This is a genomic window from Kocuria sp. KKT182 (assembly GCF_055635395.1).
Map to the genome: position 1 here is coordinate 2,028,176 of NZ_CM145757.1, position 55,165 is coordinate 2,083,340.

The following is a 55,165-nucleotide window of genomic DNA, read 5'->3' on the forward strand; positions in this document are numbered from 1 at the left end:
GCTCGGCGAGCAGCGGCCGGTGCACCTCATGGGCAACTCCCTGGGCGGCGCCGTGGCCATGACCGTGGCCGCCGAGCATCCCGGGCGGGTCGCGGGGCTGCTGCTCGCCAACAGCGCCGGGTTCGGCCGGGAGGCCAACGTCTCCCCCCTGCCCATGGTGTGGGCGGGGCTGTCCCGGCTGCCCGTGGTGGGCCGCCGGTTCCGGCCGCTGGCGCGGGCCGCCGCGGTGCGGTCGAACCAGAACTGCTTCTTCGACCCGGCCCTGGCCACCCCGGAGCTGCTGCGGCACGCGGCGCGGGTGGGCGCCCAGCCGGACTTCCGGGCCACGTTCCTGGGCACCTACCGGAGCATCGGGCTGCCGGTGATCGGCGTCCTGCCCGGCTGGCGGAGGGCCCTGCTGGAGAAGGTGCGGGCAACGGGCCTGCCCGTGCTCGTGGTGTGGGGCGAGGCCGACGCCGTGCTGCCGGCCCACCACGCCGAGGCCGCGGCCGCCGCCCTGCCCGGCGCCCGGCTGCACGTCTTCCCGGACACCGGGCACATGCCGCAGATCGAGCGCACCCAGGAGCTGGTGGAGCTGGCCCGGGAGTTCGTGGCGTCGGTCGAGGCCTCGCGCGCCTCCCGCTGATCCCCGAGCCCACCGGAACGCCGCCGCGGGGTCGCCTCCGCGCCCAGCACACGCGGCGGGTCGCGTTCCGACGTTCAGCGCGGCATGTTCTCGCCGATGGCGACCCCTCGACCGACAGGGGCGCGACGACGGGTGGGCGCCGCAGCCGCGGATCAGCGCTCGGGGACGGCGGCGTGCCGGTCGGCCGCCCAGGATCCGAGCAGCCGGAGCCGCTCGGCCGAGGGCGAGCCCGGTTCGGCGGTGTAGATCATGAGGACCTGCCCGGGCTCGGCGGTGACGGCCAGCTCCTCGTAGGCCAGCGTCAGCTCCCCCACCACCGGGTGGCGGAAGCGCTTGGTGCCGGTGCCGTGGGTGCGCACGTCGTGGGCGGCCCACAGGGTGCGGAAGGTCTCGCTGCGGGTGGACAGCTCCCCGACCAGGTCCTGCATCGCCCGGTCGTGCGGGTCGCGGCCGGCCTCGGCGCGCATGATCGCCACGCACATGCTCGCGAACACCTCCCAGTCCGGGTAGAACTCCCGGGAGGCCGGATCCAGGAACTGGAACCGGGCCAGGTTGGGGGTGCGTCCGCCGTCCCCGAGCAGCGGGGCGTAGAAGGCGCGCCCCAGGGCGTTGGTGGCCAGCAGGTCCTGGTGCTGGTTCCGCACGAACGCCACCCCGCCGGTGATCGCCTCCAGCGCCCACTGCAGCCCCGGCCGGGAGCTCGCCTGCCGCGACGCCCGGCGGCGCGGGCGCCGTGCGGCGGACACGCCGTCGGCCGCCCGCGCCAGGTCGAGCAGGTGCGCCCGCTCGGTCTCGTCCAGGCGCAGGGCGGCGGCGACCGCCTCCAGCACCGAGGCCGAGGCCCCGGCGACCGCCCCGCGCTCGAGCTTGGCGTAGTACTCCACGCTCACCCCGGCCAGGGCCGCCACCTCGGAGCGGCGCAGCCCCGGCACCCGGCGGTTGCCCCCGGCCGGCAGACCGGCCTGGGCCGGGGTGAGCTTGGCCCGGCGCGAGACGAGGAAGTCGCGGACCTCGGTGCGGTTGTCCATCCCGCCAGGATAGGGCGCGGCCGGACGGTGGAGCGTGGGGACCTCAGGGACGCAGCTGCGCGGCGGCGGCCTCGCGGTGGCCCGGTTCCCCGGACGCCAGGGCGAAGAGGGCGTAGTTGAGGGGTCCTGCGGCCACGAGGGCCTCGCAGCGGTCGGCGAGGCGGGGTTCGTGGCGGCCGGTGAGCTCCTCGTAGGCGCGGACGGTCGCCGCGAAGGACTCGGGCGGGGCGATGAGGTGCTGGTACATGAGGTCCAGGGCCGGGTCGCCGACGCCGGCCGTCGTCCAGTCCAGGACGGACAGGATGCGGCTGCTGTCGTCGAGCAGCAGGTGGGCGGGATAGAGCTCGCCGTGCGTGAGGACGGTGCGGCGCGGCCACAGCCCGTCGTCGTCGAGCCAGGCCCGCCACCGGGCCGCGAGCTCCGCGGCGACGTCGAACTCCCCGAGCACCCGCTCGAGGTCGGCCGCCCACCGCCGGCGCACCTGCTCGGGGGTCTCGGCGGAGACCCCCGCCGCCGCGGCGGCGGCGGGGTCGAGGCGGTGGAGGGACGCGACGACCTCCGCCAGGGACCGGGCGTGCTCCGGGGAGGCGGTGTCGTAGTGCCAGACCGGCTGCCCCGCGGCGTCGAGGGTGAGACCGGGCCGGCCGGGCAGCAGCGGATAGGCGACGAGCTCCGGCCCCGCGATCCGCCAGTCCGGCACGGCGACCGGGAGCCGCGGGCGCACGAAGTCCAGGATCCGCAGCTCGTCGGCCACCTTCGCCGCGACGTCGGGGCGGCGCGGGATCCGCAGCACCCACTGCTCGCCGCTCCCGGAGGCGGCGGCGAACGCCACCCGGTAGTCCAGACCCGCCTCCTCGAACCGGACGGTCCCCGGTTCCAGGTCCAGGCCGTGCCGCCGGGCGAGGCCGCGCACGTCCTGCTCGGTCGCGGGCTCAGGCGCCATCGCGCGCCCCCTCGGCGACGGGGTCGTGGCGCGGCGGGGTGCCGCCCACGAAGGAGCGCACCCACGCCTCGTCCTTGTACTGGGCGGGCACCGCGCCGCCGAGCAGCTCCCGGCCGAGCGCGGCCGCCCCGGGCGAGCCCTCCAGCGGCAGCGGGGCGGAGGAGGCGGCCAGCACGATGTTGCCGTAGCGGCGGCCCTTGAGCATCGCCGGGTCCGCCACGGCGGCGACGTGCTCGAACACCTCGGACAGCGCGGCGAGCTCGGCGCGCGCCCCGGCGAGGTCCCGGGTGTCGCCGCAGTTGAGCACGTACAGCCCGCCGGGGGCCAGGACGCGCCGCACGTGCCGGGCGAACTCCACCGTGGTGAGCGGCTCGGGGGTCACGGCCCCGGCGAAGACGTCGCGGACCACGACGTCCCGGGTGGCCGGGCTCAGCGACTCCGTGACGGCGCGGGCCTCCCCCACCCGGATCCGCAGCAGGGGGGCGCGCGGGAGGTCGAACCACTCCCGGACCAGCTCGGCGAGCCGCCCGTCGAGCTCGACGACGACCTGCCGCGCGGCCGGGTGCGCGTGGGCGAGGTAGCGGGCGAGCGAGCAGGCGCCGCCGCCGAGGTGCAGCACCCGCAGCCGCTCCGGATCCGGGTGGGCGGCGAGGTGGGCGTCCACGACCGCGGCGATCCAGCGCATGTACTCGAAGTCCAGCCGCTCGGGGTGCTCCGGGTCCACGTGGGAGGAGGGGACGCCGTTGACGTGCAGCACCCAGGAGCCGGGGGCGTAGGCGTCCGGGACGAGCTCGGCGGTGCCGGTCGAGATCTCGTAGCTCCCGGCCGCGGGGCCGGTGGGCCCGGCGGGCGCCGGCGCCGTGCGCGAGCGGCGGGACGCCCGGCTCACGCGGTCCCCGTCCGCAGCATGCGGTGCATGCGCTGCCCGGTCCAGGGCCCGCCGGCGGGGAAGGACTCGGCCAGGGCCCGGAAGCCGTGCCTGGCGTAGAAGCGCTCCGCGCGGGCGTTGCCGTCCATGATCCACAGGTACGCGTCCGCGGAGCCGATCGCGGCCTCCTGCAGGGCGGCGCCGAGGCCCGTGCCGTGGGCGGCCCGCAGCACGTAGAGCTGGAACAGCTGCAGCGGGACGAGCGGGGCGGGCACCCCGGCCCGCCCCTCCCACGCGGCGGGGGCCGGGCCGGCGGAGACCAGCCCGAGGGCGGCCCCGTCGTCGTCGACCGCGAGGAGGGTGCGCGCGTGCGGGTCCGCGAGGAGGGCGAGGTCGTAGCCGGCGGTGCGCTCGGCCGCGGCCTGCTGCCGGTCGGCGAAGGCGTCCCCGAAGAGCGGACGGTAGGTCTCGTCGAGGCAGCGCAGGTGCAGGGCGGACCAGGCCCCGGCGTCGGACGGTCCTGCGGTCCGCAGGCGGACCGCCGCGGGGGCAGCGCTCAGGACTCTATGGCCTGCCGCTGGATCGCGGCCTCGAGGCGTTCGACCTTGCCCTGCAGCTCACCGGTGTGGCCGGGGCGGATGTCGGCCTTGAGCACGAGCGAGACCCGGGGCCCGTAGCGGCCCACGGCCTCGGTGGCGCGCTTGACGACGTCCATGACCTCGTCCCACTCGCCCTCGATCGTGGTGAACATGGCGTCGGTCTCGTGCGGCAGTCCGGACTCGCGGACCACGCGGACGGCGGCGGCGACGGCGTCGTGGACGGAACCGCTCGGGTTCTCGCCGCCGGACGGGGAGACGGAGAAGGCAACCAGCATGCCCCCATCCTCCCACCCGGCGGCGTCCGGGTGAACCCCGGGGCCGGCGGATCAGTCCGCGGGGTCGACCCGGCGGATCACTGGGCGGATCACTGGGCGGTGAGCTGCTCCAGCACGGCGTCCTTGGAGGGATCCTTGGCACCCTGGTTCCAGGGCATCTTCGAGAGCACGTTGGCCATGGCGCAGGTGTTGGACAGCGCGGAGTACGCGAGTCCGCCGCCGACGCCCGCGGCGACGGCGCGCAGCTTCGGGGAGACCAGCTGCCCGCCCACCACGCTCGCCAGCACGAGCGAGCCGGCGACCATGCGGACCTGACGGTCCATGGCCCAGGTCGAGGCGCCGCGGACGACCGCGCCGCCGGCCTTCTCGAAGTCGTCGACGGTGCCGTCGACGACGTAGGTGTTCTCGGTGCCGGCCGAGGAGAGGATGTCCTGGGCGCGGGTGGCCCGGGCGCCGGAGCGGCAGATCAGGGCGACCTTGCCGCCGAGGGCCGCGGCGATGTCCTGCGCGTGGTCGGCCACGAGGTCGACGGGGACGTTGTAGGCGCCGTCGATGTGCTCGGCGGCGAACTCGGCGGCGGAGCGCACGTCGAGGACGGCGACCTCCTCTCCGGACTCGATCCAGGACTTCAGCTCGGCGGGGGCGACTTTCGAGGTCATGCGGCAGTTCCTTCCGGGTGACGGTGGGTGTGACTCCATGATGCACTATACCCCCCTGGGTATGCAAGATCCCCCAGGGGGTATAGAATCGTCGGAGCAACCACCACACCCAGGAGCGCCCCGTGCAACTCGACCCCCAGGACCTCACCCCCACCATCAACCGGCTCAAGCGGGCCCAGGGCCAACTCGGCGCCGTCATCCGCATGCTCGAGGAGAGCCGCGAGTGCAAGGACGTGGTGACGCAGCTCTCCGCGGTCTCCCGCGCCCTCGACAAGGCCGGCTTCTCCATCATCGCCACGGGCCTGGACCAGTGCCTGCGCTCGGAGGACCCGAGCCTCGACAAGGCCGAGCTGGAGAAGATGTTCCTCTCCCTGGCCTGAGCGGCCCCGCACCCGGCCCTCCGGCGGGTGGGCCCTAGACTGGGCACGGACCCAGCCCGACCGTCGGAGGACCCCGCCACCATGACCCAAGGCATCTACGTCAGCGCCATGACGCCGCAGTCCGGCAAGTCGCTCGTGGCCCTCGGCCTGGCCGACTCGCTGTTCCGCAAGACGGACCGCCTGGGCTACTTCCGGCCCGTCCACCTCGGGGAGACCCCGGCGGAGGACCCGATGGTGCAGCTGATGAAGCGCAACTTCGACCTCCCGGACGAGCGCTGCCGCGGCGGCATCTCCCTGGCGCGCACCCGGGAGCTGCTCGCCGCGGGGGACCACGACGAGCTCGACGCGATGGCCGTGACCGTCTACGGCGAGATGGCCCGGCACTGCGACGTGATCGTGGTGGACGGCACCGACCTCCTGGCGCACAACGCGGCCACCGCCGAGTTCGACATGAACGCCCGGATGGCCAACAACCTGGGCGCCTCCGTGCTGGCCGTGATCGGCGCCGACGAGTCCGAGAGCCCCGAGGACGTGCTCAACGCGGTCGAGGTCACCCGGGCCGAGCTGAACCAGGTGCGGTGCGACATCTTCGCGGTCATCGTCAACCGCGCCCGCCCCGACTGGGTGGAGCAGATCGAGCACAACGCCGCCCGCGGCGTGCGGGGTCTGCCCGTGTACGTCATCGCCGAGAACGAGGCGGTGGCCGCGCCGACCGTCGCCGAGCTGCGGGACCGGCACGGGTTCGGGGACGGCCCGTCCGCGGTCTCCCTGGACCGGGACGTCAAGGGCGTGAAGATCGCCGCGATGACCGTGGGCCACTACCTCGAGCAGCTCGCCGACGGCGACTTCGTCATCACGCCGGGGGACCGCTCCGACATCGTCGTCGCGTCCCTGGCCTCCGCCCTCTCCCCCGCCCTGCCCGTCCCCTCCGGGATGCTGCTCACGGGCGGCTTCGAGACCGAGGGGCGGATCCGGGAGCTCACCGCCGCGGCGCCGTTCCCCGTGCTGACCACCGGGCTGGACACCTACCGGGCCGCCCGGGAGGTGTCCCGGACCCGGGGCACCCTCTCCGGGGCGCACCCGCGCAAGGTCGCGGCCGCGCTCGGCGAGTGGGCCCGGCGGGTGGACGGCGAGGAGCTCGTGAGCCGGCTCGACCTGCCGCGCCCGGCCAAGCGCACGCCCCTGCGCTTCCTGCACGAGCTCGTCGAGACGGCCCGGGCGGACCGGAAGAACATCGTGCTGCCCGAGGGCGAGGACCCCCGCATCCTGCGGGCCGCCGAGATGATCCACCGCCGCAACTTCTGCGACCTCACGGTCCTGGGCGACCCCGGGCGGATCGCCCAGCTGTGCCAGACGGAGGGCATCAACCTCGACTTCGCCGAGGACGGGCTGACCCTCGTGGACTTCGAGCACGACGACGCGCTGCGCGAGAAGTACGCCGGGGAGTACGTGCGGCTGCGCGCCCACAAGGGCGTGCAGCCGGAGACGGCACTGGAGCGGATGCTCGACGGCTCCTACTTCGGCACCATGATGGTGCAGATGGGGGACGTGGACGGCATGGTCTCCGGCGCCGCGCACACCACCGCCAACACGATCCGCCCCGCCCTGGAGTTCGTGAAGACCTCCGAGGGCGTGAAGATCGTCTCCTCCGTGTTCTTCATGCTCCTCGAGGACCGCGTCCTGGTCTACGGCGACTGCGCCGTGAACCCCAACCCGGACGCCCAGCAGCTCGCGGACATCGCGCTCGTCTCCGCCCGCACCGCCCGCCAGTTCGGGGTGGAGCCCAGGGTGGCGATGCTGTCCTACTCGACCGGCGGGTCCGGCTCCGGCGAGGACGTGGACAAGGTCCGGACGGCCACCGAGATCGTGCGCGGCGCGGACCCGGGGCTCGAGGTGGAGGGCCCCATCCAGTACGACGCCGCGGTGGACGCCTCGATCGCGGCCTCCAAGCTGCCCGGTTCCGCCGTGGCCGGCCGGGCGACCGTGTTCGTCTTCCCGGACCTCAACACCGGCAACAACACCTACAAGGCCGTCCAGCAGTCGGCCGGCGCCGTGGCCGTGGGCCCGGTGCTGCAGGGGCTGCGCAAGCCCGTCAACGACCTCTCGCGCGGGTGCACCGTGGACGACATCGTCAACACGGTCGCGATCACCGCGATCCAGGCGCAGGGCATGTGACCCACCGGCCCACCGCTCGCACCGTCCCCGTCCCCATCCCCACGCCCGTCGCCACAGCCCCAGGGAGTCCTCCATGCTCGTGCTCGTCGTCAACTGCGGCTCGTCCTCGCTCAAGTACCAGGTCCGGGAGCTCGAGGCCGGTGCGGACGGCGGGACGGTGCTGGCCTCCGGGCTGATCGAGAACATCGGCAGCTCGCGGATCGCGGACCACACGCAGGCGCTCGAGCTGCTCGCGGAGCGGCTCGAGGCCGAGCTGGAGGGGCGCACGATCGACGCCGCGGGCCACCGCGTGGTCCACGGCGGCGAGCGCTTCTCCGCGCCGGTGCTCGCGACCAACGAGATCATCCGCGACATCGAGCGGCTGGTCCCGCTGGCTCCCCTGCACAACCCCGCCGCCGTCCTGGGCCTGCGGGCCGTCCAGAAGACGTGGCCGCACCTGCCGCAGATCTGCGTGTTCGACACCGCGTTCCACCGCACCATGCCCGAGCACGTGTGGCGCTACGCCGTACCCGAGGAGTTCTACGAGCGGTGGGGGATCCGCCGCTACGGGTTCCACGGCACGTCCCACGACTGGGTGACGGGTCAGGCGGCGCAGTTCCTGGGCGTCCCGCGCGAACGGTTCAGCTGCGTGGTGGCGCACCTCGGCAACGGCGCGTCGGTGACGGCGGTCAAGGACGGCGCCTCCTACGACACGTCGATGGGCTACACCCCCCTGGCGGGCCTGGTGATGGGCACCCGCACCGGGGACCTGGACCCGTCCGTGGTCACGGCCGTCCTGCGCCGGGACCCCGGGATGACCCCCGAGCGGCTCGACGCCGTGCTCAACAAGGAGTCCGGTCTGCGGGCGATCGCCGGCGACCACGACATGCGCGCCGTCCAGGAGGCCGCCGACCGCGGCGACGAGCGCGCCGAGCTGGCCCTGGAGATGGCCGCCCACCGCCTGGCGAAGTACGTGGGCGGCTACCACGTGGCCGTGGACGGCGCGCAGGCGCTGGTCTTCACGGCCGGGATCGGGGAGAACGCCTCGGCCTTCCGCGCCCGCGTCTGCGGGCGGCTGGGCGCCCTCGGGGTCGTGCTCGACGACGACGCCAACGCCGCCCGCTCGCGGGAGGTCCGCCGGATCTCCGCGCCGGGATCCGCACTGGAGGTCCTCGTGGTGCCCACCGACGAGGAGCAGGCGATCGCGGCGGCGACCGCGGCGCTCGTTGCGGCCGGGACCTCCCCCGCCTGAGCGGATCCGGGCGTCACGCTCCGCCGCACCCGGGCCATGGGGCAGCCGGGTGTTCGCGAATGCGATTCCAGCGGATAGGTTCGGTGCTGGGCCCTGCGCAGGGCCCTCCCCGTGTCAGGCCCGTGCGTCAGGAGGCACCGACGATGTCCCAGCAGCCCCACCAGCCCCGGGGCCACGGCGGCCCGCCGCCGCCCGGCGCTCCTCCCTACGCGAAGGCCCGCCCGCCCCGGCCGCCGGTGACGGCCGATCTGCGGCTGCTGCTCCGGCTCACCGTGGCGTCCTTCGTGGTCGCGGTCCTCGGCAGCGCGGTGGGGTACCTGGCGGCGCCCGAGCAGTACACCGGCCTGCCCGCAGGGGCGTTCGGGACGGTCGTCCTCACCATCTCGCTCCTGTTCGGCCTCGGGTTCACCGCCGGGCTCTACGCCCTGGTGTACTTCCCGCTGCGCGAGCAGCGGCAGTGGGCGTGGATCCTCGGCATCGTCCTCGCGTCCATGGCGCTCCTGACCACCGTGGCCAACGCCGTGCTGCTGCTCGTGGTCCCGGCGGGCACGTCGATCGGACTCGTGACGGGCGCGCTCAAGGCCGCCGTGGACGTGGCCTGGCTCGTGGTGGCCGCCCGGCCGGGCGTGCGGGCGGCGCTGCGCTGAGCTCGCGGACCGGGACGCCGCAGCCCCGTCCTCAGGCCAGCCGGCGGGCCAGCCGGTCCATGACGGCGGCCAGCCGGTCGGCGTCGTCGCCCTCGAGCGCACGGAGGAACAGATCCTCGACGTCGCGGGCGTGGGCGGGCCGCAGGCGCCGGAAGGCGCGCAGCCCCTCCTCCGTGAGCTCGGCCTCGAGGCCGCGCGCGTCCTCGGCGCAGCGCCGGCGCCGCACCCAGCCGCGCTTCTCCAGCACGCCGATCTGGTAGCTGAGCCGGCTCGGGGAGAAGACCAGCCGCTGGGCCAGCTCCCCCATCCGCAGCCGGTGGTCCTCGGCGTTGCGCAGCAGCAGGAGCACCTGGTAGTCCATGAGCGAGCAGCCGTGCTCCTTGAGCCGCGCCTCGATCTCCGTGGTCAGCCGGGCGGTGGTCTCGAAGAACAGCTGCCACACGTCCCACGGGCGGGCCGCGGGCTCCGGCGCGGCCGCCGGGCGGCCGGTCACCGGCCGGCCCGGGCGAGCAGGTCCGCGAAGTCGGGGACCCCTTCGAACCCGCCGCCCCGCTCGGACCCGGCCGCGCCCGCCGGGACCTCGCCGGCCGCCCGTCCGGCCGGCTGCGCTCCCGCCGCGATCGAGCGCGCCAGCTGCGCGCCGGCCCGCCGGATGCGCGACTCGAGCGATCCGCCGGCCCAGTCCTCGGTGGCGGCGTAGACCCCCAGGGGCAGCACCAGCGCCTTGAGGTGGGTGAACAGGGGGCGCATGGCGGTGTCGAGCATCAGGGAGTGGCGTGCCGTGCCCCCGGTCGCGGCCACCAGCACGGGCACGTCCTCCAGCGCGGCGTCGTCGACGAGGTCGAAGAAGGACTTGAACAGCCCCGAGTAGGAGGCCTTGTACGTCGGGGTGGCCGCGATCAGGGCGTCCGCCCCGGCGACCGTGTCCAGGGCGGTCCGCAGCTCCGGACCGGGGAACCCGGTGAGCAGGTGGTCGGCGACGGCGTGGGCCAGCGGGCGCAGGTCCACGCGCTCGATCCGCACCGGCGTCCCGGCCAGTCCGTCCCGGGCGGCCTCGGCGAGCCGGTCGGCCAGCAGCGAGGTGGAGGACGCGTCGGACATCCCCGCCGACACCACGGCCACGGTGAGCGGGCGCGCCGCGGCGGGGTCCGGCGTCGTCGTCGTGGTGATGTTCCGGGCGCTCATCGGTGGGCCTTCTCCGTGGTCCGCCCCGCGGTCGGCTCCGCGGCCTGCGTGGCCCGGGCCCGCCCGGCGGGCGAGTCCTCGGCGCCGCCGGGCACCGGGTCCTGGCCGGCGCGGTGGCGTTCCAGCAGGGAGGCGTGGGTCGGGGCCTCCGGCACGTGGGCGGGCTTGAGCGCGGCGAACTCCTTGCGCAGCACCGGCACGACCTCCTCGCCCAGCAGGTCGAGCTGCTCCAGGACGGTCTTGAGCGGCAGACCGGCGTGGTCCATCAGGAACAGCTGGCGCTGGTAGTCGCCCGCGTAGTCGCGGAACCCGAGGGTCTTCTCGATGACCTGCTGCGGGGAGCCCACGGTCAGCGGCGTCTGCGTGGTGAAGTCCTCCAGGGACGGCCCGTGCCCGTAGACGGGGGCGTTGTCGAAGTAGGGGCGGAACTCCCGCACGGCGTCCTGGGAGTTCCGGCGCATGAACACCTGGCCGCCGAGGCCCACGATCGCCTGGTCGGCCGAGCCGTGGCCGTAGTGCTCGAAGCGGGTCCGGTAGAACTCCACCATCCGCCGGGTGTGCTCGGCGGGCCAGAAGATGTTGTTGTGGAAGAACCCGTCGCCGTAGTAGGCGGCCTGCTCCGGGATCTCGGGGGAGCGGATCGAGCCGTGCCACACGAAGGGGGCCACGCCGTCGAGCGGGCGCGGGGTCGAGGTGAAGCCCTGCAGGGCGCCGCGGAACCGGCCCTGCCAGTTGACCACGTCCTCCCGCCACAGCCGGTGGAGCAGGCTGTAGTGCTCGATCGCCAGCGGGATGCCCTGGCGGATGTCCTGGCCGAACCACGGATAGACCGGGCCGGTGTTGCCCCGCCCCATGGTGAGGTCCACGCGGCCGTCGGTCAGGTGCTGCAGGTAGGCGTAGTCCTCCGCGATGCGCACCGGGTCGGTGGTGGTGATCAGGGTGGTGGCCGTGGACAGCTGCAGCCGCTCGGTCTGCGCCGCGATGCTCGCCAGCAGGACGGGCGGGTTCGCCGGCGCCACGAACGGCGGGTTGTGGTGCTGGCCTGTGGCGAAGACGTCCAGGCCCACCTCCTCCGCCTTCTTCGCGATCTCGACGGTGGCCTTGATCCGCTCGTGCTCGGTGGGGGTGCGTCCCGTGGTGGGGTCCTCGGTGACGTCCCCGATGGTGAAGATGCCGAACTGCATGTGGTCCTCCTGCTCCGCGGCGGTGTCCGGCCGGACGGCCCGCCCCATTTCTTTCAAATTTGAACTACTACCGTCAAGCGGCGCCCGTCCCGGATTATTCCCGCCCCGGTCCGCCTAGGGTGGACGCATGCCCCTCCCCCACTTCCGTCCCACCGGCGCCGGCACCGCGGACCCGGGCGCCGTCGTCGCCGGCGAGCACTACCGCATCAGCGTGCTGAGCCCCGGGCTGCTGCGCCTGGAGTACAGTCCCGCCGGCCGCTTCGAGGACCGCCCGTCCGCGTTCGCCGTCGACCGCCGGTTCCCGGTGCCGGAGTTCCGGGTGCGGCGCACGGCGGCCGGGCTCGAGCTGAGCACGGAGCGGATCCACCTCAGCTACGACGAGCGGGCCTTCAGCCCGACGGGCCTGTCCGCGCAGATCCGCGGCGGCGTGACCAACTACCACAGCGTGTGGCGCTACGGCGTCCCCGCCCCCGGCCTGGGCGGGACCGCGCGCACCCTGGACGAGGCGGACGGCCCGATCCCGCTCGAGCCGGGCATCACGTCCCGCGAGGGCTTCGGGGTGGTCGACGACTCCGCTTCGGTGCTGCTCACGGACGACGGCTGGTACGCCCCGCGCGCCGGCGAGGAGGGCGCCGTGGACCTCTACCTCTTCGGCTGGGGCCACGACCACCAGCAGGCGCTGCGCGACTTCTACGCCCTGTCCGGGCCGCAGCCCGTCCTGCCGCGCTGGGCGCTCGGCAACTGGTGGAGCCGGTACCACGCCTACGACGAGGCCGAGTACCGGGAGCTGGTCGCCGAGTTCGATCGGCGCCGCCTCCCGTTCTCCGTGCTGGTGGTGGACATGGACTGGCACCTCACGGACGAGCACGTGGAGCGCCGGCACGGCTCGGGCTGGACGGGCTACACCTGGAACCGGGAGCTGTTCCCGGACCCGCGGGGCTTCCTCGCGTGGGCGCACGAGCGCGGCTACCGGGTCACGCTCAACCTGCACCCGGCCGACGGGGTGCGCTCCTTCGAGGACGCGCACCCCGCGATGCTCGAGGCCCTGGGGCGCGAGCCGGGCTCGGAGGAGCCCGTGGCCTTCGACGTCACCGACCGGGACTTCGTGGCCGCGTACTTCGAGGTCCTGCACCGCGGCCTGGAGGCCGACGGCGTGGACTTCTGGTGGATCGACTGGCAGTCCGGGCCGCACTCGCGGCTGCCCGGGGTGGACCCCCTGTGGGTGCTCAACCACTACCACTTCCTGGACTCCGGCGCGGACGGGTCCCGCCCGCTGACGCTCTCCCGCTACGCCGGGCCCGGCAGCCACCGCTACCCGGTCGGCTTCTCCGGCGACACCGTCATCTCCTGGGCCTCGCTGGCGTTCCAGCCGTACTTCACGGCGACGGCGGCGAACATCGGCTTCGGCTGGTGGAGCCACGACATCGGCGGGCACGTCTTCGGCGCCCGCGACGACGAGCTGGCCACCCGCTGGCTGCAGTTCGGGGTGTTCTCCCCGATCCTGCGCCTGCACTCGGGCGACAACGACTTCATCGCCAAGGAGCCGTGGCGCTACCGCTCCCCCTACGCGGAGGCCATGGAGCGCGGCCTCCGGCTGCGGCACCGGCTGGTCCCCTACCTGCACACCGCCAACCGGGCCGCCGCGGTGGAGGGCGTCCCCCTGGTCCGGCCCCTGTACCACGAGCACCCGGAGGCGGAGCAGGCCTACCGGTACGGCCACCAGTACCTGTTCGGGCCCGAGCTGATGGTCGCCCCGGTCACCTCCCCCGCGGACCCCGTGGTCACCCGCGCGGCGGTGCCGGTGTGGTTGCCGGAGGGGTCCTGGACGGACCTGTTCACGGGCACCGTCTACGACGGCGGGCGGGAGCTCGTGCTGCACCGGGGCCTCGACGACGTGCCCGTCCTGGCCCGCGCCGGCGCGATCGTGCCCCTCGCGGGGTCCGACGACGACGCCGCGCCGGGCCCCGGCAATCCCGGGGAGCTGGAGGTCCTGGTGGTCGCCGGCGCCTCGCACCGCACCGTCCTGGACGAGGACGACGACAGCGGCGACGGCCTCGACCCGGCCCGCTGGGCGCGCACCCCGCTCGCCCTCGACGCAGCCGCCGGGGAGTTCACGATCGGCCCGGCACACGGCCACCTCGGCTGCCTGCCGGCGGCGCGCACCTGGACCCTCACCTTCATCGGCCTCGAGGAGCCGGCGGAGCCGACCGTGACCGTGGACGGGAGGACCGTCCCGGCCCGCACCGACCGGCGGGGGAACGGCGTGCGCGGGCACCGCACCTCGGTCACCGTCGAGGGGGTCGCCCCCGGGGCGCAGATCGTGGTGCGGTCGGCGGGACTGGGCGCCGTGGCCGCCCAGGATCCCGCGGACCGCGTCTTCGACCTGCTCAACGACGCCCAGATCGGCTACGAGGTCAAGCGGCGGGTGCACGAGGCCGTGCGGCGCGATCCCGTGGGGGCGCTCGGGCAGGCACCCGCCCTGGGCGTGGAGGGGCCGCTGCTCAGCGCGCTCACGGAGCTGGTGCTGGCGACGCGGACCTGACCCCTGGTCGCCGGAGGTCGACCCGTCGTGGCGTGCCCCGCGCCCCCGGCCGCCGCCCGCGGCGGAGAGCTCACCCGGGGCAGGGGCCCTCCTCGTCCAGGCCGAGCTCGACGACCAGGATGGGCAGCCTCAGCCGTTCCGCGGTGAAGGACACCACGCGGGCGTGCGGGATGCCCTTCTCCCGGACGAAGCGGCAGGCGACCAGTCCGTGGTCACGGTTCTGGCCGATCATGAGCACCCAGTTCCGGCCCGCGGCGTCCAGCGCGTGCGCCTGGCGCTCCAGGTCCCTCCCGGCCGGGTCCTTCTCGGTGCTGCGCCGGGCGAAACGGGCCGCGTAGGCCCTCATGTCCTCCTCGGTGCGCAGCACCCCGGCGGCGACCCGCCGCGCGTCCTGGACCCTCAGCACGGGCGCGATCTGCTCCTCGCGGATCGCGCCGGCACGGTCCCCGCCCTCCTCCTCGGCGGACCGGCGGACGGCGTGGATGATGCGCTCGATCCGGCGCAGGCGGGCGTCGTCCTGGTGCAGCCGGCGGTAGTCGGCGATCAGCGCCTCGAGCTCGGCGTCCAGGTGGTTCTGCTCGGGCTCCTCGGGCTCGCGGCCGTCGTGCGCCGGTCGTGATGGGGACAAGCCTGCCTCCTGGGCGCTGGACGGTGACGTTCCCACGTCAACGGTGACGGCCGCAGCGCCTATTCCGCCGGACCCGGGGGCGGTGCCGGGACCGCCGACGCGAGCGGGGTTGGCATCATGGGTGCATGAGTGAGATCAACGACCCCGCCCCGCGTTCCGTCGAGCTGACCCGCACCGCCACCGGCCACTACACCGCCCGCAACGCCGAGGGGGCCGAGATCGCCTTCGGCCGCGGTGAGGGTCTGCTGTCCCCCGTGGAGCTCCTGCTGGCCGCCATCGCCGGGTGCTCGGCCATCGACGTGGACGTCGCGACCTCCCGCAGCTCGGAGCCCTCGGAGTTCCGCGTCGAGGCGACCGGACGGAAGATCCTCGAGGAGAACGGCGCAAACCGTCTGGAGGACCTGCACCTCTCCTTCCACCTCGCGTTCCCCGACGACGCCGCCGGCCGCAAGGCCGCCGGCATGGTCCAACGCCTCGTCACCCTGTCCCACGACAAGTACTGCACGGTCTCGCGGACGGTGGAGCACGGCACCGCCGTCGGCCACGACGTGAGCGTCGGCGTCGACGGTGCCGCGGGCGAGACCCCCTAGCTGTGATGTCCAGGGAGGTTGGTCAGGCGGGTGACCGGTGGCTGGCCTCCAAGTGCGGAGTGGGCTCGATGATGATTGTAGAAGTGCAGCCAGCCCGGTAGGGCATCGTCGCGCTCTGCCGTGGAGGGGTAGAACCGGGCGTAGGCCCAGCCATCGGCCAGGGTGCGGTGGAAGCGTTCGATCTTGCCGTTGGTCTGGGGCCGGTAGGGGCGGGTGCGTTTGGTCTTGATGCTCAGCTCGGCGCAGGCCTGGGCCCAGGCATGGGAGCGGTAGCAGGACCCGTTGTCCGAGAGCACCCGCTCCACGGTGACGCCCTGGTCGGCGAACCACGCCCTGGCTCGGCGCAGCACCCCGATCGCGGTGGCAGCCTTCTCATCGGTGCAGATCTCCGCGTACGCCATCCGGGAGTGGTCATCGATCACGGTATGCACGAAGGCGGTCCCGATCAGGGGGCCACGTACTGGGCCTTTGCGGCGTTGAGTATCGGTGGTGGCGCGGTTGCGGTCGCCTTGCTGCTTACCGAGGTAGCGCCAGCCACCTCCGTCGGGGATGTTGCCGAACTTGGTGACGTCGACGTGGATCAGTGATCCGGGATGGTCGTGTTCGTAGCGGCGCAGGGGTTCGCCGGTGACCCGGTCGATGCGGGAGAGCCGGTTGATCCGGCAGCGCACCAGCACCGCATGCACGGTCGAGGCCGGCATTCCGAGTCGGCCGGCGATCTGCACTGGGCCCAGCCGGTGTCGCCACCGCAGGGCCACGATCCTCCGGACCACCCCGGGGGCGGTCTTGGTCGGGCTGGTGCGCGGGCGAGAGCTGCGATCAGCCATCCCGGCTTGGCCTTCGGCCCGGTAGCGGTCGGCCCATTTCTTGGCCGTGCGGGCAGAGACCATGAACATCTTGGCCGCCGCGGCGTAGGTCCACTGATCCTCGACGATCAGCCGGGCCAGGCGTAGGCGTGTACGAGGGGTCAGGACGGCGTTAACGTGGGACATGAAGGCCTCCGGTGGGTGAAGCGGTGAACTAGACAGCTCCACTTCACTACCGGAGGCCTTCCCGTGTCAGCCCGACTCACCGCCTTGCGGCGGGACAACCTCCCTGGACATCACACCTAGCCGACCGCACGGGGTTCCGCACGGTCGGCCCGGCGCGGCCGGACCCCGGTGTTCACCGGGCGGTCATGTGCTCGCCGCCCGGGCGGGTCAGGATGAGCACGCCTACACTGCGCTCAAGAGACCCTGACCGGAGAGGAACGGCCGATGCCCGACGGAAAACGGCAGTGGATGCCCGCCGACCAGTGGGCCGTGCGGGAGAACCTGCGGGAGTTCATCGACCACCTCACGCAGATGGGCTACACCGTGCCCCACGGGCACGAGGAGGACCCGGACCTGATCGACCCGGGGGGCTCGGCCGTGGAGACCTGGCGGGAGGACCACCCCTACGACGAGCTGATGAGCCGGGAGGAGTACGAGCTGGAGAAGTACAAGCTCCAGATCGAGCTGCTGAAGTTCCAGTACTGGGGCCAGGACCACGACCTCCAGCACGTCATCGTGTTCGAGGGCCGGGACGCCGCCGGCAAGGGCGGGACGATCAAGCGGTTCACCGAGTACCTCAACCCGCGCGCCGCCCGGGTCGTGGCCCTGACCAAGCCCTCGGACCGCGAGGCCGGGCAGTGGTACTTCCAGCGCTACATCCGCCACCTGCCCACCGCCGGGGAGATGGTGCTCTTCGACCGCTCCTGGTACAACCGCGCGGTGGTGAAGCCCGTGATGGGCTTCTGCACCCCGCAGGACTACGCGTGGTTCATGGACCAGGCCCCGGTGTTCGAGAAGATGCTCGTGGACTCCGGCATCCACCTCACCAAGCTCTGGTTCTCCGTGACCCAGCAGGAGCAGCGGACCCGGTTCGCGATCCGCCAGATCGACCCCGTGCGCCGGTGGAAGCTCTCCCCGCAGGACCTCGCCTCCCTGGACCGGTGGGAGGACTACACCGAGGCGAAGGAGGAGATGTTCCTGCGCACGGACACCGACCACGCTCCCTGGACCACGGTGAAGTCCAACGACAAGAAGCGGGCGAGGATCAACGCGCTGCGCTTCTTCCTGGACCAGTTCGACTACGAGGACAAGGACCCGTCCGTGGTCCACCCGGCCGATCCGCTGATCGTGCGCCGCGGCCGCGACGCCGTCGGCGACTGAGCCCCGCGGCGTGGAGACGTGGCCGGCGCTGGTCGCCGGGATCGGCTCGGGCCTCGTCGGCGGGTTCTACCTGGCGTTCTCCCTGGTGGTGATGCCGGCGCTGCGGCGCCTCCCCGGCGGCGCGGCGGCCTCGGCGATGATCGCCGTCAACCGGGCCGCGGTGCGGGCGCCGTTCCTGGTCCTGTTCTTCGGCACCGCCCTGGCCTGTCTGGTCGTGGTCGGCACGAGCCTCTCCGCACCCGGCGGGCCGCTGCGCGTGCTGGGTGCGCTGGCCTCCCTGGCGGGCTGGGTCCTGACCGTGGCGGTCAACGTCCCGCTCAACGTCCGGCTGGCCCGCACCGATCGCCGGACCGTGGTGTGGTCCGCCTACGCGCGGCCGTGGACGCGGGCCAACCACCTCCGGGCGGGACTGTCCGTGCTCGGCGCCGTCGCCCTGCTGCTGCCCGTCCCCTGATCCGGGCCCCGGTCCGGCCGGGCCGCGGACCTCTTCCCGCCCGCGGACCGGATCCGAGCGGCCGCGCCCTCCGCGCCGCCGCCCGGCCCGGCCGGTCAGCCGGTGTTGCGCAGGCCGGCGGCCACCCCGTTGATGGTGATGAGCAGGGCCCGCTGCAGGCCCTCGTCGACCTCCCCGCCCTCGGCGTCCTGCTCCCGGATCCGGCGGAGCAGCTCCACCTGCAGGTAGGAGATGGGGTCGAGGTACTGGTCCCGCACCTCGAGCGTCTGCTTCAGGGTGGGGTTGCCGTCCAGCAGCTCCGCCTGCCCGGTGAGCCGGGCGAGCTCGTCGAGGGTGAGCTCGTACTCGCGGCGGATCACCTCGAACACGTGCTGGAGCCGCTCGGGCACCAGCGCCCGGACGTAGTGGGCGGCGATCTCCAGGTCGGTCTTCGCCACGGTCATCTCCACGTTGGAGATCACGGAGCGGAAGAAGTGCCAGCGCTCCAGCATGGTGCGCAGGTCCCCTTCCATCCCCGCCTCGCGGGCGGCGCGCAGGCCCGAGCCCACCCCGAACCAGCCGGGCACGATCTGCCGGGACTGCGTCCAGCCGAAGACCCACGGGATGGCCCGCAGCCCGGACAGGCCCTTGTCCGACGACGGGCGCTTGGCCGGGCGGGAGCCGATGTTCAGCGCGCCGAGCTGCTCCACCGGGGTGGCGGACAGGAAGTACTCCGGCAGGTCGGGGTCCTCGACCAGGCCCGTGTAGGAGGAGAAGGCGGCGTCGCTGACCACGTCCATGACCTCGCCCCACCGGTCCAGCTCCTCCTCGGTGGAGCGCGGGTCCTGGTGCAGCGCCGTGGCACGCAGCACGGCGGCCAGGGACAGCTCGAGGTTCTCCCGGGCCAGGGCGGGGAGGGAGAACTTGTCGCTGATCACCTCGCCCTGCTCGGTGAACTTGATCTCGCCGGCGAGGACGCCGCTGGGCTGGGCGAGGATCGCGTCGTGGGTGGGGCCGCCGCCGCGGCCCACGGAGCCGCCGCGGCCGTGGAAGAGCCGCAGCCGCACGCCGTGCCGGGCGGCGACGTCGCGCAGCCGGCGCTCGGTCCGGTGGATCTCCCACCGGCTGGTCATCACCCCGGACTCCTTGTTGGAGTCGGAGTAGCCGAGCATGACCTCCTGGATGTTCCCGCGCGCCGCGACCACCCGCCGGTAGGCCGGGTCGGAGAGCAGCTCGTCGATGACCTCCGCGGAGCGGCGCAGCTCCCCGACGGTCTCCAGCAGCGGTGCGAAGCCGAGGGTGGCGCGGTCCTGCTCGCCGGTGAGGTCCACCAGCCCGGCCTCGCGGGCCAGGATCACGGGGGCCAGGATGTCGTCCGCGTCGCGGGTCATGGACACGATGTAGGTCTCGACGATCTCCTCGCCGTAGGTCTCCTGGGCCCGGGCGATCTCCCGGAAGACCGCGAACGTCCGGTCCGCGTCGCCGTCGAGGTGCACGGCGCCCGTGGACAGCCCCGGCGGGGCGAGCGGGCGGCGGCCGGCGAGCTCCCCGGCGAGCGCCGCGGCGCGCGCCCCCCGGTCCATGTCCGCGTACGGCTGGTCCAGCTCGCCCAGCCGGTCGAGCAGCTGCCCCACGGCCTCGTGGTGGGCGTCGGCGTGCTCGCGGACGTCCAGGGTGGCCAGGCCCAGGCCGAAGCCGGCGATGGTGCGGGTCGCCGCGGCGAGCGAGCCGTCGGCGGCGAGCGCGCCCGCGTGGTGCCGCAGCGAGCGTGCCACCACGTCGAGGTCGGCCACGAGCTCGGCGGTGGTCCGGTAGTCCCGGCCCGGCTCGTGGACGGTCTCCTCCGCGAACCGGCGGCGGGTGTTGATCAGCTTGGCCTTGATGCAGGTGAGCTTGAGCCGGTACGGCTCCTGCGCGTTGAGCTCCAGGACCCGCGGGTCCAGGCCGGGCAGGTGGGCCACGTCCCGCTCCACGGACTCGCGCAGCTCGGGGTCGACCTCGACGATGGCGGTGGAGGGGGACAGCCGGGAGACCAGCACGTCCAGGAAGCTCAGGGCGATATCGACGGCCGCCTGCCCCTGCAGCTGGAGGACCCGGCGGGTCATCTCGGGGGTGACGTTGGGGTTGCCGTCCCGGTCCCCGCCGATCCAGGACCCGAAGCGCAGCGGCGGGGGGCCGGCCGGCAGGTGCACGTCGTGCTGCGAGAGCTGGTCCTCGAGGTCCGCGAGCAGCACGGGCATGGTCTCGGTGAGGACCTCCCGCAGGTAGTACAGGGCGTTGCGGGCCTCGTCGAGCGGGGTGGGGCGGTTCTGGCGCAGTTCGTCGGTCTGCCACAGGAGCTCGATCAGCTCGGCGAGGCGCCGGTCCTGGCTGCGGCGCGCGGCGGAGCCCTCGGCGGTCTCGCGGGCCAGGATGTCGGAGAGGTGCCGGATCTTGGTCAGCACGGAGCGCCGGGAGGCCTCGGTGGGGTGCGCGGTGAACACCGGCCGGACGTCCAGGCTGCCCACCGCCTCGCGCAGGGCGTCGGGACCGGCCTCGGCGGCGACGTCGGCGACCGCCGCGGCGAGCCACCCCTCGTCCTCGGGGCGGCGGCCGAGCACGCGCACGCGGTGCACCTGCTCGGCGGCGTTGGCCAGGTGGAAGTAGTGGGCGAAGGCCCGCACCAGGTCCGTCGCCCGGTCCAGGGGCAGGGAGCCGAGCAGGTCGCGGACCTGGCCCGCGGCGTCGTCGGCCCCGGAGGCCTTGGCGTCCTTCGCGTCCTTGGTGAGCCGGCGGACCTGCTCGACCAGCTCCAGCAGCTCCTCGCCGCGCTGGCGGGCCAGGGTCTCCCCCAGCAGGGTCGTGATGCGGCGGACGTCCGCACGCAGCGGGGCGTCGATCACCTCGGCGCGGTGGCGGTCGGGGGCGGCGGTCCGGTCGTGCTGAGTCGTCATGTCGCGGCTGCTCCTGGCTGGTCGGTCGTCACGGGTGCGCGCACGACCGACGAGCGGTCGCGCCGTCGGTGCCTACCGTGCCAGCCTACCCCGGGTGATCCACGTCGCACGGGCCGCCCCGGGGAGGTCCCGCGGGGGACGATCCCCGGAAACCCGTGCCGGACGGGGCAGGGAGCGGTAGGTTCGGCGGTGAGCACACCTCGCGCGCGCCAGGAGGCACAGGCCATGAGCCAGCACCCGCACGGTCCCGGCGGCCCGCACCGTCCGGGCGGCGGGCCGCCCCCGCGGCTCCCCGGCGGACCGGGTCCCGGCACGGTCCCGCCCGGGCCGCCGATGACGGCCCGGCTGCGCCTGCTGCTGCGGCTCACCCTGCTCTCGTTCGCCGTCAACGTGGCGGACACGTTCGTGCAGACGGTCGCGGGCCCCAGCGCCCAGCTCCCCGGCATGGAGGACCTGGCGCGGGTGCCGGGGCTCCCCGGCGCCGGGCTGTCCGCCGCGCTGGCGCTCCTCGGCGTGGTGCTGACGACGGCCCTCTACGCGCTGGTCTGGTTCCCGCTGCGCGAGCAGCTGCAGTGGGGCTGGATCCTCGGCATCGTCTTCTGCTCCCTGGCCGTGCTCGGCGACCTCTTCGACCTGGCGGTGTTCCTGCTGGGCGGGCACCTGCTGCCCGGGCTCAGCACCGCCGTCCTGGTCGCGGTCAACGTCGTGTGGCTCGTCATGGCCGGCCACCCCGGGGTGCGGGCGGCGCTGCGCTGACCGGACGAGGAGCGGCCCGGGCGGGACGCGGCCCCGGGGGCGGTCAGGCGCCGGCGGTGACCGGCGGGGCGGCCGACCAGGGGAAGACGATCCAGTCGTCGGTGGCCTTCCACAGGTAGTCGGGCCGGATCACGGAGCGGGGCTTGCCGTAGATGACGGCGGAGCGCGCCTCCGCGCCCAGGCCGCGCAGCAGCTCCAGCACCAGGGCGAGGGTCCGCCCGGAGTCGGCCACGTCGTCGACGACGAGCAGCTTCCGGCCCGCGATGGACTCGGTGTCCAGCATCGGGGCGAGCAGCACGGGGTCCGGCAGGGTCTGGTGGACGTCGGTGTAGAACTCCACGTTGATCGCGTCCGAGAGCTTGACCCCCATCGCGTAGGACAGCGCACCGGCCGGGAGCAGACCGCCGCGGGCCACCGCGATGATGATGTCCGGCAGGAAGCCGCTGTCCACGACGCTCTGGGCGAGCTCCTGGGTCGCTTCGCCGAAGCGTTCCCACGTGAGGATCTCCTTGCCCTCGAGCTCGAGGGCGTCCGCGTGATAGGCCATGCGCCTCAGGCTACCGGAGCCCCGGAGCGGGTGGAGCCGCGCGCCCGAAGGTAGTAAGTTCACTGATCGGATCGTTGTCCACCGGAGCCCCTCGCGGGGCTCCCCCCGTACCGGAGAGGACGCCATGCCCCAGCACCCGGCGCAGGGCCGCACCGCCCTGCTCGTCATCGACATGCAGAACTCGTACTTCGACTTCCCCGAGCTCGAGGAGCAGCGGGAGCCCGTGACGGAGAAGGTCAACGAGCTGATCCGGGCGGCCCGCGAGGGCGGTTGCCCGATCGTGCTGATCCGCACACAGCACGAGCGGGACGGCTCCACGTGGACCGTCAACATGCACGACGACGGGCAGGGCTTCGCGTTCCCCGGCACGGAGCAGTCCGAGTACGTGGCCGGTCTCGACACCGAGGGCGGGACGGGGCTGGTCAAGACCCGGGACAGCGCGTTCTTCGACACGGACCTCGCGGCCCGGCTGCGCAACCTGGACGCCACCCACCTGATGCTCTGCGGGATCTCCACGCACAGCTGCGTCGCCCAGACCGCGATCGACGCGTTCGCCCACAACTTCCGGGCCGCGGTGGCCCGGGACGCCGTGGCCTCCGAGAACTCGGAGCTCTCCCGCGCGCTGCTGGCCTTCCTCGAGGACGAGATGCGCCAGGACATCCTGCACCAGGACGAGGCCGTGGCCCGGCTGCGGAGCTGAGCGCCGGGCCCGCGCTGGGAGCGGCGCCTCGGGAGCCGGCTCACGGGCAGCAGGAGCAGCCGGGGCCGCACCCTTCCGCGTCGTCGTCGGCGTCCGCGCCGACGAGGACGGCCGCCGGCGTGCAGCAGGCGTCCCCCCGCCAGGCCTCCAGGCCCTCTCGCAGCGCTACGACGGCGATCACCAGCGCGGCGACCGGGTCGGCCCAGGCCCAGCCCAAGGCGCTGTTGAGGACCAGGCCCACCAGCAGCACGGCCGAGAGGTAGGTGCACAGCAGGGTCTGCCGGGAGTCGGCCACCGCTGAGGCGGAGCCCAGCTCCCGGCCGGTGCGGCGCTCGAACCAGGACAGCAGCGGCATGACCACCAGGCTCAACGCTGCCAGTCCGATCCCGACCGGGGAGTGCTCCGGCTCGGCGGCCCCGAGCAGGGCGCGCAGTGCGTCGACGGTGACGAAGACCGCGAGCCCGAAGAAGGAGAAGGCGATCACCCGCATGGCCGCCCGCTCCCTGCGATGCGGGTCCGGAGCGGCGAACTGCCAGGCCACCGCGGCCGCCGACAGCACCTCGACGACGGAGTCGAGGCCGAAGCCGATCAGTGCCGAGGACGAGGCGACGGCACCGGCGGTGATCGCGACGATCACTTCGAGGACGTTGTAGGTGATCGTGCCGGCCACGATCCACCGCACCCTCCGGTGCAGGAGAGCCCGCCGGTCCGCCGTGATGGGCCTGGGGCCGAGAGAGGTCGAGCTCATGCGCAGGTGCAGCCTTCCGGGGAGCAGCAGACCGGGTCCACGGCGACCACCAGGTCCAGCAGCTCTCCCAGCGCACCGCCCAAACGGGGGTCGGCCAGCCGGTACCAGGTGTTGCGTCCCTCGCGGGTGGCCTCGACGAGCCCGCACCCGCGCAGGCAGGCGAGCTGATTGGAGACCACCTGCTTCGACACGCCGAGGCTCTCGGTCAGGTCCGTGGGGCGCGCCGGGGCCTCGCGCAGGGACAGCAGGATCCGGGTGCGGACGCCCTCCGAGAGGGCGCTGCCGAACCGGGTCAGGGCAGCGGCGTGGGTGGAGCCGACCGAGGTCATACTCCAACAGTACACGTTGGCGTGTACTGAGTACTCGGGAAGGCCGATCGCCCGGAGCTCAGCCGGTGACGGGCGCCGACAGGTCGGCGGTCATGTCCTCGACGTAGCGGCGCACCTCGGTGCCGAAGAGCTCGATGCTGCGCCGCATCCGGGCGTGGTCCAGGGTGCCCACCGCGTACTTGAGGTCGAAGCGCGAGGCGCCGAGCGCCGCCGAGGACCGGACGATCTTGCGGGCGACCGTCTCCGGGGAGCCCACGAAGTAGGCGCCCTCCGGCCCGCACATCGCGTCGAACTCCGCGCGGGTCAGCGGGCCCCAGCCGCGCTCCCTGCCGATCCGGGCGTGCGTGTACGCCTGGTGCGGGAAGAACTCCTCGCGGGCCTGCTCGTCGGTCTCCGCGACGTAGCCCGGGGAGTGGAAGGCCACCGGCTGCGGCTCCTTCTCGAAGTGCTCGAGGGCCTGGCGGTAGTAGTCGGCGAAGGGCGCGAAGGCCGAGGGGCTGCCGCCGATGATCGCGAAGATGACGGGCAGCCCGTAGTGGGCGGCGCGGACCACCGAGTTGGGCGAGCCGCCCACGGCGATCCACGTGCGCAGCGCGCCGGCCTCGGTCTTGGGGTAGACCTCCAGGCCCTGGATGGGCGCGCGCAGCCGGCCCTGCCAGTCGATCCGGCCCTCGGTGCGGAGCCGGTCGAACAGCTGCAGCTTCTCCTCGAACAGCGCCTCGTACTCGTCCAGCGGGTAGCCGAACAGCGGGAAGGACTCGGTGAAGGAGCCGCGGCCCAGGATGACGTCGGCGCGGCCGGACGAGAGTGCGTCCACGGTGGCGAAGCGCTGGTAGACCCGCACCGGGTCGTCGGAGCTGAGCACGGTCACCGCGGAGCCCAGGCGGATCCGCTCCGTGACCGTGGCGATGCCGGCGAGCACCGTCTCGGGCGAGGAGACCGCGAAGTCCTCCCGGTGGTGCTCGCCGATGCCGAAGAAGTCCAGTCCCACCTGGTCGGCCAGCACCGCCTCGGCCACGACGTTGCGGATCACCTGTGCCCCGCCGAGCATCCGCCCGTCCGGCCCGGGGTAGAGGTCGCCGAAGGTGTTCAGGCCGAGCTGGATGGTCATGCGGGGCTCCTCGTCGCAAATTTTGTGGATACATCCATAAAAGTCGTGGGTGAGCCGGCTTATTCCGGTGCCGCTGCGGCCGGGGTCCGGCTCAGCGGGTGAGCCATTCCCAGGCGGTGTGCTTCTCGGGGCCGGGGACGCCGCTGACGATCCACGCGATGTCGTCGGTGGGAAGCGGGAACGGGGGCTCCCCCTCCTGGTCGGCGGGCTCGAGCTCGTCCACGTGCTCGAGGCTCCACAGCTCGGCGAACACCTGGGTGGGGCCGCGCCGGTCCACCAGCCGCTCGCGGACCTCCTCGGCGAGCTCGTCCAGGTGGTCCTGCAGGAACCCGGCGAGCTCCGCCGCGAACCCCTCCGCCCCCTCCTCCGCGGGGTCGATCTCCCACGTCTGCCGCACGACCGCCAGGACCTCGTCGTCGCCCAGGGGGGCGCCGTCCCGCCGGGGGTCGGGCGCCCCGGCGGGGGCCGGCTCGCCGGCGGCGACGGCCAGGAAGCGCTCCTGGAGGACGAACAGCGCGGCGACGGTCATCAGGTCGCGCACCCGCCGGCCGACGGCGTCGTCGTCCTCCGGCCCGGCGACCGCGCCGTCGACACCCCCGCCGGCGAGGCCCTCCCAGGCGTGGCGCACCCAGGCGCGGACGCGGTCGGGCTCGCCCGAGCGGATCGAGGACGGGCGGATCGAGGACGGGCGCCACCCGGCCGTGGCCGCCCGCCACCGGTCGTCCAGGGCGGGGTCCCCCGGCACGACGGGCTCGGAGGGGCCGGGGCGGTCGGCGGGCGGGTGGCTGAACACGGTGCGGCTCCTGGGTCGGACGGACGTGGCGCGGGACGCGCGGTCCGGACCCAGCCTAGGACGTGTCCCGGCGGTCCCCGGGCCCCGTCCGGAGCGGACGGGGCCCGGGGCCTCGGCAACAGGTCAGCGGCCGGTCAGCAACAGGGCGGCATCACGGCTCGGGGTGCACCACCATGGCGGAGCCGCCGTAGCCGCGCTCGGTCTCGGCCGCCGCCTCGAAGCGGCCGTCGCCGAGGATCCGGATGGCGGAGGCGTTGCCGATCCAGCGCACGTCCTCGAGCTCGTGCCCGAGGGCGATCAGTTCGTCGCCCGTGGGCGAGTCGAGGAGACCCAGGTCGGTGCCCTCGGCCCCGTTGCGGGAGCTCAGCCGGGGCGCGGCCACGGCGTCGACGAGGTCGAGGTCCCGGTCGATGTGCCCGGTGAGGATCTGCGCCACCGTGGTGATGATCGTGGCGCCGCCGGGGGTGCCCACCGACATCCACGGCTCCCCGTCCCGGAGCACGATCGTGGGGCTCATCGACGAGCGGGGCCGCTTGCCCGGGCCGGGCAGGTTCGGGTCCGGCACGCCCTCGGTGACGGGCGCGAAGTTGAAGTCGGTCAGCTCGTTGTTGAGCAGGAACCCGTGGTCCGGGACCGTGATCCCGGAGCCGCCGGTCTGCTCGATGGTGAGGGTGTAGGAGACCACGTCGCCCCACCGGTCGGCCACGTTGAGGTGGGTGGTCGAGACGCCGCCGACCGGCTCGGGCTGACGGGCCCCGGGAGTCCCGCACGCGGCGTAGTCCCCGTCCGGCTCACCGAAGGGGATCGGGCGCTCCTGGGCCGCGGCGGGGTCGAAGAGGCAGGCCCGCTCGTCGGCGAACTCCTGGCTCGTGAGCTCCTCGACGGGCACGCCCTGCACGTCCCCGATCCACCGGTTGCGGTCGGCGAAGGCGGTCGCCGTGGCCTCCGAGAAGCGGTGCAGGTACTGGGTCCCGGAGGTTTCGCCGAGGGCCGTCCCGGTGCGCTCGTCGTAGGCCTCCAGGAGGTTCAGGGTCTCGGCCACCGTGATGCCGCCGGAGCTGGGCAGCCCCATGCCGTAGACCTCCAGGCCGCGGTACTCGGTGGAGACCGGGTCCTTGAGCAGGGCCTCGTAGGATCCCAGGTCCTCGAGGGTCAGCTCCCCGGGGAGCACCTCCACGCCCTCGGCGGTGGCGGGCTCCCGGCTCGCGTCGACGACCGCCGCCCCGATCGACCCGTCGTAGAAGGCGCCGGTGCCCTCGTGCCGGATGGTGCGGTAGGTGCGGGCGAGGTCGGGGTTGCGGAACACGGTGCCGACCGCGGGCGCCTCGCCGTCGCGCAGGAACAGCTCCGCGGTCTCGGGGAACTTCCCGAAGCGCTCGGCGTTCTGGGCGGTCTGCTCCTGGAAGTTCTCGTCCACCACGAAGCCGCGGGCGGCGATCCGCTCCGCGGGCCGCAGCAACCGGTGCAGGTCCATCGTGCCGAACTCCTCGGCCGCGGTCTCCCACGTGGCCAGGGTGCCGGGCACGCCCACGGACTTCCCGGAGCTGACCACGGTGGCGAAGTCGAGGGGCTCGCCGCCCTCGTCCAGGAACTCGTCCTCCGTGAACGTAACCGGGGCCGTCTCGCGCCCGTCGACCGTGCGGACCTCGCCGGTCTCCGCGCTGTAGTGCACGAAGAACCCGCCGCCGCCGATGCCCGCGGAGTACGGCTCGGTGACGCCCAGGGCCGCGGCCGCGGCCACGGCGGCGTCGGCGGCGTTGCCGCCCCGCTCGAGCACGTCGATGCCGACCTGGCTCGCGAGCGGGTCCACGGAGGAGACCGCGCCGCCGCCGCCGGTCATGACGGGGACCTTGGGCAGCTCGGCGGTGACCGGCGAGCCCCGGCCCCCGTGCTGCCGGTCGTCGTGCGCGACGGCCGCGGAGCCGCCGAGAACGGTGCCGGAGACGCCGAGCGCTCCGGCCAGACCCAGTGCGAGGTACCTCAGGGATGCGCGCATGGGCTCAGCCTCGCACCGGCGCCTCGTTCCCACCAGGGGCGACGCCTACATTTCGACCGGTGGCGCCGGGGTGCCCAGGCCCGGCGAGGACGCGATCACCCGGCGCACCACCGTCTCGGCGTCCGTCGAGGGGTTCCCGAAGCGGTGCATCGTCACGGACACGGCCTGCTCCGCGAGCAGCGGGAGCATCTCCACACGGGAGGCGCCGACCACCGGCCCGGTGAGCAGCGCGACCTCGGGCCGCTCGGCGAGCGCCTCGGCCAGGCCCGGCGCGGTGCCCACCACCCGGATCCGTCCCGCCCCGCTCGGATCGGACCAGTCGGCGGCGACGCGGGCGAAGGCCTCGTCACCGCAGGGGTCCAGCACCGAGCGGAAGAGCTCCTGCACCTGCGCGGGGACCTCCCCCGCGGGGACGAGGACCACGCGGGCGCCGGAGCGCACGGCGGCCAGCCCCACCCGGATCACGTCCGTGAGCGGGGCGTCCTCGGCCGCGCGCACGACGACGTCGCGCGGGCGGTAGCGGAACAGGTTGGCCTCGGACTGCAGGCCGGTGGGGTCGTGGGCGCGGCCGAACTCCCGGTCCCACCAGGCCTGGTCCTGCTCGGCGCAGGCGGTCAGCCAGGCGGCGTCCGGCTCGGGCACGAGGGGGCGGAGCTCCGCGAGGTGGCGGGCGACGGACACGGAGAGCTCGGTGCCGGCCTGCTCGGCCGGGACCTCCCCGAAGGGAGCCTTCTGCCACGAGCCGAGCTGGACCAGGTAGTTCGGTCCTCCGGCCTTGGCGCCCAGGCCCACCGAGGACCGCTTCCAGCCGCCGAAGGGCTGGCGCTGGACGATCGCCCCGGTGATGCCGCGGTTGACGTAGAGGTTGCCGGCCGCGACGAGCTCCACCCACGTGCTGACCTCGTCGGGGTCCAGGGAGTGCAGCCCGGCGGTCAGCCCGTACTCGACCGCGTTCTGCAGCTCGATCGCCTCCTGCAGGTCCGCGGCCTCCATCAGCCCCAGGACGGGGCCGAAGCACTCGGTGCGGTGGAAGAAGGAGCCGGGGGCCACCCCCGTCCTGATCCCGGGCCGCCACAGCCGTCCGGTGTCGTCGAGCTGCCGCGGCTCGAGCAGCCACTGCTCCCCCGGGTCGAGGCGGGTCAGGGCGCGGTGCAGCTTCTCGCCGGGCTCGGCGATCACCGGGCCCACCGAGGCCTGCAGGTTCTGCGGCCAGTCCACGACCATCGAGGACGCGGCGTCCAGCAGCTGCCGGCGGAACCGCTCGGACCGCGCCACGCTGCCCACGAGGATCCCGAGGGAGGCCGCCGAGCACTTCTGCCCGGCGTGGCCGAACGCGCTGGTCACGAGGTCCCACACGGCCCGGTCCCGGTCCGCGCTGGGCGTGATGACCAGGGCGTTCTTGCCCGAGGTCTCCGCTGTCATCGGCCGCCCCGCCCGCCAGGACTGGAAGAGCCGTGCCGTCTCGTAGGCGCCGGTGAGGACGATGCGGTCCACCCCGGGGTGGGAGACGAGGGCCTGCCCCACCTCCCCCTCCACGGAGTCGACGAGCTGGAGCACGTCCCGCGGCACGCCGGCCTCCCACAGCGCCTCGACCACGGCGGCCGAGCAGCGCCGTGCCTCCGGGGCGGGCTTGTGCAGCACGGCGGCGCCGGCGGCCAGGGCCGCGACCGTGGAGCCGGTGGGGATCGCCAGCGGGAAGTTCCACGGCGGGGTGACCAGCACGAGCCGGTCCGGGACGAACCGGGCGCCGTCCACGGTCTCGAGCTCGAGGGCGCGGCGGGCGTACCAGCGGCAGAAGTCGATCGCCTCCGAGACCTCCGGGTCCGACTGGCCCAGGGTCTTGCCCGCCTCCGCGCCGGCCACCGCCAGCAGGTGCCCGCGGCGGGCGGCCAGGACGTCGGCCGCCCGGTTGAGGATCTCCGCCCGCTCGCGGGCGCCGCGGCCGTGCCATCCCTCGGCGGCGTCCCGTCCCGTGCGCACGAGCCGCTCGACGTCCTGCGCGCCGACGGGGTCGGGCACGGCCAGGGCCTCGTACCAGGACCGGTCCGGAATCCGGGCCGCGATCCCGTCCGCCCACGCCTGGTTCGCGGGGACCGAGACGTCGGTGTCCGGCTCGTTGCGGAAGGGCTCCTCCAGCGGCAGGTGCGCGGACCCGGCGTCGGGCGCGGTGCGGTCCTGGGCGCGGGCGGGGGCCGGGGCGGTGTCCTGCCGCGGGTCCAGCGCCTCGAGGGCGGCCCGGAAGCGCTGCTCCTCCCGTGCGAAGACCTCGTTGTCCGGGGCCAGCTCGAAGATCCCGGACATGAAGTTCTCGTGCGAGGCGTTCTCCTCGAGCCGGCGCACGAGGTAGGACACGGCCACGTCGAACTCGGCCGGGCGCACGGCGGGCACGTAGAGCAGCAGCTGTCCGACGTCGGCGCTCACGGCCCTCGCCTGCTCGACCGCCATGCCCTGGAGCATCTCGAACTCGATCCGCTCCGTCACGCCGCGGCGCTCGGCGAGCAGGTGGGCGAAGGCGATGTCGAAGAGGTTGTGCCCGGCCACCCCCAGCCGCAGCCCCGTCATCCGGCCGGGCACGAACAGCCAGTCGAGGACCCGCTTGTAGTTGGTGTCGGTCTCCTGCTTGCTGCTCCACGTGGCCAGGGGCCAGCCGTGGAGCTCGGCGTCCACGCGCTCCATGGGGAGGTTCGCGCCCTTCACGAGCCGCACCTTGATCCCCGCGCCCCCGGCCTCGACCCGCGCGGCGGACCACACCGAGAGCCGCCGCACCACCGCGAGCGCGTCCGGCAGGTAGGCCTGGACCACGATCCCCGCCTCGAGACCCCGCAGCTCCGGGTGCTCCAGGAGACGGGTGAACACCTCGGTGGTCAGGTGCAGGTCGGAGTAGACCTCCATGTCGAGGTTGATGAACTTGCTCCCGGCCGGGGCCTGGGCGGCGGCCCGGTAGACGGGCAGCAGCCGCTCGACGACCTTCGCCACGGTCCCCTCGAAGCCCCAGTGGGACAGCTGCGGGACCACGGAGGAGACCTTGACGGACACGTAGTCGACGTCGTCCCGGTCCAGCAGCGCCGCGGCGTCGGCGAGGTGCTTGTCCGCCTCCTCCACGCCGAGGACCTCCTCGCCCAGCAGGTTGATGTTGAGCCGGTGGCCCTGGGCCGTCAGCTTCTTCACGGCCTGCCCGAACGGCCGGGGGCGGGCATCGACGATCATGTGGCCCACGAGCTGGCGGAGCCGGGTGCGGGCGGCGGGGACGACCACCTGCGGCGCCGAGGCCGAGAGCGCGGCCCCGAGCCGGATCTGGGCGCGGTCCGCCGCGGACATGGTGCGGGGCACGATCTCGGCGAGCGCGTGCAGGGCCCGCCCGGCGGCCCGCACGTCCTCGGTGCGCACCACCCGGTCCACGAAGCCGACGGTGAACTCGAGCCCGTGCGGGTCCTGGAGGACGGTGGCGAGCCGGTCGGCGGCGCCGTCGCGGTGCCGGCGGCCCTCGGCGGCGCGCACGAGCCACTCGCGGACCAGGGCGACGGCCTCGTCGGCCAGGGCGCGGGAGTCGGGGACGGACGGGGCGTCGGCGGTCATGGCGGCACTCTCCTGGAGGCTCCGCCCGGCAGCGGTGCCGAGGCACTCCCCCGGCCGCCGGCCGCGTCCACCGGGCGTCACGGTGGCCGGTGAGTCCACGCTACGGCCGGAGCGGCCGGGGCGGAAGAGCCCTAACCGCCCGCCTGCCGCAGGATGTCCGTGGCGAGCCGGCCCAGGACGGCCTTGTGCGGGGCGAGCATGGCGTACCAGTAGGCCCGGCCGGCCGGGCCCGCGGGGCGGAACACCGTGGTCTGGCGGTAGACGAGAGTGCCGTCGGGTCCCGGTTCCAGGCAGATGTCCAGCCAGGCGTCCCCCGGCATCCGCACGACGGACCGCAGCCGCAGCCGCCGCGGCGGCTCGAGGGCCTCGACCGTCCACCAGTCCAGGCGCTCCCCGGCCGCCAGGCGGTCCGGGTGCTCGCGGTGGCGCAGCCGCCCGGGCGGGAGGTTCAGCCGGTTGGCCGTGGCGCGGGCGGCCCAGAGGCGGTCGGTGCTGTACCAGCCGCGCTCGCCGCCGATGCCCTCGACGACCGCCCAGACCGCGTCCCGGTCCGCCGTGGTGGTGCGCTCCACGGTGTCGACGTAGAAACCCCGCGTCTGTGCCATGCCCCTATCCAAGCACGCGCTCCGGGCCCGGACGAGAGGCCGGGCCCGCGGGTCTCAGGCCGGGCGGATCCCGAACCGTGCGAGGTGCTCCAGCAGGCCGTCGGTGGTCTCGAGCCCCGGCAGCTCCTCCGGGGCCACCCAGCGCACGGCGTCGGCGTCGTCGCCGGGGCGCAGCACACCGCCGAGGTAGGTCGCGGCGACGTCGTGCACCTCGTACACGAGGCCCGGTCCCCCGGGGACGTGCACCACCCCCAGCTCGCGCTCCGCGCGGACCCGGGCGCCGGTCTCCTCGAAGACCTCCCGGACGGCGGCCTCGGCCACGGTCTCGCCCGGCTCCAGCTTCCCGCCCGGCACGCTCCAGCGCCCGCGCTGGGGCTCCCGGCCCCGGCGGACCAGCAGCAGCCGGCCGTCCTCCCCGACGACCACCGCCGCGGCGGCCCGGACGATGCGCATGCCCCGAGCCTACCGACGGCCCGGGCCGGGCGGCCCCGGGCGGGGCGCGGACCGGACTGCCCCGGGCCCGGTGCGGGTCCGGACTGCCCCGGCGGGGGCGCGAGTAGAGTGCGAGTGCCGCCCGGCACACCGCCGATCCACCGGAAGGGCCACCCGTGACCGACTCCGTCCTGTCGCGCCTGCACGACCCCGTCCGGAAGGGCTTCGCCAGCGACAACCACGCGGGCGTCCACCCCGAGGTGCTCCAGGCCCTGGCGACCGCCAACGGCGGGCACGTGGGGGCCTACGGCGCGGACCCCTACACCGAGGCGCTGCAGGACGTGGTCCGCCGGCACTTCGGCGAGCAGGCGGAGTGCTATCCCCTGTTCAACGGCACGGGGGCGAACGTCGTGGCGCTCGCGGCGATGACCGACCGCTGGGACGCCGCGATCTGCACCGCCACGGCCCACGCGCACGTGGACGAGTGCGGCGCCCCCGAGAAGGTCGCGGGCGTGAAGATGCTGGCGGTGCCCACCCCGGACGGGAAGCTCACCCCGGAGCTGATCGACCGGGAGGCGCACGGCTTCGGCTTCGAGCACCACGCCCAGCCCCGCGTCGTCACCGTCACCCAGTCCACCGAGCTCGGCACGGTCTACACGCCCGAGGAGCTGCAGGCGGTCTGCGAGCACGCGCACGGCCTGGGCCTGACGGTCCACCTGGACGGCGCCCGCCTCGCCAACGCCGCCGCGGCCCTGGACGTCCCGCTGCGGGCGCTGACCACCGACGCGGGCGTGGACGTGGTCTCGTGGGGCGGGACCAAGAACGGTCTGATGGGCGCGGAGGCCGTCGTGGTGCTCACCCCGGACGCCGTGCGCCAGCCCCGGTTCGTGCGCAAGCTCTCGACCCAGCTGGCCTCGAAGATGCGCTTCGTGTCCGCGCAGCTGCTGGCGCTGCACACGGGGGACCTGTGGCTCGAGGCGGCCCGCCGCGCCAATGCGATGGCCGGGCGGCTGGCGGCCGGGATCGCGGAGGTCCCCGGCGCCCGGGTGACGCAGACCCCCCAGGCCAACGCGGTCTTCGCGGTGCTCCCGGCCGGGACCACCGCCCGGCTGCAGGAGCGCTGGCCGTTCTACGTGTGGGACCCGGCCGTCGGCGAGGTCCGCCTGATGTGCTCGTGGGACACCACCGAGGAGGACGTGGACGAGTTCGTGGCGGCGCTGCGGGAGGACCTGGTCGTCGCCGCCCGCTGACCGGCGCCGCTCACGCGACCGCGGGGTGCCGCCGCCCGGGCTCCCGGGGTGCGGTGCAGGCCCCGCGGCACGGGCCCGGCGCGTCAGGCGATCCCGGTGATGATGTCGTCCACGACCCGCTCCGCCCACCGGTCGATCCGATCGGGGCTCTGCCCGCGCAGGGGGCCGTGGACCACGAGCTCCGCGAAGCCGTGCACGGCGCTCCAGCAGGCCCACTCCGCCCCGTCCCGCCGCTCGCGCGAGAGCGCGCCTGCCTCGACCATGCCGTCGAGCGCCTCCACCAGCAGCGCGAACGGCGGCGGCAGGCGGTCGTGGGGGTCGTGGAGCACGTCGCCCGGCCCGCCGCTCGGTCCGAAGAAGGCCGTCGCGAACCACCCCGGCTCGGCCACGGCGAAGGCGATGTAGCCGAGCCCCACCCCGCGGAGCCGGAGCCGCGCCCGGTCCTGCGGATCGAGGTCCCCCGCCACGGGCATCCGCGCCCGCATCCGCTCGGCCATCCGGTCCTGGATCTCGTGCGCGACCGCCGCCAGGAGGGCCTGCCGGTCGGCGAAGTGCCGGTACGCGGCGTTCGGCGAGACGCCCGCCTGACGGGTGACGTCACGCAGCCCCAGGGCCGCCGCACCGCGGGCCCGCGTCGCGGCGAGGCCGGCGTCGACCAGGGCTCTGCGTAGATCACCGTGGTGGTAGGAATCCCGTGTGCGCGGCACCCTTGACCTCTCTTTCCATCGATGTGTACGGTGTACACACTCTACTGGTCCACGGTGCCGCGGGACGACGGCGCACCCTCTGGGCACGGACGGAGGAGTCCCGGCATGCGGACCCTGGTCATCACCGAGAACGTCACTCTCGACGGCGCGATCGAGATGCTCGACGCGCGGTCGTTCGGGTCCGGGGTCGACTGCGCCGCCCACCAGCCGGCCTGAGGCCGGACCGAGGAGGATCTGCCATGACCAGCACAGGACGGCCCCGTGTCGTCGACCAGGAGACCTGGCAGCGGGAGCTCGACGCGCTGCGCGTCCGGGAGAAGGCCGCCACCCGGGAGCTGGACGCGATCGCGGCGCAGCGCCGCCGACTGCCCATGGTGGAGCTGCCGGACTACACGCTGGAGGGCGAGGACGGGCCGGTCCGTCTCGTCGATGTCTTCGCCGGGAGGCGGCAGCTCATCACCTACCACCACATGTGGTTCCCCGGCGAGACCTGGCAGTGCGGAGGGTGCACGAGCTTCACCTCGCAGTTCACCCGCCTGGACTTCCTCGACCGCTACGACGCCCGGTTCGTGGTCGTCACCCGGGGCCCGATCGACGAGGCGCTCGCCTACCGCCGTCGCGTCGGCAACCGCATGACCTGGTACTCCACCGCCGGCAGCCCGTTCGGCGCCGACGTCGGGGCTCCTCCGGGCAGAGAGTTCGCCCTGAACGTGTTCTTCCGGGACGGGGACACCGTCCACCGCACCTGGCACAGCAGCGGCCGCGGTGTCGAACAGGTCAGCCACACCTTCCGCTCATCGACCTGCTGCCCTGGGGGCGCCAGGAGGAGTGGCAGGACTCCCCGAGGGCTGGCCGCAGTCGCCCACCTTCAGCGGGTGGCTCGGCTCCGAGGAGGTCGCCGCCCTCTACGGCGAGGAACGCGTGAACCGCCCTGCCGCCCCCGCCGACTGACCACTGGGTCACACCGGGGTGACGTAGGCCCCGGCGATCCCCCCGTCCACCAGGAACGTGGCGGCGTTGACGAACGAGGCGTCGTCGCTGGCCAGGAACGCGACCGCCGCGGCGATCTCCTCCGGCTCCGCGAACCGCCCGGCCGGCACGTGCACGAGCCGGCGCTGGGCCTGCTCGGGGTCCGCGGCGAACAGCTCCTGCAGCAGCGGCGTGTTGACCGGGCCCGGGCACAGCGCGTTGACCCGGATCCCCTCCCGGGCGAACTGCACGCCCAGCTCCCGGCTCATCGAGAGCACGCCGCCCTTCGAGGCGCTGTAGGAGATCTGCGAGGTGGCCGCGCCCATGACGGCCACGAAGGACGCGGTGTTGATGATCGAGCCCCTCCCCTGCTCGCGCATGTACGGGATGGCGTGCTTGCAGCAGTGGAAGACGCTGGTGAGGTTGACCTCCTGCACCCTGCGCCACGCGTCGATCCCGGTGTCCAGGATGGAGCCGTCGTCGGTCGGGTTGATCCCGGCGTTGTTGAAGGCGACGTCCACCGACCCGTAGGCCTCGTAGGTCGCCGCGTAGAGCGCGATCACGTCGGCCTCGTCCGCCACGTCGGTGCGCACGAACAGCCCCCCGACCTCCTCGGCGGCCGCCTCCCCGGCCGCGGGGTTCAGGTCCGCGACGACGACGTGCGCGCCCTCGGCGGCGAGGCGGCGGGCCGCGGCGAGACCGATGCCGCTGGCCCCTCCCGTGATGACGGCGCTGCGGCCGACCAGACGGCGGGCGTTGACCTCCATGGGTCCTCCTTCGGTGGTGGGGGTTCGGTGGTGGGGGTTCCCCCGGGACGGGTGGTGGAACGGCGGCGTCAGTCGGTGGCCAGGAACACGTTCTTGGTCTCGGTGAACGCCTGCGGGGCGTCCGGGCCGAGCTCCCGGCCGAAGCCGGACTGCTTGAAGCCGCCGAAGGGCGTCCAGTAGCGCACCGAGGCGTGCGAGTTGACGGAGAGGTTCCCGGCCTCGACGGCGCGGGACACCCGCAGCGCGCGGCCGACGTCCCGGGTCCAGATCGACCCGGAGAGCCCGTACTCGGTGTCGTTGGCGATCCGCACGGCGTCCGCCTCGTCCTCGAACGGCACCACGGCGAGCACGGGGCCGAAGATCTCCTCCCGGAACACCCGGGAGTCCGGGGACGGGGTGAGCACCGTCGGCGGGAACCACCAGCCGGGGCCCTCGGGGGCGGTCCCGCGGAAGGCGACCCGGGCGTCGTCGTCGGCGAGGAAGCCGGCCACGGAGTCCCGGTGCGCGGCGGAGACCAGCGGGCCCATCCGCGTGCCCTCGTCCCACGGGTCCCCGCAGGCGAAGTCCCGCACGGCGGGCTCCAGCAGCTCCAGGAACCTCTCCAGCACGGAGCGCTGGACCAGCACGCGGGAGCGGGCGCAGCAGTCCTGGCCCGCGTTGTCGAGGGCGCCGGCGGGGGCGGACGCGGCGGCCTGCTCCAGGTCGGCGTCCGCGAAGACGATGTTGGAGTTCTTCCCGCCCAGCTCGAGGGTCAGGCGCTTGACCTGCTCCGCGCAGCCGGCCATGATCCGCCGGCCCACCTCGGTGGAGCCGGTGAACACGACCTTGCGGACGGCGGGGTGGGTCACGAAGCGCTCCCCCACCACCGAGCCCCTGCCCGGCAGTACGGTGAGCACGCCCTCGGGCAGACCCGCCTCCAGCGCCAGCTCCCCGAGCCGGATCGCGGTCAGCGGGGTGAGCTCGGCCGGCTTGAGCACCACCGTGTTGCCGGCGGCGAGCGCCGGGGCGAAGCCCCACGCGGCGATCGGCATGGGGAAGTTCCAGGGCACGATCACGCCCACCACGCCCAGGGGCTCGTGGAAGGTGAGGTTGACCCCGCCCTGGACGGGGATCTGCCGCCCCGAGAGCCGCTCGGGCGCCCCGGAGTAGTAGGTCAGCACGTCCCGGACGTTGCCCGCCTCCCAGCGGGCGTTGCCGATGGTGTGGCCCGCGTTGCGGACCTCCAGGGCCGCGAGGTGCTCGAGGTCGGCGTCCACCGCGTCGGCGAAGCGGCGCAGCAGCCGGGCGCGGTCGGCGGGGGCGACGGTCCGCCAGGTCTCGAAGGCCCGCCGGGCCCGTTCGATCGCCGCGTCCGTCTGCTCCAGGGAGGTCAGCTCGACGGTGCCGACGACCTCCTCCGTGGCGGGGTCGATGATCTGCGTGGTGGTCATGGGATGCGGGTGTCCTCTCGCTGTGGAGCGTGCTCTGCCCGGCCGGTCCCCCCGGGGCTGTCGTGCCGGGCGCTGTACTGCCGGGCGCGGTCCTGCGCGTAGCCGTGGGCCACGCGGACGAACCCCTCGAAGAGCCGGGAGTCCTTCCGGTTCTCCTCGGGGTGGAACTGGACGCCGAGCGTCCAGCCGCCCTCGGTGGTCTCCACGGCCTCGACCGTCCCGTCCTCGGCGCGGGCGGTCACCACCAGGCCCTCGGCCACCGTCTCCAGGGCCTGGTGGTGGTAGCACGGGGACCACGCCGTCTCGCCCAGCAGCTCGCGGCAGCGACTGCCCGGCTCGGTGGCGAACTCGACCTCGCCGTACCGGCCCGGTCCGGGCTGGTAGCGCGCGGCGTTCGCGTTGACGTCCGGCAGGTGCTGGATCAGCGTGCCGCCGAGCGCCACGTTGAGGATCTGGGCGCCGCGGCAGATCGCGAACAGGGGCACCCCGCGCTCCAGGGCCGCCCGGGTCAGGGCGAGGTCGTGCTCGTCGCGGGAGGGCTGGGACGAGGTCAGCTCGTGCCGGTCGGCGCCGTAGAACCGCGGGTCCACGTCCACGCCGCCGATGACGACCAGCCCGTCCACGAGCTCGAGCACCCCCGGGTCCGTGCCCACCGGGGGCAGCAGCAGGGGCGTGCCCCCGGCCGCCGCGACGGCCTCCACATAGGCGCCCGGGACAATCGCCGCCACGGAGCTCCAGACCCCCCAGGAGCCCTCCTGGTAGTAGGTGGTCAGCCCGATCCGCGGCCGGTACCCGGGCCTGCCCGGCTCAGAGGCGCTCGAAGCCACGGCGCAGCTCCCAGTCGGTGACGGCGGCCTCGAAGGCCGCCAGCTCCACGTCGGCGTAGTGCACGTAGTGCTCGACGACGTCCTCGCCGAACAGCTCCCGTGCGAGCTCCGAGCCGTCCAGCAGGTCCCGGGCCTCGCGCATGGTGGAGGGCACCACGGGGGCGTCGGACTCGTAGGCGTTGCCCTCGGTCATCGGCTCCAGCTCGAGCTCCTGCTCCACGCCGTGCAGCCCGGAGGCGAGCATCGCGGCCAGCGCCAGGTACGGGTTCACGTCCCCGCCGGGGAGGCGGTTCTCCATCCGGGCGGACTGCCCGCTGCCCACGAGGCGCACGGCGCAGGACCGGTTGTCCACGCCCCAGGCCACCGAGGTGGGGGCGAAGCTGCCCTCGACGAAGCGCTTGTACGAGTTGATGGTGGGGGCGTAGAACAGGGTGAACTCGCGCATGGTCCGCAGCACCCCGGCGATGAAGTGCTCGTAGGTGCGGGACCGGGCGTTCCGCTCGCGGTCCCAGAAGACCAGTTCGCGGTCCGGTCCGCGCAGGGACATGTGGATGTGGCAGGAGCTGCCCTCGCGCTCGTTGGGCTTGGCCATGAAGGTGATGGACTTCCCCTGCTGGTGGGCGATCTGCTTCGAGGCCAGCTTGTAGACCACGTGGTTGTCCGCGGTGACCATGCCCTCGTCGTAGCGGAACGCGATCTCGTGCTGGCCCAGGTTGCACTCGCCCTTCGCGGACTCCACGGTCAGCCCGGCCGCGTACATGGCGTTGCGGATCTCCCGCAGCAGCGGCTCGACCCGCTGGGAGCCCAGCACGGAGTAGTCCACGTTGTACTGGTTGGCCGGGACCAGGTTCCGGTAGCCGGCGTCCCAGGCGTCCTCGTAGCTCGTGTTGTAGACGCAGAACTCCAGCTCGGTGCCGGTGACCATGGTGAAGCCCATGTCCCGGGCGCGGTCGAGCTGGCGGCGGAGCATGGACCGCGGGGACATCGGGATGGGCTGCCCGCCGTGGCCGGTGAGGTCGCACTGGATGAGGACCTGGCCGGGGTTGTGCGGCATCAGCCGGATCGTGTCGAGATCACAAGCGAACTCCATGTCCCCGTACCCGGAGGACCAGCTGCTGATCGAGTACCCGCCCACGGTGTTCATCTCCGTGTCCACGGCCAGCAGGTAGTTGCAGCCCTCGGCGCCCTCGTCGAGCACCGAGTCGAGGAAGAACTGCGCGTGGTTGAGCTTGCCCTGGAGCCGGCCCTGCATGTCGGTGAAGGCCAGGACCACGGTGTCCACGAGCCCGTCGGCCACGTGCTGCCGCAGCTGCTCGACGGTGAGCATCCGGTCGTTGCGCGGGTGCTGAGGAGTCTGGGTCATGGGTCCGGTCCTTCGTCGCTGGAATCGCTGGGAACGCTGGGGTGCTGGGGTCGCTGGGCGGGGAGTCGGGCGGGACGGGGTCAGTGCAGGTCCGCCTCGGCGGTGCGGATCTGCGCGAACTCCTCCTCGGGGGCGTGGCCCACGAGGCGGTGGCGGCTGTAGAACCAGTAGTAGGCGAGGAAGACGACGAACACGAGCGCGGTGATGGACGCGGCGAGCACGTCGACCAGGAACGTGGCGACCACGGCCACGAGCGCCAGCACCAGGGCGATGCCGGTGGTGACCACGCCGCCCGGGGTGCGGTAGCCGCGCGGGAGGTCCGGCTCGCGCAGCCGCAGCACGATGTGGGAGAGGTTCAGCAGCACGTAGGAGACGGTGGCGCCGAAGACCGCGATGTTGATGAGCAGTCCGCCGTCGCCCGTCACGGCCGCGAGCACGAAGCCCACGGTGCCGGGCACAATGAGGGCGACCCACGGGGTCCGGCGCCTGCCGGTCAGCGAGAGGAACCGGGGCAGGTACCCCGCCCGGGAGAGCGCGAACAGCTGCCGGGAGTAGGCGAACATGATGGAGAAGAAGCTCGCGACCAGCCCGGCCAGGCCCGCGTAGTTGACGATGTTCGCCATCGCGCTGTCCGCCCCGGCGACCGTGCGGATGGCCTCCGGCAGCGGGTTGTCCGAGGTGCTCATCGCCTCCGACCCGGCCGCGCCGGGCACCAGGACCAGCATGAGCGCGCCCGAGACCAGCAGGAAGGCCATGGCCACGATGATCCCGCGCGGCATGTCCCGGCGGGGGTCGGCGGTCTCCTCGGCGGCCAGCGGCACGCCCTCGATCGCCAGGAAGAACCAGATCCCGTAGACCAGGGCCGCCATCGCCCCCGCGTAGCCCATGGGCAGGAACGCGCTCGCCCCCGCGGCGTCGTTCGGGACGATGTCGAAGAGGTTGGCGGCGTCGAAGTGCGGCACGAGCGCGACGACGGTCACCCCCAGCGCGAGGACCGCGACCACGGTGATCCCGAACATCAGCTTGAGCGCCTCGCCCACCCCGTACATGTGGATGCCCATGAACACCAGGTAGGTCACGAGGTACACGGGCCAGGAGTTGGTGATCCCGAACAGGCCCAGCGCCTCGATGTAGCCGCCGATGAACGTGGCGATCGCCGCCGGGGCCACGGCGTACTCGATGAGCACGGCCATCCCGGTGGCGAAGCCGCCGAGGGGGCCGAGCGCCCGGCGGGCGAAGCCGTACCCGGCGCCCGCCGTGGGGAGGGTGGAGGAGAGCTCGGCGAGGCCGAAGACCATGCAGGTGTACATGAGGCCCATGAGCACGAAGGCGATGAGCAGCCCACCCCACCCGCCCTCGGAGAGCCCGATGTTCCAGCCGGAGAAGTCCCCGGAGATGACGTAGGCGATGCCCAGGCCCGCGAGCAGGACCCACCCGGCGGCGCCGGAGCGGAGCTGGCGGTGCTGGAAGTACTCGTCGGTGCGGGTGGGCTGTGCTGGGGATTCGGGCATGGGACGATCCCTCCGGGATTCCACAAAGGTCTGAAAACAGACGTTTGGCGCGAGTGGTCACAGTCTGTGGGCTGCCCCGTGCCCCGTCAAGACCCCGCGGGGCGCGGCCGGGCGGCCGCCGGGCCGGGCACGGACCGCGTCGCGGTGGAGCCGGCCCCCCGGATGCCGCAGAATGGTGGGCATGAACCAGACCACGTCCTCAGCCACTGACCGCCCCGGCCGCGCCCGCTCCTGGGCCCTCATCGCCATCACGGCGGGCTTCCTCGTCTCCGCCGCCCTGATCATCGCGGTGGGCGTGGTCGCCATCGACCTCACCCACTAGGACCTCGGCCGGCCGTCCCGGCCGGAGGCAGCGGCGCGCCGTCCGGACCGGGCGGCGCGCCGCTGCTGCTCGTGGCCCCGTCCGGCGCGGAGGGCGGGGTCCCGCCGGAGGCGGTCCCCGGGGACCGTGACACCATGGGCGCACGTCGCACCGCAGGGAGGAGCGCCACCGTGAGCGATCCCGTCCAGCACCCCCGCATCCGGCCCGTGCGCCAGGGCAACGCCTTCGAGGAGGCCGTGGAACGGATCCTCGACTCGATCCGGCTCGGCCTGTTCCGCCGGGGCGAGCGGCTCCCGCCCGAGCGGGAGACCGCGGCGATGCTCGGCATCTCCCGCGCCACGCTCCGCGAGGCCCTGCACGAGCTCCAGGTCGCCGGGGTCCTGGAGGTGGTGCGGGGCCGGTACGGCGGGACCTTCGTGACCGGTCGCACCGCCCTGCCGGACGAGACCCTCCCCCCGGTGGACCCCGCGGACGTCGAGGACGTGCTCGTGTTCCGCGCCGTGGTCGAGCCCGCCGCGGCGGAGCTGGCCGCGGCGGCGTCCCTCAGCGCGGCCGCCCGGGAGCACCTGCTCGCGTGCCTGCGGCAGGTCGAGGAGAGCGCCCCGGAGGACTACCGCCCCGCCGACGCACGCTTCCACATCGCGGTGGCCGAGCTGGGCGGCTGTCCCAGCCTGGTCCGCGCCGTCGCGGAGGTGCGCTCGCGGGCCAGCGACCTGCTGGACCGGATCCCCGTCCTGCCGGTCAACCTCGAGCACTCCGACCGCCAGCACCGCGAGCTCACCGACGCCGTCCTGGCCGGCGACGCCCCCGCCGCCCGGGCCGCCTCCCTCGCCCATCTGGAGGGCACGGCCGCGCTGCTGCGCGGTTTCCTCGGCCACGCCGGGCAGTCCGACGACGACGCCCCCGGGGACGACCGCGGCCCGGTGTGACCCGCCGCCCGAGCAGCGGCCCGGTCAGGACGCGCCCGGCCCGTCAGCCGGTCGTTCAGCCGGTCGTTCAGCCGGTCGTTCAGCCGGTCAGACGAACAGCGCGGTCACCCGCGTGAGGGTCATCGTCACTCCGTAGGCGAGCGGGACCCCGACGAGGACCCAGCCCAGTGCCAGTCGTGCACGGCTCATGTCATGCCTCCTTCGGGGAGAGCTCGGTGTCGGACGTGCGCGAGGACTCGGTGCCGGCCTTCCCGGAGGCCTCGGTGCCGGACGCCGCGCTCCGGCGCTCGGGCTCGTGGTACTTGGCGTCCACGGGCTTGACCAGGAGGTTGGCGACGAAGCCGACGACCAGCAGGCCGACCATGGTCAGCAGCGCCGGCTGGTACGCCTGCGCCGTGAGCTCCCCGGGGGTGCCCTGGGCGTCGAGGAACGCGTTGACGATGAGGGGCCCGGCGATGCCCGCGGCGGCCCACGCCGTGAGCAGGCGGCCGTGGATGGCCCCCACCTGGAAGGTCCCGAAGAGGTCCCGCAGATAGGCCGGCACCGTGGCGAAGCCGCCGCCGTAGAACGAGATGATGACGAAGGCCAGCAGCACGAACAGCAGCGTGGAGGTCGAGCCGAACAGCGCCAGCACGGTGTAGAGGACCGCCCCGACACCGAGGTAGACCATGTAGATGCGCTTGCGGCCCAGGACGTCCGAGGTGGTGGACCACACGAAGCGCCCGCCCATGTTGCCGATGGACAGCAGGCCCACGAAGCCGCCGGCCACGGCCGCCGTCACGAGGGAGGCGCCGTCCGCCTGGCGGAAGAAGTCCTGGATCATGGGGGCGGCCTGCTCGAGGATGCCGATGCCGGCGGTCACGTTGCAGAACAGCACGATCCACACCAGCCAGAACTGCCGGGTGCGGATCGCGTTGCGGGCCGAGACGTGGTTCTTGGTGACGAGGGCCTTCGACTCGACCTTCGAGGGCTCGAACCCCTCGGGCTTCCAGTCCTCCGCGGGAACCTTGATGGTGAACGCGCCGAAGAGCATGTAGGCGAGGTAGACGACCGCGAGGGTCAGGAACAGCTTGCCGACGGCCTCCCCGCTCGCCACCCAGCCCTCGGTGCCGGAGTTCGGGTCGTAGAAGTTGAGCAGGGCCGCGGAGAGGGGGCTGGCGATCAGCGCGCCGCCGCCGAAGCCCATGATCGCCATGCCCGTGGCGAGGCCGGGGCGGTCGGGGAACCACTTGATCAGCGTGGAGACGGGCGAGATGTAGCCGATGCCCAGGCCGATGCCGCCGATGACGCCGTAGCCCAGGTAGACGAGCCAGAGCTGCTCGGTGAAGATGCCGAGCGCGCCGACCAGGAACCCGCCGGACCACAGCAGCGCCGCGGTGAACATGGCCCTGCGCGGCCCGCCGGTGTCCACCCACGTGCCGAAGACGGCGGCGGACAGGCCCAGCATCACGATGGCGATGGAGAAGATGATGCCGATCTGGGTCAGGCTCGCGTCGAAGTGCGCCACCAGCGCGTTCTTGTACACGCTGGTGGCGTAGGCCTGACCGATGCACAGTTGCACCGCGAGGGCGGCCGGCGGTATGAGCCAGCGGTTGAATCCCGGTGGTGCCACCGAGTGCTGCCGATCAAGCCATCCCATGCCCCGACTCCTCATCTGGTGCGGACACTGCGCGAAGGGCGCGTCCGGGACGGAATTCGCACGTCCCGGCCCGGCGCCCAAGGGTGAAGCATGTCACACGGACGGGAGAACTGGAAAGCAACCTGCCGACCGGCCGCGCCGGAGCGGGCCGGAGCGGGCCGGAGCGGGCCGCTCATCCTCCGCGCAGGGCCCGCCACGCACGCCGCCAGAAGGCAAGGAAGCCCTTCTCCGCCACGACCTGCTCGAGCCGTTCGATCTGCCGGGTCTGGGCGCGGACCACTTCCAGGAGCTCGTGCGCGAGCTCCTCGGCGGCGTCCAGCCTCCGGTGCAGGGCGCCGGCCTCCTCCGCCGCGGCCCGCCGCAGGTAGAGCGGCAGGCCGATCCCGTGCTCCGCGCTCCACTGCCTGAGATGGCGCTCGCGCACCGCCGCCTCGCCCCGCGCCAAGGCGCGCCCGTCGGTCCGGTCCCGCCGGGCGGTCGGGCGCGCGGGGAGCAGGCCCACGGTGAACGTCTCCAGGAAGCGGATCACGAACTCCCAGCGCTCCGCGGCGCCGATGGTCTCGTCGTAGTCGCCCAGCACCCCGTGCACCGCGCGCCGGTACAGGAACGGCGCGTCGACCGCGGTGCGGTCGCCGTCCAGCACGTCGGTGAGGGTGAGGGCCTCCCGGTCCGTCGGCACGAGATTCCGTCCCGGCCGACCGGCCGGTACGTCTCGGCCGGTCCCGGGCGGATTCTCGGTCGGCACCACGACCCCGTCGTCGGTCACGAGGGGATCCTCGAGGTGCGCCACGGCGCGCTGCAGGAGCTCGGGCGGCCAGGGCTCCGAGCCGTCGTGCAGGACGACGAGTTCAGACTCCCCTCCCCGCAGCCCACGGTTGGCGGCCGCCGCGGCACCGAGGGCCCTGCGGTGGTGGAGGACCGTCGCGCGCCCCGCGAGCTCGTCCCGGCGCGGCGCCAGGACCGCGTCCACCTCGGCGGGGTTCCCGCCGTCGTCCACGAGGACCAGTCGCCAGTCGGTGAACGTCTGCGCCAGGAGGTCGTCGACGGCCCGGCCCAGGCGCGCCGGGGCGCCGTGGTGCCGCAGCAGGACCGCGACGGTGGGCCGTTCGGGCGGCACCGTGGGAACGGTGTACCGGCGGCGGAGGGCACGCACCACCGGGGCACCGACCCCGCGCGGCGCCGCCACCGTTCCTACCGCGGGCCGGGGCTCCTGACCGCGGAGCGCCCCGGCCACGTCGTCCCACCACCGGGCCGCCGCTTCCCGGACCGCCGGCTCGGCGTCCGCCAGCGCGGCGCGCACCGCCCCCCGGTGCTCCACGGCCTCCGCCGCCCACTGCTGGAGGGCCGCACGGGTGTCCCACGCCACGTCGCCGGGGGTGAGCAGCGCCGCCAGGGGAACGACGGCACCTTCCAGCCCCCAGCGGCTCAGCACGCCGTTCATGTCGTCCATGGAATATTTGTCCGGACCCACCGGGAGGACGACGGCCCGTGCCGCGAGGCCGAGGGCCGCACCGCGGGAGCAGGTGGTCAGGACCCAGTCCGCCCGGAGCGCCTCCGTGCCGGCCTCTCCCGGAGCCGCGCGCACCCGGTGGACGTCGCCCGGAAGCAGCGCGGCCACGTCCGCCGCGAACTCCTCGTCGGCCGGGGCGCCGCCGCATGCCAGGAGCGTGACCGCTGCGCCCGTCCGGTGCACCAGCGCGTCCAGCAGGGCGGCGAGCACGGGGGCGAGCCGCTCCGGCGGGAAGGGACCGGCCGGCCGCCGCACTGCGGCGAGGATCCGCGGCGGCCCCGCCGGCGCCCCCGGCTCCTCCGCCGACCCGCCCAGCTCGTCCTGCCGCTCGGCCCGTCCGTCCGGATCCGCCGACTCCGCGGCCGGCCCCTCCCACTCCTCCTGCGCCCGCCCGGCCGGGGAGCTCCACTCTCCTGGGCGACGTGTCGGCCCGTCCTGCTCGAGCGGCCGGGCCGGGGCGGCGGGACGCGGGAGGAGGAGCGCGTCCTCCCAGCCGACGCGCAGGCCGGGGTGCTCGGGGCACAGCCGGCGGGCCACCGCCAGGGACGTCTCGTCCCGCAGCCCCACGAGGGAGGCGACCGGGAGGAGCCGGCGCACGATCTCTTCCGGGACGGCATCGGGGTCGAGGGCCAGACCGGTGACGACGACCGGCCGGCCCGCCGCCGCAGCGGCTCTCGCCCGGTCGAGCCAGAGGAGCAGCCCGGTGTCGCCCACGGGAGCATCCGCCCCGGGACCGGCCAGCAGGAGCGCCTCCGCCTCGGACCGCGGTGCGGGATCGCCGCCTGCGGGCCCGTGCTCCCGGAGGCCCTCCTCCCCTGCGGTCGTGAGCACCGGGTCCGCCCCCGGATCGAGGAGCCGGGGGGCGAGGCCGCGCAGGGAGAGCTCCTCGAGGATTCCGCGGAGCTCGCGAGCCGCTCCCGGCCGGAGTCCCTGCCCGCCCGATCCCGGGAGAACGTCGGTGTGCATGACGGTACGGACCTTTCCTCGACCGGTGCGGGCTCCCCCATTCTTCCAGCCGCACCGCTTCCGCCGGCCCCGACCCCGGCACGGCCCGTCGGGCGGCGTGCGGTGTGCGAAGTTGCAGGTCCGCACGGAATCGCCTTGCCCGCGCGCGGGCGGGTCCGCCACTGTGGAGGAACACACTGCACCATCTCCGCCGGCGGCGACCGCACGGAGGACCCCCTGCCCCGATGGCCCCCGCCACACCGCCCTGTATTCCACAAAGGACATATGGGCGTTCGGCGCCGGTCCCGCCGCAGGACACGGCCCTCCCGCTGCCGGAGCGGACCGGCGATCCCCGGCCGCGGAGATCCCGCCCACCTCACAGCGGGAGACGTCGAGGAGCCCCACCATGTTGAACGCCGCCGTGATCAGCCCCCAGCCCATGACGCGCATCGCGATGCAGCGCGAGGCCCTCGAGCACCCCGAGCACGGCGTGCGCGTGAGCGCGGTGGCGGGCAGCGTCCCGGAGTTCCTGGCCGAGAACCCGGCCGAGGAGATGGTGGTCCTGCTGAGCCTGAACACCCTGGACGGCCGCAACCTCGTGCAGAACGTCACGGACCTCACCGCGCAGGAGCACACCGTGGTGGTGCTGGTGCCGCCGGACGACCTCGCCCGGGTCCGGTCCGCCTTCACCTGCGGGGCGGCCGGTGCCGTGGGCAAGTGGGAGCCCATCCGGACCGTCTTCCGCACCATGCGGCTCTCCCGGCAGCTGGGCCACTTCGTGAGCGACGTGCTCCAGTCGGCTCTGGCCGAGCTGCCCAGCAGAGCTCCCGCGAAGCTCTCCGCCCGGGAGCGCCAGGTGCTCGCGCTCTACGTGGACGGACTCCAGGAGCAGGAGGTGGCCGCGCTGCTGGAGATCGCCGAGTCCACGGTGGAGGAGCACCTCAAGCGGATCCGCCGCAAGTACGCCGCGGTGGAGCGGCCGGCCCGCACCAAGCTCGAGCTCTACAAGCGGGCCATCGAGGACGGGATCATTCCCCCGGTGCTGCCGCTCGCCTGAGCACCGGATCGGACGTTCCCCGCGTCCACGGGCCGTCCCGTCCGGCCCACGCCCGTCCGAACGGTGTCCGGCCAGGTGCGCCCGGACCGTCGTGCCCGGACCGTTGTGCGCGGACCGTTGTGCCGGGCCGGGGACGCTCCTACCCTGGAGGCAGCACCACTGTGCGCCGTTCCGCATCCCCCCGCACCGGAACTCCAGCCCCGGCGGGGTCGAGCGCCCGGACCGCTCCGAGTCCGCCCGTGACCCTTCCGGCATCGCCGACGACGGTCCGCGCACCGCCGTCGAGCACGAGCACCAGCCCGGGGGCGCGCGCCCCCGCCCACAGGAAGCCAGCCCCATGAATGCCGTGGACCGCGGGGAGCACGACCAGGAGATCGCCCGAGAGCTCGAGAGGCTGCGCACCCATCTCACCGGGACGCTGGTCGAGCCCGACGACCCGCTCTACGACGAGGCGAGACGGGTCTGGAACGGCATGGTCGACGTGCGGCCCCGCGCTGTCGTGCAGGCCGGCGCGGTGTCCGACATCGACCCGGTGCTGGCCGCCGCGCAGCACACGGACCTGCCGCTGGCGGTCCGCGGCGGCGGGCACAACGTGGCCGGCCACGGCACCGTGGAGGGCGGGCTCGTCCTGGACCTCGGCGCGCTGCGGCGGGTCGAGGTGGACCCGGGGACCCGGCGCGTGACCGTGGAGCCGGGCGCCACCCTGGCCGACGTCGACCGCGCGACCGTCCCGCACGGTCTCGCAGTGCCCCTCGGCGTGGTGAGCGCCACCGGGGTCGCGGGCCTGACCGTGGGCGGGGGCGTCGGCTGGCTGACGCGCAGCAACGGCCTGAGCCTCGACAACCTCGTGGACGCCGAGGTGATCACCGGGACCCGGGAGCACCTGCACGCCAACGCGGAGCACAACCCGGACCTGTTCTGGGGGATCCGCGGCGGCGGGGGGAACTTCGGCGTCGTGACCTCCTTCACGTTCCAGGCCAGGGAGCTGCCCGCCTCCGTGCTGGGCGGGAACCTGTTCTACCGGCGCGAGCACTGGCGCGCGGCCCTGCAGGCCTTCGCCCGCTGGACCGACGACCTGCCGGACGAGATGAACGGCATCGTCTCGATCCTCCGGCTGCCGCCCAGCTTCGGGATGGGCGACGAGCCCTGGCTGATCATCGCCTTCGCCTGGATGTCGCCCGACCACGCCGAGGGCCTGCGCCTGGTCGACCGGCTGCGGGCCGACGCCCCGCCGGACGAGGAGGAGGGCGGCCCCGTGCAGTGGACCGAGTGGCAGTCGGCCATGGACGTGCTCTTCCCGAAGGGGGCCCGCGGCTACTGGAAGAACGCCTCGTTCTCCCGTCTGGACGACGAGGTGGTCGACGCCTTGCTCGGCGCCGCCTCGGAGATCACCTGGTTCGGCACGGGCATCGACATCCACCACATGGAGGGGTTCTTCGGGCGGGTGCCCGCCGGCGCCACCGCCTTCCCCAACCGGTCCGCGCGGTACTGGCTCAACGTCTACGGCTACTGGCCGGACGCCGCCGACGACGCCCGCCTCACCGCGTTCGCCCGGAAGGCCCACGCCGCCGTGGAACCGTTCGCCGACGCGGGCCTCTACGTGAACTTCCTCGGTGCCGAGCACGGCCCCGTCACGCCCGAGACCGCGCGGCAGGCCTACGGGGAGCGGACGCACCGGCGTCTCGTCGAGCTGAAGAACCGCTACGACCCGGGCAACCTGTTCCGGCTCAACCACAACATCCTGCCGAACGTCGCCTGACGCGAGGCGTCAGGGCGCGCCGAGCAGCCGGAGCACGGCCGCCGCGACCGCCCCCAGCACCACCACCAGCAGGAACGGGGCCCGCAGCATCAGGGCCGTCCCCGCCACGAGCAGCGCGCCCAGCCGGGCGTCCAGCACCAGCTCCCGGCCGGAGCCGAACGCGTTCATGACCACGAGCGCGGCGAGCAGGCCCACGGTGACGGTGCCGGCCATGCGCCCGACGCGCGGGTCGTCCAGCACCCGGTCCGGCACGAGGTAGCCGATGAGCTTCAAGGCGTAGGCGAGCGCGCACGCCCCGAGCACCCAGAACCACATGCTCACGCCTCCGTCCCCTCGGCGCCGGGGCCGGACGCCGCGCCGGACGGGGCCGGCCCGGGCCCGCGGGAGCGGCCCAGGAACGCCGCGACCACGGCGGCCACGAGGATCGGCAGGCCCGCCGGCAGCACCGGGATCGTCAGGGCCGTGACGAGGCCGCAGACCACCGCGACCGCCACGGGCTCCCGGGCGCTCAGCCGCGGCCACAGCAGGCCCAGGAACGCGGCCACCGCGGCGCCGTCCAGGCCCCACCGCGCGGGATCGCCGAGGGCGTTGCCCAGCAGGGCGCCCAGCACGGTGAACAGGTTCCAGAGCACGAACACGCCCAGGCCCGCGGTCCAGAAGCCCCGCCGCTCCTCGACGGGGTGGACCTGGGAGGACGCGGCCGCGTTGGACTCGTCGATGGTCACGTGCGCGGCGAGGAGCCGGCGCCAGCCCCGCGGGCGGACGAGGGCGTTCATGCTCATCCCGTAGACGGCGTTGCGGATCCCGAGCAGCGTGGCGGCGCCCAGCGCCGAGGCCCCGGCCCCTCCGCCCGAGACCACGCCGATGAAGGCGAACTGGGAGCCGCCCGTGAACATGAGCGCGGACAGGGCGACGGTCTGCCAGAAGGTCAGTCCCGCCGCCACGGACAGGGCGCCGAAGGAGATGCCGTACAGCCCGGTGGCCACGGACACGGACAGCCCGATCCGGACCGCCGGCGAGGACCGCCAGTCGACCGGAGCCGCGTGGCTCACGAGGCGCCTCCGGCGACGGCGGACGACCCGCCCGTGCCGGCCCCGGCCGCAGCCGGGGTCTCGGCCGGGCTCTCGTGCGGCGCCGCCGGGGCGCGGCGCCCCTGGGCGGCGTCGAGGGCGTCCAGGGCCTGGACGAGGGCGAGGTGGGTGAAGGTCTGCGGGAAGTTGCCGGTCATCCGCCGCTGCTCGGGCGACCATTCGGTGGAGAGCAGCCCGAGGTCGTTGGCGCGGGACAGCACGGAGTCCACGAGCTTCCGGGCGCTGTCCGTGCGGCCCGAGCGCGCGTACTGGGCGGCGAGCCACAGGGACGCGCCGAGGTGCGGGTTGTCCTGGCCCGGGAAGCCGTCCACCCCGATGACCCCGGCGTACGCGTCGGGGTCATCGGGGTCCACCGGGCCCAGGACGTTGCGGTAGCGGTGGATGAGCCCGCTGGGGTGCCGCAGCTCCTCCTCGATCCGCCGCACGGTGCCGAGCATCCGCTCGTCGTCGTAGGCCACGAACCCCACCTGCGGCAGCTGGAGCAGGGAGGCGTCCACGGTCTTCGCCCCGTAGTACTGCACGAAGGAGCCGACCTCGGGGTCGTAGCCGCTGGTCCAGATCTCCTCCGCGAGGGCGTCCCGCAGCTGCTCCCACAGCTGCGCGTCGCCGGGCAGGCCGTGCACGCGCACGGCGTCCACGCCGCACTGGAGCGCCGCCCACATCAGCACGCGGGAGTGCGTGTAGTACTGCCGTTCGCCGCGCATCTCCCAGAGGCCCTGGTCCGTGACCTCGTAGTTCTCCACGACCGAGCGCAGCATCGCCTGCTGCAGGGGCCAGGAGAGGTGGTCCTCCACGGCGCCGCGCCGGCGGAGCTTCTCGAACACCACCATGACGTGCCCCACGGCGTCCGACTGGTGCTGGCCCGCGGCGCCGTTGCCCTCGCGGACCGGCCGGGAGCGCTCGTAGCCGGGCAGGTCGAGCTGGTGCTCGCGCCCGCGGCGCTCCCCCGCGACCCCGTAGATGTTCTGCAGGTCGTGCGGGTCGCCCGCCACGGCGCGCAGGAGCCAGTTGCGCAGCTGGGCGGCCTCGCGGTCGTGGTCGTGGTCGAGCATGACCTCGAGGGCCATCGCGGCGTCCCGCAGCCAGGCGAAGCGGTGATCCCAGTTGCGCTCCCCGCCCACCACGTCCGGCAGGGACGTGGTGGGGGCGGCCACGAGCCCGCCCGTCTCCTGGTGCATCAGCGCCCGCACCACGAGCAGCGAGCGCCGGACCACGTCCGAGCGCCGGGCCACGGCGTGGCCGCGGACCGGGACGATGTGCACGGGCTCGTCCTCCCCGACGGCCGGCGGGGAGTACAGCCCGGACCAGTCCTGCCACAGCTCCACGGTCCGGGTGAGCTGCTCGTTGACGTCGACCGGCGCCGGGGGCGTGCGGTGGGACGGGAAGTGCGTGAGGACGAAGTCCCGTGCCTGGCCGGCGGAGACGGTGAAGGTCCCGCGGTGGCGGCGCTCGTCGTCGTCGTCCGTGGACTCGGGGAGGGGCTCACCGCGCAGGACGAGGGCGTCCGGGCCGGCCATGGCCACGAGCATGGGGGGCGCGGGGTCGCCGCCGCCGGGGTCCTCCTCCCCCTCGAAGCGGCTGACCCAGGGGACCACGGCGCCGTAGCCGAAGCGCACCCGCAGCTCGTGGTACATCTCGACCTCGCCGGTGAGGCCCTCGACGCGGCGGACCACGTCCGTGCGGGAGGTCAGCGGGAGGAAATCGGTCACGCGCACGGACCCCGAGTCGGTGACCCACACGGTCTGCAGCACGAACGTGTTCTCCACGTAGAACCGCTCGGCGACCTGGGCGCCGCTGTCCTCCTCGTCGAGGACCTCGCCGTCGGCCCCCTCCGCGACCGTGCAGGCGGGGGCGAGCAGCCACCGCCCGTGGTCGGGCTCCCCGAGCAGGGCGCCGAAGACCGAGGGGGAGTCGAACCGGGGCGCGCACAGCCAGTCGATGGACCCGGTGCGGGAGACGAGCGGACCCGTGCGCATGTTCGAGAGCAGGGCGTAGTCCTCGATCAGTGAAGCCATGCCTCAAGATTGGCACATCGCCGGGCCGCGGCGGACCGGCCGCTTGAGCTATACCCCCAAGGGGTATACAGTGGTTGCAGGACGACCGAGGAGGACCCATGACCCAGACCCCGCCGCACGGGTACACCCAGGACAAGGACGCGTACCTCAAGCGCCTGCGGCGCATCGAGGGCCAGGTCCGGGGCATCCACCGGATGGTCGAGGAGGACAAGTACTGCATCGACGTCCTCACCCAGATCTCCGCGATCCAGTCAGCCCTCAAGGCCGTGAGCCTGGGCCTGCTGGACGAGCACCTGAGCCACTGCGTCGTGGGCGCCGTCGAGGCCGCCCAGGAGTCCGGGGACGTCACGAGTGTCGACGACAAGCTCCAGGAGGCGTCCGCGGCCATCGCGCGCCTGCTCAAGAGCTGACCCACCCCGCTGAACCACCCCACCGAAACCCCGAGGAGCCCATCGTGCAGACCACCGTCAACGTTTCCGGAATGACCTGCGGCCACTGCGTCAGGTCCGTCACCGAGGAGCTCACCGAGCTGGAGGGCGTCGAGTCCGTCGACGTCGACCTCGTGGCCGGCGGGGTCTCCCCCGTGGTCGTGACGTCCACCCGCGAGCTGTCGGCGGCCGAGATCGAGGAGGCCGTCGAGGAAGCGGGGTACACCGTTGCCTGAGACCCGCACGCCCGTCCCCACCGAGGTCGCCGGGCATCTGCGCACCCTCGAGCTCGAGATCACGGGCATGACGTGCTCCTCGTGCGTCAGCCGGGTCGAGAAGAAGCTGGGCCGGCTCGACGGCGTCGACGCCTCCGTCAACCTCGCCCTCGAGACCGCCACCGTCCACGTCCCCGCGGGCGTGAGCGACCAGCAGGTCGTCGAGACGGTCGAGAAGGCCGGGTACGGGGCCGTCCTCAAGAACGCGCCCGGGGGCGACGACGCAGGCGGCCCGGACGGCTCCGACGCCATGGCCCGGGTCGCCGGGCGCGAGGCGTCCTCGCTGCGCTCGCCCGAGTCCCTGCGCCGGCGCCTCCTCGTGGCGGCCGCGCTCTCCCTCCCGGTGTTCGTGATCTCGATGCTGCCCGGCTTCCAGTTCCCGCACTGGGGCTGGGTGGTCGCGGCCCTGAGCCTGCCGGTCGTGACGTGGGCGGCGTGGCCGTTCCACCGCTCGGCGGCGGTCAACGCCCGGCACCTGACCTCCACCATGGACACCCTCGTGTCCCTGGGCGTGTCCGCCGCGTACCTGTTCTCGCTGTGGAACCTGCTGCGCGAGCCCGGCATGACGGCCGGCGCGATGCTCGGCCACGCGATGGACATGAGCGGGCACCAGCTCTACTTCGAGACCGGCGCCCTGGTCACCGCGTTCCTGCTGCTGGGCCGCTACCTGGAGGCCCGGGCGAAGGCCCGCTCCGGCGAGGCGCTGCGCGCGCTGCTGGAGCTCGGCGCGAAGGACGCGGTGGTCCTGCGGGACGGCGTGGAGACGAGCGTGCCCGCGGAGCAGCTGCGCCCGGGGGACCTGGTCGTCGTGCGCCCCGGCGAGAAGATCGCCGCCGACGGCGTGGTCGTGGACGGCCGCTCGGCCGTGGACACGTCCCTGCTCACCGGCGAGTCCCTCCCGGTGGAGGTGGAGGTCGGCGACACCGTCACCGGCGCCACGATCAACACCAACGGCCGGCTGCTGGTCGAGGCGACCCGCGTGGGCGCCGACACCACCCTGGCCCAGATGGGCCGGATGGTGTCCCGGGCGCAGGCGAGCAAGGCCCCCGTGGCACGGCTGGCCGACCGGATCTCCGGGGTCTTCGTCCCGGTCGTCCTGGTGATCGCCCTCGCCACGCTGGCCGGCTGGCTCCTGCTGACCGGGGACGTGAACGCGTCCTTCGTGGCCGCGGTCTCCGTGCTCGTGATCGCCTGCCCCTGCGCCCTCGGCCTGGCCACCCCCACGGCCCTGCTCACGGGCACGGGGCGCGGCGCGCAGCTGGGCATCCTGATCAAGGGCGCCGAGGTGCTCGAGGACACCCGCACCGTGGACACCGTGGTGCTGGACAAGACGGGCACCGTCACGAGCGGGCAGCTCTCCGTGGCGGCAGTGACGCCCGTGTCCGGGTACTCCCGGGACCAGGTGCTGGACCTCGCGGCCACCGTGGAGCAGCACTCCGAGCACCCCATCGCGCGGGCGGTGGCCGCGGCCACCCCGCACCGGTTCCCGGTCTCCGGGTTCGTCTCGGCCCCCGGCGGCGGCGTCCGCGCGCACGTGGCGGACGGGATGCACTCCCGCTCGGTGGTGGTCGGGCGCACCACGTGGCTGTCCGAGAACGGCGTGCGCCTGGACGGCGCCCAGCTCGACGCGCTGCGCCGCGCCCAGGAGGGCGGGTTCACCA

52 protein-coding genes and 1 pseudogene (2 of these 53 cut by a window edge) are annotated in these 55,165 nt (G+C 74.0%); 20 read left to right on the forward strand and 33 right to left on the reverse strand.

The genetic code is table 11. The annotated features are described in order from the left end of the window. On the forward strand, window positions 1–625 hold the 3' portion of the coding sequence (locus tag ACZ2G1_RS09390; protein ID WP_081994315.1) for an alpha/beta fold hydrolase. Its footprint begins 311 nt before the window's first position; the window shows 625 of its 936 coding nt (coding positions 312–936); its start codon lies off the left edge, out of view; it ends in the stop codon at window positions 623–625. Between the two features lie 152 nt (window positions 626–777). On the opposite strand, the gene ACZ2G1_RS09395 is transcribed toward ACZ2G1_RS09390, so the two are convergent. The 6 genes from ACZ2G1_RS09395 to ACZ2G1_RS09420 form a co-directional block, all read right to left on the reverse strand. Beyond that, window positions 778–1,653, reverse strand: a complete 876-nt coding sequence (locus tag ACZ2G1_RS09395; protein ID WP_095649856.1) for a helix-turn-helix domain-containing protein — start codon at window positions 1,651–1,653, stop codon at window positions 778–780. A 43-nt stretch (window positions 1,654–1,696) separates the two neighbouring features. Further along, window positions 1,697–2,596 (reverse strand): macrolide 2'-phosphotransferase, encoded by a 900-nt coding sequence (locus ACZ2G1_RS09400; protein ID WP_470376612.1) that lies wholly within the window; start codon window positions 2,594–2,596, stop codon window positions 1,697–1,699. Further along, window positions 2,586–3,485 carry a spermidine synthase gene (locus ACZ2G1_RS09405; protein ID WP_017833003.1) on the reverse strand — a complete coding sequence of 300 codons (900 nt, stop codon included), beginning with the start codon at window positions 3,483–3,485 and terminating at the stop codon, window positions 2,586–2,588. Before ACZ2G1_RS09405 ends, ACZ2G1_RS09400 begins: the two co-directional genes overlap by 11 nt. Then, entirely contained in the window at window positions 3,482–4,024 is a 543-nt protein-coding gene (locus ACZ2G1_RS09410; protein ID WP_470377720.1) for a GNAT family N-acetyltransferase, read from the reverse strand. Before ACZ2G1_RS09410 ends, ACZ2G1_RS09405 begins: the two co-directional genes overlap by 4 nt. After that, window positions 4,021–4,338: a thiamine-binding protein gene (locus ACZ2G1_RS09415; protein ID WP_017833001.1), complete on the reverse strand. Its 318-nt coding sequence runs from the start codon at window positions 4,336–4,338 to the stop codon at window positions 4,021–4,023. The genes ACZ2G1_RS09410 and ACZ2G1_RS09415 overlap by 4 nt, the downstream gene beginning before the upstream one ends. An 89-nt stretch (window positions 4,339–4,427) precedes the next feature. Continuing rightward, window positions 4,428–4,997: a rhodanese-like domain-containing protein gene (locus ACZ2G1_RS09420; protein WP_035925495.1), complete on the reverse strand. Its 570-nt coding sequence runs from the start codon at window positions 4,995–4,997 to the stop codon at window positions 4,428–4,430. A 122-nt stretch (window positions 4,998–5,119) separates the two neighbouring features. Here ACZ2G1_RS09420 and ACZ2G1_RS09425 point away from each other — a divergent pair, with 122 nt between their 5' ends. From ACZ2G1_RS09425 to ACZ2G1_RS09440, 4 genes are all read left to right on the forward strand, one after another. Then, window positions 5,120–5,377, forward strand: coding sequence for a metal-sensitive transcriptional regulator (locus ACZ2G1_RS09425; RefSeq protein ID WP_017832999.1), 258 nt, complete (start codon window positions 5,120–5,122; stop codon window positions 5,375–5,377). Window positions 5,378–5,458: 81 nt separating this feature from the next. After that, on the forward strand, window positions 5,459–7,552 hold the full coding sequence (gene pta, locus ACZ2G1_RS09430) for a phosphate acetyltransferase (RefSeq protein ID WP_470376613.1): 2,094 nt from the start codon (window positions 5,459–5,461) through the stop codon (window positions 7,550–7,552). A 73-nt stretch (window positions 7,553–7,625) separates the two neighbouring features. Continuing rightward, entirely contained in the window at window positions 7,626–8,783 is a 1,158-nt protein-coding gene (locus tag ACZ2G1_RS09435; RefSeq protein ID WP_017832997.1) for an acetate/propionate family kinase, read from the forward strand. 143 nt (window positions 8,784–8,926) lie between these two features. Then, the gene (locus ACZ2G1_RS09440) at window positions 8,927–9,430 is read left to right on the forward strand and encodes a hypothetical protein (protein ID WP_470376614.1); all 504 of its coding nucleotides are present in this window, start codon (window positions 8,927–8,929) and stop codon (window positions 9,428–9,430) included. A gap of 31 nt (window positions 9,431–9,461) precedes the next feature. Here ACZ2G1_RS09440 and ACZ2G1_RS09445 read toward each other — a convergent pair whose 3' ends face one another. The 3 genes from ACZ2G1_RS09445 to ACZ2G1_RS09455 are packed head-to-tail and all read right to left on the reverse strand — an operon-like array spanning window position 9,462 to window position 11,799. After that, complete coding sequence (locus ACZ2G1_RS09445; RefSeq protein ID WP_470376615.1) at window positions 9,462–9,923, reverse strand: MarR family winged helix-turn-helix transcriptional regulator; 462 nt, start codon at window positions 9,921–9,923, stop codon at window positions 9,462–9,464. Then, window positions 9,920–10,615 (reverse strand): CE1759 family FMN reductase, encoded by a 696-nt coding sequence (locus ACZ2G1_RS09450; RefSeq protein ID WP_470376616.1) that lies wholly within the window; start codon window positions 10,613–10,615, stop codon window positions 9,920–9,922. Before ACZ2G1_RS09450 ends, ACZ2G1_RS09445 begins: the two co-directional genes overlap by 4 nt. Beyond that, window positions 10,612–11,799 (reverse strand): LLM class flavin-dependent oxidoreductase, encoded by a 1,188-nt coding sequence (locus ACZ2G1_RS09455; protein ID WP_470376617.1) that lies wholly within the window; start codon window positions 11,797–11,799, stop codon window positions 10,612–10,614. The genes ACZ2G1_RS09450 and ACZ2G1_RS09455 overlap by 4 nt, the downstream gene beginning before the upstream one ends. A 127-nt stretch (window positions 11,800–11,926) precedes the next feature. On the opposite strand from ACZ2G1_RS09455, the gene ACZ2G1_RS09460 reads away from it, so the two are divergent. After that, complete coding sequence (locus ACZ2G1_RS09460; RefSeq protein ID WP_470376618.1) at window positions 11,927–14,341, forward strand: glycoside hydrolase family 31 protein; 2,415 nt, start codon at window positions 11,927–11,929, stop codon at window positions 14,339–14,341. Between the two features lie 70 nt (window positions 14,342–14,411). On the opposite strand, the gene ACZ2G1_RS09465 is transcribed toward ACZ2G1_RS09460, so the two are convergent. Further along, on the reverse strand, window positions 14,412–14,969 hold the full coding sequence (locus ACZ2G1_RS09465) for a hypothetical protein (protein WP_470376619.1): 558 nt from the start codon (window positions 14,967–14,969) through the stop codon (window positions 14,412–14,414). A 125-nt stretch (window positions 14,970–15,094) separates the two neighbouring features. Here ACZ2G1_RS09465 and ACZ2G1_RS09470 point away from each other — a divergent pair, with 125 nt between their 5' ends. Further along, window positions 15,095–15,559 carry an OsmC family protein gene (locus ACZ2G1_RS09470; RefSeq protein WP_035925479.1) on the forward strand — a complete coding sequence of 155 codons (465 nt, stop codon included), beginning with the start codon at window positions 15,095–15,097 and terminating at the stop codon, window positions 15,557–15,559. Here ACZ2G1_RS09470 and ACZ2G1_RS09475 read toward each other — a convergent pair. Further along, a complete protein-coding gene (locus ACZ2G1_RS09475) occupies window positions 15,556–16,551 on the reverse strand; it encodes an IS481 family transposase (RefSeq protein ID WP_115156055.1) in 996 nt (331 codons plus the stop codon). The genes ACZ2G1_RS09470 and ACZ2G1_RS09475 overlap by 4 nt on opposite strands. A 264-nt stretch (window positions 16,552–16,815) precedes the next feature. On the opposite strand from ACZ2G1_RS09475, the gene ppk2 reads away from it, so the two are divergent. Together ppk2 and ACZ2G1_RS09485 are read left to right on the forward strand one after the other, a co-directional pair. Further along, on the forward strand, window positions 16,816–17,751 hold the full coding sequence (ppk2, locus tag ACZ2G1_RS09480) for a polyphosphate kinase 2 (RefSeq protein ID WP_470376620.1): 936 nt from the start codon (window positions 16,816–16,818) through the stop codon (window positions 17,749–17,751). Window positions 17,752–17,761: 10 nt separating this feature from the next. Continuing rightward, window positions 17,762–18,205, forward strand: a complete 444-nt coding sequence (locus tag ACZ2G1_RS09485) for an anthrone oxygenase family protein (protein ID WP_470376621.1) — start codon at window positions 17,762–17,764, stop codon at window positions 18,203–18,205. Window positions 18,206–18,300: 95 nt separating this feature from the next. Here the strand turns inward: ACZ2G1_RS09485 and ppc are convergent, their stop codons facing one another. After that, window positions 18,301–21,117, reverse strand: coding sequence for a phosphoenolpyruvate carboxylase (ppc, locus tag ACZ2G1_RS09490; RefSeq protein ID WP_470376622.1), 2,817 nt, complete (start codon window positions 21,115–21,117; stop codon window positions 18,301–18,303). 225 nt (window positions 21,118–21,342) lie between these two features. Between ppc and ACZ2G1_RS09495 the strand changes: the two genes are divergently transcribed. Further along, entirely contained in the window at window positions 21,343–21,873 is a 531-nt protein-coding gene (locus ACZ2G1_RS09495) for a hypothetical protein (RefSeq protein WP_470376623.1), read from the forward strand. 43 nt (window positions 21,874–21,916) lie between these two features. Here the strand turns inward: ACZ2G1_RS09495 and ACZ2G1_RS09500 are convergent, their stop codons facing one another. Then, entirely contained in the window at window positions 21,917–22,420 is a 504-nt protein-coding gene (locus tag ACZ2G1_RS09500; RefSeq protein ID WP_017832986.1) for a phosphoribosyltransferase, read from the reverse strand. Window positions 22,421–22,544: 124 nt separating this feature from the next. On the opposite strand from ACZ2G1_RS09500, the gene ACZ2G1_RS09505 reads away from it, so the two are divergent. Continuing rightward, window positions 22,545–23,120, forward strand: a complete 576-nt coding sequence (locus tag ACZ2G1_RS09505) for a cysteine hydrolase family protein (RefSeq protein WP_470376624.1) — start codon at window positions 22,545–22,547, stop codon at window positions 23,118–23,120. 40 nt (window positions 23,121–23,160) lie between these two features. On the opposite strand, the gene ACZ2G1_RS09510 is transcribed toward ACZ2G1_RS09505, so the two are convergent. The 8 genes from ACZ2G1_RS09510 to ACZ2G1_RS09545 form a co-directional block, all read right to left on the reverse strand. Continuing rightward, the gene (locus tag ACZ2G1_RS09510; protein WP_470376625.1) at window positions 23,161–23,868 is read right to left on the reverse strand and encodes a cation efflux transmembrane domain-containing protein; all 708 of its coding nucleotides are present in this window, start codon (window positions 23,866–23,868) and stop codon (window positions 23,161–23,163) included. Beyond that, entirely contained in the window at window positions 23,865–24,197 is a 333-nt protein-coding gene (locus ACZ2G1_RS09515; protein ID WP_109269238.1) for an ArsR/SmtB family transcription factor, read from the reverse strand. Before ACZ2G1_RS09515 ends, ACZ2G1_RS09510 begins: the two co-directional genes overlap by 4 nt. 58 nt (window positions 24,198–24,255) lie before the next feature. Next, entirely contained in the window at window positions 24,256–25,308 is a 1,053-nt protein-coding gene (locus tag ACZ2G1_RS09520; RefSeq protein WP_017832982.1) for an LLM class flavin-dependent oxidoreductase, read from the reverse strand. A gap of 91 nt (window positions 25,309–25,399) precedes the next feature. Further along, window positions 25,400–26,101, reverse strand: coding sequence for a hypothetical protein (locus tag ACZ2G1_RS09525; RefSeq protein ID WP_470376626.1), 702 nt, complete (start codon window positions 26,099–26,101; stop codon window positions 25,400–25,402). Between the two features lie 151 nt (window positions 26,102–26,252). Continuing rightward, window positions 26,253–28,097 carry a gamma-glutamyltransferase gene (ggt, locus tag ACZ2G1_RS09530; RefSeq protein WP_470376627.1) on the reverse strand — a complete coding sequence of 615 codons (1,845 nt, stop codon included), beginning with the start codon at window positions 28,095–28,097 and terminating at the stop codon, window positions 26,253–26,255. A 45-nt stretch (window positions 28,098–28,142) separates the two neighbouring features. After that, on the reverse strand, window positions 28,143–31,673 hold the full coding sequence (locus ACZ2G1_RS09535; RefSeq protein WP_470376628.1) for a proline dehydrogenase family protein: 3,531 nt from the start codon (window positions 31,671–31,673) through the stop codon (window positions 28,143–28,145). Window positions 31,674–31,804: 131 nt separating this feature from the next. Further along, window positions 31,805–32,278 carry a DUF2867 domain-containing protein gene (locus ACZ2G1_RS09540; RefSeq protein WP_035925446.1) on the reverse strand — a complete coding sequence of 158 codons (474 nt, stop codon included), beginning with the start codon at window positions 32,276–32,278 and terminating at the stop codon, window positions 31,805–31,807. A gap of 54 nt (window positions 32,279–32,332) precedes the next feature. Then, window positions 32,333–32,731, reverse strand: coding sequence for an NUDIX hydrolase (locus tag ACZ2G1_RS09545; protein WP_109221823.1), 399 nt, complete (start codon window positions 32,729–32,731; stop codon window positions 32,333–32,335). A gap of 155 nt (window positions 32,732–32,886) precedes the next feature. On the opposite strand from ACZ2G1_RS09545, the gene ACZ2G1_RS09550 reads away from it, so the two are divergent. Further along, window positions 32,887–33,960: a threonine aldolase family protein gene (locus ACZ2G1_RS09550; protein ID WP_470376629.1), complete on the forward strand. Its 1,074-nt coding sequence runs from the start codon at window positions 32,887–32,889 to the stop codon at window positions 33,958–33,960. An 83-nt stretch (window positions 33,961–34,043) separates the two neighbouring features. On the opposite strand, the gene ACZ2G1_RS09555 is transcribed toward ACZ2G1_RS09550, so the two are convergent. Beyond that, on the reverse strand, window positions 34,044–34,667 hold the full coding sequence (locus ACZ2G1_RS09555) for a TetR/AcrR family transcriptional regulator (RefSeq protein WP_470376630.1): 624 nt from the start codon (window positions 34,665–34,667) through the stop codon (window positions 34,044–34,046). 239 nt (window positions 34,668–34,906) lie between these two features. Here ACZ2G1_RS09555 and ACZ2G1_RS09560 point away from each other — a divergent pair. Next, window positions 34,907–35,618 (forward strand): annotated as a pseudogene (locus ACZ2G1_RS09560) (DUF899 domain-containing protein). 8 nt (window positions 35,619–35,626) lie between these two features. On the opposite strand, the gene ACZ2G1_RS09565 reads toward ACZ2G1_RS09560, so the two are convergent. The 5 genes from ACZ2G1_RS09565 to eat all read right to left on the reverse strand — a co-directional run bounded on the left by ACZ2G1_RS09565 (window position 35,627) and on the right by eat (window position 41,534). After that, entirely contained in the window at window positions 35,627–36,403 is a 777-nt protein-coding gene (locus ACZ2G1_RS09565; RefSeq protein WP_035925435.1) for a 3-oxoacyl-ACP reductase, read from the reverse strand. Window positions 36,404–36,471: 68 nt separating this feature from the next. Next, window positions 36,472–37,833 (reverse strand): aldehyde dehydrogenase family protein, encoded by a 1,362-nt coding sequence (locus tag ACZ2G1_RS09570; RefSeq protein WP_035925432.1) that lies wholly within the window; start codon window positions 37,831–37,833, stop codon window positions 36,472–36,474. After that, window positions 37,830–38,660 carry a gamma-glutamyl-gamma-aminobutyrate hydrolase family protein gene (locus ACZ2G1_RS09575; RefSeq protein ID WP_109221825.1) on the reverse strand — a complete coding sequence of 277 codons (831 nt, stop codon included), beginning with the start codon at window positions 38,658–38,660 and terminating at the stop codon, window positions 37,830–37,832. Before ACZ2G1_RS09575 ends, ACZ2G1_RS09570 begins: the two co-directional genes overlap by 4 nt. Next, window positions 38,641–40,023 carry a glutamine synthetase family protein gene (locus ACZ2G1_RS09580; RefSeq protein WP_470376631.1) on the reverse strand — a complete coding sequence of 461 codons (1,383 nt, stop codon included), beginning with the start codon at window positions 40,021–40,023 and terminating at the stop codon, window positions 38,641–38,643. Before ACZ2G1_RS09580 ends, ACZ2G1_RS09575 begins: the two co-directional genes overlap by 20 nt. Before the next feature lie 80 nt (window positions 40,024–40,103). After that, complete coding sequence (eat, locus tag ACZ2G1_RS09585) at window positions 40,104–41,534, reverse strand: ethanolamine permease (RefSeq protein WP_035925423.1); 1,431 nt, start codon at window positions 41,532–41,534, stop codon at window positions 40,104–40,106. A gap of 181 nt (window positions 41,535–41,715) precedes the next feature. On the opposite strand from eat, the gene ACZ2G1_RS09590 reads away from it, so the two are divergent. Both ACZ2G1_RS09590 and ACZ2G1_RS09595 read left to right on the forward strand, forming a co-directional pair. Then, window positions 41,716–41,856, forward strand: coding sequence for a hypothetical protein (locus tag ACZ2G1_RS09590; RefSeq protein ID WP_154676740.1), 141 nt, complete (start codon window positions 41,716–41,718; stop codon window positions 41,854–41,856). Window positions 41,857–42,026: 170 nt separating this feature from the next. Then, window positions 42,027–42,785, forward strand: a complete 759-nt coding sequence (locus ACZ2G1_RS09595; protein WP_035925421.1) for a FadR/GntR family transcriptional regulator — start codon at window positions 42,027–42,029, stop codon at window positions 42,783–42,785. Between the two features lie 87 nt (window positions 42,786–42,872). On the opposite strand, the gene ACZ2G1_RS09600 is transcribed toward ACZ2G1_RS09595, so the two are convergent. The 3 genes from ACZ2G1_RS09600 to ACZ2G1_RS09610 form a co-directional block, all read right to left on the reverse strand. Then, on the reverse strand, window positions 42,873–42,974 hold the full coding sequence (locus tag ACZ2G1_RS09600) for an MFS transporter small subunit (protein WP_017832964.1): 102 nt from the start codon (window positions 42,972–42,974) through the stop codon (window positions 42,873–42,875). 1 nt (window position 42,975) lies between these two features. Further along, window positions 42,976–44,424, reverse strand: coding sequence for an OFA family MFS transporter (locus tag ACZ2G1_RS09605; RefSeq protein WP_115163124.1), 1,449 nt, complete (start codon window positions 44,422–44,424; stop codon window positions 42,976–42,978). Between the two features lie 172 nt (window positions 44,425–44,596). Continuing rightward, window positions 44,597–46,900, reverse strand: coding sequence for a glycosyltransferase (locus ACZ2G1_RS09610; RefSeq protein WP_336649535.1), 2,304 nt, complete (start codon window positions 46,898–46,900; stop codon window positions 44,597–44,599). Window positions 46,901–47,285: 385 nt separating this feature from the next. Between ACZ2G1_RS09610 and ACZ2G1_RS09615 the strand changes: the two genes are divergently transcribed. Together ACZ2G1_RS09615 and ACZ2G1_RS09620 are read left to right on the forward strand one after the other, a co-directional pair. Continuing rightward, window positions 47,286–47,936, forward strand: a complete 651-nt coding sequence (locus tag ACZ2G1_RS09615) for a helix-turn-helix transcriptional regulator (protein ID WP_109269226.1) — start codon at window positions 47,286–47,288, stop codon at window positions 47,934–47,936. A gap of 337 nt (window positions 47,937–48,273) precedes the next feature. Next, window positions 48,274–49,695 (forward strand): FAD-binding oxidoreductase, encoded by a 1,422-nt coding sequence (locus ACZ2G1_RS09620; protein WP_470376632.1) that lies wholly within the window; start codon window positions 48,274–48,276, stop codon window positions 49,693–49,695. A gap of 9 nt (window positions 49,696–49,704) precedes the next feature. Here the strand turns inward: ACZ2G1_RS09620 and ACZ2G1_RS09625 are convergent, their stop codons facing one another. The 3 genes from ACZ2G1_RS09625 to ACZ2G1_RS09635 are packed head-to-tail and all read right to left on the reverse strand — an operon-like array spanning window position 49,705 to window position 52,801. Further along, window positions 49,705–50,016, reverse strand: coding sequence for an AzlD domain-containing protein (locus ACZ2G1_RS09625; protein ID WP_176337286.1), 312 nt, complete (start codon window positions 50,014–50,016; stop codon window positions 49,705–49,707). Then, window positions 50,013–50,747, reverse strand: coding sequence for an AzlC family ABC transporter permease (locus ACZ2G1_RS09630; RefSeq protein WP_017832958.1), 735 nt, complete (start codon window positions 50,745–50,747; stop codon window positions 50,013–50,015). The genes ACZ2G1_RS09625 and ACZ2G1_RS09630 overlap by 4 nt, the downstream gene beginning before the upstream one ends. Next, window positions 50,744–52,801: a glycoside hydrolase family 15 protein gene (locus ACZ2G1_RS09635; protein ID WP_017832957.1), complete on the reverse strand. Its 2,058-nt coding sequence runs from the start codon at window positions 52,799–52,801 to the stop codon at window positions 50,744–50,746. Before ACZ2G1_RS09635 ends, ACZ2G1_RS09630 begins: the two co-directional genes overlap by 4 nt. Window positions 52,802–52,899: 98 nt before the next feature. On the opposite strand from ACZ2G1_RS09635, the gene ACZ2G1_RS09640 reads away from it, so the two are divergent. The 3 genes from ACZ2G1_RS09640 to ACZ2G1_RS09650 form a co-directional block, all read left to right on the forward strand. Next, window positions 52,900–53,211 carry a metal-sensitive transcriptional regulator gene (locus ACZ2G1_RS09640; RefSeq protein ID WP_017832956.1) on the forward strand — a complete coding sequence of 104 codons (312 nt, stop codon included), beginning with the start codon at window positions 52,900–52,902 and terminating at the stop codon, window positions 53,209–53,211. Window positions 53,212–53,255: 44 nt separating this feature from the next. Beyond that, entirely contained in the window at window positions 53,256–53,465 is a 210-nt protein-coding gene (locus tag ACZ2G1_RS09645; RefSeq protein WP_017832955.1) for a heavy-metal-associated domain-containing protein, read from the forward strand. Window positions 53,466–53,532: 67 nt separating this feature from the next. Beyond that, a protein-coding gene (locus ACZ2G1_RS09650) for a heavy metal translocating P-type ATPase (RefSeq protein ID WP_242630446.1) crosses the window boundary here: on the forward strand, window positions 53,533–55,165 show its 5' portion. 590 nt of this gene lie beyond the right edge of the window; 1,633 of the gene's 2,223 nt are visible here — the first part of the coding sequence; it begins with the start codon at window positions 53,533–53,535; its stop codon lies beyond the right edge, outside the window.

Bases quoted from the DNA above. Each gene is read 5' to 3' on its own strand.
- ACZ2G1_RS09395 (WP_095649856.1), bottom strand. From the start codon at position 1,653: ATGGACAACCGCACCGAGGTCCGCGACTTCCTCGTCTCGCGCCGGGCC.
- ACZ2G1_RS09400 (WP_470376612.1), bottom strand. From the start codon at position 2,596: ATGGCGCCTGAGCCCGCGACCGAGCAGGACGTGCGCGGCCTCGCCCGG.
- ACZ2G1_RS09415 (WP_017833001.1), bottom strand. From the start codon at position 4,338: ATGCTGGTTGCCTTCTCCGTCTCCCCGTCCGGCGGCGAGAACCCGAGC.
- ACZ2G1_RS09420 (WP_035925495.1), bottom strand. From the start codon at position 4,997: ATGACCTCGAAAGTCGCCCCCGCCGAGCTGAAGTCCTGGATCGAGTCC.
- pta (WP_470376613.1), top strand. From the start codon at position 5,459: ATGACCCAAGGCATCTACGTCAGCGCCATGACGCCGCAGTCCGGCAAG.
- ACZ2G1_RS09435 (WP_017832997.1), top strand. From the start codon at position 7,626: ATGCTCGTGCTCGTCGTCAACTGCGGCTCGTCCTCGCTCAAGTACCAG.
- ACZ2G1_RS09440 (WP_470376614.1), top strand. From the start codon at position 8,927: ATGTCCCAGCAGCCCCACCAGCCCCGGGGCCACGGCGGCCCGCCGCCG.
- ACZ2G1_RS09450 (WP_470376616.1), bottom strand. From the start codon at position 10,615: ATGAGCGCCCGGAACATCACCACGACGACGACGCCGGACCCCGCCGCG.
- ACZ2G1_RS09455 (WP_470376617.1), bottom strand. From the start codon at position 11,799: ATGCAGTTCGGCATCTTCACCATCGGGGACGTCACCGAGGACCCCACC.
- ACZ2G1_RS09460 (WP_470376618.1), top strand. From the start codon at position 11,927: ATGCCCCTCCCCCACTTCCGTCCCACCGGCGCCGGCACCGCGGACCCG.
- ACZ2G1_RS09470 (WP_035925479.1), top strand. From the start codon at position 15,095: ATGAGTGAGATCAACGACCCCGCCCCGCGTTCCGTCGAGCTGACCCGC.
- ACZ2G1_RS09475 (WP_115156055.1), bottom strand. From the start codon at position 16,551: ATGTCCCACGTTAACGCCGTCCTGACCCCTCGTACACGCCTACGCCTG.
- ppk2 (WP_470376620.1), top strand. From the start codon at position 16,816: ATGCCCGACGGAAAACGGCAGTGGATGCCCGCCGACCAGTGGGCCGTG.
- ppc (WP_470376622.1), bottom strand. From the start codon at position 21,117: ATGACGACTCAGCACGACCGGACCGCCGCCCCCGACCGCCACCGCGCC.
- ACZ2G1_RS09495 (WP_470376623.1), top strand. From the start codon at position 21,343: ATGAGCCAGCACCCGCACGGTCCCGGCGGCCCGCACCGTCCGGGCGGC.
- ACZ2G1_RS09500 (WP_017832986.1), bottom strand. From the start codon at position 22,420: ATGGCCTATCACGCGGACGCCCTCGAGCTCGAGGGCAAGGAGATCCTC.
- ACZ2G1_RS09505 (WP_470376624.1), top strand. From the start codon at position 22,545: ATGCCCCAGCACCCGGCGCAGGGCCGCACCGCCCTGCTCGTCATCGAC.
- ACZ2G1_RS09510 (WP_470376625.1), bottom strand. From the start codon at position 23,868: ATGAGCTCGACCTCTCTCGGCCCCAGGCCCATCACGGCGGACCGGCGG.
- ACZ2G1_RS09515 (WP_109269238.1), bottom strand. From the start codon at position 24,197: ATGACCTCGGTCGGCTCCACCCACGCCGCTGCCCTGACCCGGTTCGGC.
- ACZ2G1_RS09520 (WP_017832982.1), bottom strand. From the start codon at position 25,308: ATGACCATCCAGCTCGGCCTGAACACCTTCGGCGACCTCTACCCCGGG.
- ggt (WP_470376627.1), bottom strand. From the start codon at position 28,097: ATGCGCGCATCCCTGAGGTACCTCGCACTGGGTCTGGCCGGAGCGCTC.
- ACZ2G1_RS09535 (WP_470376628.1), bottom strand. From the start codon at position 31,673: ATGACCGCCGACGCCCCGTCCGTCCCCGACTCCCGCGCCCTGGCCGAC.
- ACZ2G1_RS09540 (WP_035925446.1), bottom strand. From the start codon at position 32,278: ATGGCACAGACGCGGGGTTTCTACGTCGACACCGTGGAGCGCACCACC.
- ACZ2G1_RS09545 (WP_109221823.1), bottom strand. From the start codon at position 32,731: ATGCGCATCGTCCGGGCCGCCGCGGCGGTGGTCGTCGGGGAGGACGGC.
- ACZ2G1_RS09565 (WP_035925435.1), bottom strand. From the start codon at position 36,403: ATGGAGGTCAACGCCCGCCGTCTGGTCGGCCGCAGCGCCGTCATCACG.
- ACZ2G1_RS09570 (WP_035925432.1), bottom strand. From the start codon at position 37,833: ATGACCACCACGCAGATCATCGACCCCGCCACGGAGGAGGTCGTCGGC.
- ACZ2G1_RS09580 (WP_470376631.1), bottom strand. From the start codon at position 40,023: ATGACCCAGACTCCTCAGCACCCGCGCAACGACCGGATGCTCACCGTC.
- eat (WP_035925423.1), bottom strand. From the start codon at position 41,534: ATGCCCGAATCCCCAGCACAGCCCACCCGCACCGACGAGTACTTCCAG.
- ACZ2G1_RS09590 (WP_154676740.1), top strand. From the start codon at position 41,716: ATGAACCAGACCACGTCCTCAGCCACTGACCGCCCCGGCCGCGCCCGC.
- ACZ2G1_RS09600 (WP_017832964.1), bottom strand. From the start codon at position 42,974: ATGAGCCGTGCACGACTGGCACTGGGCTGGGTCCTCGTCGGGGTCCCG.
- ACZ2G1_RS09605 (WP_115163124.1), bottom strand. From the start codon at position 44,424: ATGGGATGGCTTGATCGGCAGCACTCGGTGGCACCACCGGGATTCAAC.
- ACZ2G1_RS09610 (WP_336649535.1), bottom strand. From the start codon at position 46,900: ATGCACACCGACGTTCTCCCGGGATCGGGCGGGCAGGGACTCCGGCCG.
- ACZ2G1_RS09615 (WP_109269226.1), top strand. From the start codon at position 47,286: ATGTTGAACGCCGCCGTGATCAGCCCCCAGCCCATGACGCGCATCGCG.
- ACZ2G1_RS09620 (WP_470376632.1), top strand. From the start codon at position 48,274: ATGAATGCCGTGGACCGCGGGGAGCACGACCAGGAGATCGCCCGAGAG.
- ACZ2G1_RS09635 (WP_017832957.1), bottom strand. From the start codon at position 52,801: ATGGCTTCACTGATCGAGGACTACGCCCTGCTCTCGAACATGCGCACG.
- ACZ2G1_RS09640 (WP_017832956.1), top strand. From the start codon at position 52,900: ATGACCCAGACCCCGCCGCACGGGTACACCCAGGACAAGGACGCGTAC.